At 72.4% G+C, this 57,671-nt stretch carries 39 protein-coding genes (2 of these 39 only partly in view); 28 read left to right on the forward strand and 11 right to left on the reverse strand.

Annotated elements, in window-relative coordinates:
• A protein-coding gene (murD, locus tag ABZ809_RS07100) for a UDP-N-acetylmuramoyl-L-alanine--D-glutamate ligase (RefSeq protein ID WP_357561547.1) crosses the window boundary here: on the forward strand, positions 1 to 1,268 show its 3' portion. 79 nt of this gene lie to the left of the window's left edge; 1,268 of the gene's 1,347 nt are visible here — the last part of the coding sequence; its start codon lies beyond the left edge, outside the window; the stop codon is at positions 1,266 to 1,268.
• A gap of 35 nt (positions 1,269 to 1,303) precedes the next feature.
• On the opposite strand, the gene ABZ809_RS07105 is transcribed toward murD, so the two are convergent.
• Positions 1,304 to 2,263: a hypothetical protein gene (locus tag ABZ809_RS07105; RefSeq protein WP_357561548.1), complete on the reverse strand. Its 960-nt coding sequence runs from the start codon at positions 2,261 to 2,263 to the stop codon at positions 1,304 to 1,306.
• 100 nt (positions 2,264 to 2,363) lie between these two features.
• Between ABZ809_RS07105 and ABZ809_RS07110 the strand changes: the two genes are divergently transcribed.
• Positions 2,364 to 3,233 carry a hypothetical protein gene (locus ABZ809_RS07110; protein ID WP_357561549.1) on the forward strand — a complete coding sequence of 290 codons (870 nt, stop codon included), beginning with the start codon at positions 2,364 to 2,366 and terminating at the stop codon, positions 3,231 to 3,233.
• A 31-nt stretch (positions 3,234 to 3,264) separates the two neighbouring features.
• On the forward strand, positions 3,265 to 4,104 hold the full coding sequence (locus ABZ809_RS07115) for a hypothetical protein (protein WP_357561550.1): 840 nt from the start codon (positions 3,265 to 3,267) through the stop codon (positions 4,102 to 4,104).
• Here the strand turns inward: ABZ809_RS07115 and ABZ809_RS07120 are convergent.
• The gene (locus tag ABZ809_RS07120; RefSeq protein ID WP_357561551.1) at positions 4,025 to 4,924 is read right to left on the reverse strand and encodes a glutamate cyclase domain-containing protein; all 900 of its coding nucleotides are present in this window, start codon (positions 4,922 to 4,924) and stop codon (positions 4,025 to 4,027) included. The two genes, ABZ809_RS07115 and ABZ809_RS07120, sit on opposite strands and share 80 nt — an antisense overlap.
• 281 nt (positions 4,925 to 5,205) lie before the next feature.
• Here ABZ809_RS07120 and ABZ809_RS07125 point away from each other — a divergent pair, with 281 nt between their 5' ends.
• Together ABZ809_RS07125 and ABZ809_RS07130 are read left to right on the forward strand one after the other, a co-directional pair.
• The gene (locus ABZ809_RS07125) at positions 5,206 to 6,510 is read left to right on the forward strand and encodes an aspartate aminotransferase family protein (RefSeq protein WP_357561552.1); all 1,305 of its coding nucleotides are present in this window, start codon (positions 5,206 to 5,208) and stop codon (positions 6,508 to 6,510) included.
• Between the two features lie 17 nt (positions 6,511 to 6,527).
• Positions 6,528 to 8,018 (forward strand): CoA-acylating methylmalonate-semialdehyde dehydrogenase, encoded by a 1,491-nt coding sequence (locus ABZ809_RS07130; protein WP_357561814.1) that lies wholly within the window; start codon positions 6,528 to 6,530, stop codon positions 8,016 to 8,018.
• Here ABZ809_RS07130 and ABZ809_RS07135 read toward each other — a convergent pair.
• Positions 7,990 to 9,477, reverse strand: a complete 1,488-nt coding sequence (locus tag ABZ809_RS07135; protein WP_357561553.1) for an acyltransferase — start codon at positions 9,475 to 9,477, stop codon at positions 7,990 to 7,992. The two genes, ABZ809_RS07130 and ABZ809_RS07135, sit on opposite strands and share 29 nt — an antisense overlap.
• Positions 9,478 to 9,673: 196 nt before the next feature.
• Between ABZ809_RS07135 and ngcE (ABZ809_RS07140) the strand changes: the two genes are divergently transcribed.
• From ngcE (ABZ809_RS07140) to ABZ809_RS07150, 3 genes are all read left to right on the forward strand, one after another.
• On the forward strand, positions 9,674 to 11,089 hold the full coding sequence (gene ngcE, locus ABZ809_RS07140; protein WP_357561554.1) for an N-acetylglucosamine/diacetylchitobiose ABC transporter substrate-binding protein: 1,416 nt from the start codon (positions 9,674 to 9,676) through the stop codon (positions 11,087 to 11,089).
• Positions 11,090 to 11,156: 67 nt separating this feature from the next.
• Entirely contained in the window at positions 11,157 to 12,065 is a 909-nt protein-coding gene (locus tag ABZ809_RS07145; protein ID WP_357561555.1) for a sugar ABC transporter permease, read from the forward strand.
• A gap of 113 nt (positions 12,066 to 12,178) precedes the next feature.
• Positions 12,179 to 12,967: a carbohydrate ABC transporter permease gene (locus ABZ809_RS07150; protein WP_357561815.1), complete on the forward strand. Its 789-nt coding sequence runs from the start codon at positions 12,179 to 12,181 to the stop codon at positions 12,965 to 12,967.
• Between the two features lie 942 nt (positions 12,968 to 13,909).
• On the opposite strand, the gene ABZ809_RS07155 is transcribed toward ABZ809_RS07150, so the two are convergent.
• On the reverse strand, positions 13,910 to 14,899 hold the full coding sequence (locus ABZ809_RS07155; RefSeq protein WP_357561556.1) for a BadF/BadG/BcrA/BcrD ATPase family protein: 990 nt from the start codon (positions 14,897 to 14,899) through the stop codon (positions 13,910 to 13,912).
• Between the two features lie 192 nt (positions 14,900 to 15,091).
• On the opposite strand from ABZ809_RS07155, the gene ABZ809_RS07160 reads away from it, so the two are divergent.
• The 5 genes from ABZ809_RS07160 to ABZ809_RS07180 are packed head-to-tail and all read left to right on the forward strand — an operon-like array spanning position 15,092 to position 20,117.
• Positions 15,092 to 16,054, forward strand: a complete 963-nt coding sequence (locus ABZ809_RS07160; RefSeq protein WP_357561557.1) for a MurR/RpiR family transcriptional regulator — start codon at positions 15,092 to 15,094, stop codon at positions 16,052 to 16,054.
• Positions 16,051 to 16,800 (forward strand): SIS domain-containing protein, encoded by a 750-nt coding sequence (locus ABZ809_RS07165; protein ID WP_357561558.1) that lies wholly within the window; start codon positions 16,051 to 16,053, stop codon positions 16,798 to 16,800. The genes ABZ809_RS07160 and ABZ809_RS07165 overlap by 4 nt, the downstream gene beginning before the upstream one ends.
• A 26-nt stretch (positions 16,801 to 16,826) precedes the next feature.
• The gene (gene ngcE / locus ABZ809_RS07170; protein WP_357561559.1) at positions 16,827 to 18,263 is read left to right on the forward strand and encodes an N-acetylglucosamine/diacetylchitobiose ABC transporter substrate-binding protein; all 1,437 of its coding nucleotides are present in this window, start codon (positions 16,827 to 16,829) and stop codon (positions 18,261 to 18,263) included.
• A gap of 16 nt (positions 18,264 to 18,279) precedes the next feature.
• Positions 18,280 to 19,188 (forward strand): sugar ABC transporter permease, encoded by a 909-nt coding sequence (locus ABZ809_RS07175; RefSeq protein WP_357561560.1) that lies wholly within the window; start codon positions 18,280 to 18,282, stop codon positions 19,186 to 19,188.
• Positions 19,188 to 20,117, forward strand: a complete 930-nt coding sequence (locus tag ABZ809_RS07180; protein ID WP_357561561.1) for a carbohydrate ABC transporter permease — start codon at positions 19,188 to 19,190, stop codon at positions 20,115 to 20,117. The genes ABZ809_RS07175 and ABZ809_RS07180 overlap by 1 nt, the downstream gene beginning before the upstream one ends.
• Before the next feature lie 10 nt (positions 20,118 to 20,127).
• Here the strand turns inward: ABZ809_RS07180 and ABZ809_RS07185 are convergent, their stop codons facing one another.
• Both ABZ809_RS07185 and ABZ809_RS07190 read right to left on the reverse strand, forming a co-directional pair.
• Entirely contained in the window at positions 20,128 to 21,858 is a 1,731-nt protein-coding gene (locus ABZ809_RS07185) for an ABC transporter ATP-binding protein (RefSeq protein ID WP_357561562.1), read from the reverse strand.
• Positions 21,855 to 23,615 (reverse strand): ABC transporter ATP-binding protein, encoded by a 1,761-nt coding sequence (locus ABZ809_RS07190; protein WP_357561816.1) that lies wholly within the window; start codon positions 23,613 to 23,615, stop codon positions 21,855 to 21,857. Before ABZ809_RS07190 ends, ABZ809_RS07185 begins: the two co-directional genes overlap by 4 nt.
• 237 nt (positions 23,616 to 23,852) lie before the next feature.
• On the opposite strand from ABZ809_RS07190, the gene ABZ809_RS07195 reads away from it, so the two are divergent.
• Positions 23,853 to 25,547: a bifunctional 3'-5' exonuclease/DNA polymerase gene (locus ABZ809_RS07195; protein ID WP_357561563.1), complete on the forward strand. Its 1,695-nt coding sequence runs from the start codon at positions 23,853 to 23,855 to the stop codon at positions 25,545 to 25,547.
• A gap of 12 nt (positions 25,548 to 25,559) precedes the next feature.
• Here the strand turns inward: ABZ809_RS07195 and ABZ809_RS07200 are convergent, their stop codons facing one another.
• Positions 25,560 to 25,973 (reverse strand): helix-turn-helix domain-containing protein, encoded by a 414-nt coding sequence (locus tag ABZ809_RS07200; protein WP_357561564.1) that lies wholly within the window; start codon positions 25,971 to 25,973, stop codon positions 25,560 to 25,562.
• 80 nt (positions 25,974 to 26,053) lie between these two features.
• On the opposite strand from ABZ809_RS07200, the gene ABZ809_RS07205 reads away from it, so the two are divergent.
• From ABZ809_RS07205 to ABZ809_RS07230, 6 genes are all read left to right on the forward strand, one after another.
• On the forward strand, positions 26,054 to 26,866 hold the full coding sequence (locus ABZ809_RS07205) for an NAD(P)H-binding protein (RefSeq protein WP_357561565.1): 813 nt from the start codon (positions 26,054 to 26,056) through the stop codon (positions 26,864 to 26,866).
• Between the two features lie 190 nt (positions 26,867 to 27,056).
• Positions 27,057 to 27,650, forward strand: coding sequence for an NTP transferase domain-containing protein (locus tag ABZ809_RS07210; protein WP_357561566.1), 594 nt, complete (start codon positions 27,057 to 27,059; stop codon positions 27,648 to 27,650).
• A gap of 42 nt (positions 27,651 to 27,692) precedes the next feature.
• The gene (locus ABZ809_RS07215) at positions 27,693 to 28,403 is read left to right on the forward strand and encodes a methyltransferase domain-containing protein (protein ID WP_357561567.1); all 711 of its coding nucleotides are present in this window, start codon (positions 27,693 to 27,695) and stop codon (positions 28,401 to 28,403) included.
• Between the two features lie 555 nt (positions 28,404 to 28,958).
• Positions 28,959 to 32,330, forward strand: a complete 3,372-nt coding sequence (locus tag ABZ809_RS07220) for an ALF repeat-containing protein (protein WP_357561568.1) — start codon at positions 28,959 to 28,961, stop codon at positions 32,328 to 32,330.
• Between the two features lie 118 nt (positions 32,331 to 32,448).
• A complete protein-coding gene (locus ABZ809_RS07225) occupies positions 32,449 to 32,946 on the forward strand; it encodes a hypothetical protein (protein WP_357561569.1) in 498 nt (165 codons plus the stop codon).
• A 34-nt stretch (positions 32,947 to 32,980) separates the two neighbouring features.
• The gene (locus ABZ809_RS07230; protein ID WP_357561570.1) at positions 32,981 to 33,460 is read left to right on the forward strand and encodes a hypothetical protein; all 480 of its coding nucleotides are present in this window, start codon (positions 32,981 to 32,983) and stop codon (positions 33,458 to 33,460) included.
• 247 nt (positions 33,461 to 33,707) lie between these two features.
• Here the strand turns inward: ABZ809_RS07230 and ABZ809_RS07235 are convergent, their stop codons facing one another.
• From ABZ809_RS07235 to ABZ809_RS07245, 3 genes are all read right to left on the reverse strand, one after another.
• Positions 33,708 to 34,517, reverse strand: a complete 810-nt coding sequence (locus tag ABZ809_RS07235; RefSeq protein ID WP_357561571.1) for a metal-dependent hydrolase — start codon at positions 34,515 to 34,517, stop codon at positions 33,708 to 33,710.
• Between the two features lie 276 nt (positions 34,518 to 34,793).
• Complete coding sequence (locus ABZ809_RS07240; RefSeq protein ID WP_357561572.1) at positions 34,794 to 36,125, reverse strand: glycosyltransferase family 4 protein; 1,332 nt, start codon at positions 36,123 to 36,125, stop codon at positions 34,794 to 34,796.
• 141 nt (positions 36,126 to 36,266) lie between these two features.
• Entirely contained in the window at positions 36,267 to 38,210 is a 1,944-nt protein-coding gene (locus ABZ809_RS07245) for an amylo-alpha-1,6-glucosidase (protein ID WP_357561573.1), read from the reverse strand.
• A 42-nt stretch (positions 38,211 to 38,252) separates the two neighbouring features.
• Here ABZ809_RS07245 and ABZ809_RS07250 point away from each other — a divergent pair, with 42 nt between their 5' ends.
• From ABZ809_RS07250 to ABZ809_RS07260, 3 genes are all read left to right on the forward strand, one after another.
• The gene (locus ABZ809_RS07250; protein ID WP_357561574.1) at positions 38,253 to 40,961 is read left to right on the forward strand and encodes a glucosidase; all 2,709 of its coding nucleotides are present in this window, start codon (positions 38,253 to 38,255) and stop codon (positions 40,959 to 40,961) included.
• A 177-nt stretch (positions 40,962 to 41,138) separates the two neighbouring features.
• Entirely contained in the window at positions 41,139 to 41,717 is a 579-nt protein-coding gene (locus ABZ809_RS07255; RefSeq protein ID WP_357561575.1) for a WHG domain-containing protein, read from the forward strand.
• Positions 41,718 to 41,959: 242 nt separating this feature from the next.
• On the forward strand, positions 41,960 to 42,667 hold the full coding sequence (locus ABZ809_RS07260) for an HAD family hydrolase (protein WP_357561576.1): 708 nt from the start codon (positions 41,960 to 41,962) through the stop codon (positions 42,665 to 42,667).
• Between the two features lie 42 nt (positions 42,668 to 42,709).
• Here the strand turns inward: ABZ809_RS07260 and ABZ809_RS07265 are convergent, their stop codons facing one another.
• On the reverse strand, positions 42,710 to 44,140 hold the full coding sequence (locus tag ABZ809_RS07265) for a LuxR C-terminal-related transcriptional regulator (protein WP_357561577.1): 1,431 nt from the start codon (positions 44,138 to 44,140) through the stop codon (positions 42,710 to 42,712).
• 129 nt (positions 44,141 to 44,269) lie between these two features.
• Between ABZ809_RS07265 and ABZ809_RS07270 the strand changes: the two genes are divergently transcribed.
• From ABZ809_RS07270 to ABZ809_RS07290, 5 genes are all read left to right on the forward strand, one after another.
• A complete protein-coding gene (locus ABZ809_RS07270; RefSeq protein WP_357561578.1) occupies positions 44,270 to 44,443 on the forward strand; it encodes a putative ATP-grasp target RiPP in 174 nt (57 codons plus the stop codon).
• Between the two features lie 66 nt (positions 44,444 to 44,509).
• Positions 44,510 to 45,556: a hypothetical protein gene (locus tag ABZ809_RS07275; protein WP_357561579.1), complete on the forward strand. Its 1,047-nt coding sequence runs from the start codon at positions 44,510 to 44,512 to the stop codon at positions 45,554 to 45,556.
• Complete coding sequence (locus ABZ809_RS07280) at positions 45,553 to 46,545, forward strand: TIGR04500 family putative peptide maturation system protein (protein ID WP_357561580.1); 993 nt, start codon at positions 45,553 to 45,555, stop codon at positions 46,543 to 46,545. Before ABZ809_RS07275 ends, ABZ809_RS07280 begins: the two co-directional genes overlap by 4 nt.
• The gene (locus ABZ809_RS07285) at positions 46,503 to 48,683 is read left to right on the forward strand and encodes a peptidase domain-containing ABC transporter (protein WP_357561581.1); all 2,181 of its coding nucleotides are present in this window, start codon (positions 46,503 to 46,505) and stop codon (positions 48,681 to 48,683) included. Before ABZ809_RS07280 ends, ABZ809_RS07285 begins: the two co-directional genes overlap by 43 nt.
• A 585-nt stretch (positions 48,684 to 49,268) precedes the next feature.
• Positions 49,269 to 57,671, forward strand: partial view of a DNRLRE domain-containing protein gene (locus ABZ809_RS07290; protein WP_357561582.1) — the 5' portion only. The gene runs 678 nt beyond the window's last position; the window shows 8,403 of its 9,081 coding nt (coding positions 1-8,403); the start codon lies at positions 49,269 to 49,271; its stop codon lies off the right edge, out of view.

The following is a 57,671-nucleotide window of genomic DNA, read 5'->3' on the forward strand; positions in this document are numbered from 1 at the left end:
TCGCCGCGCACGGCCCGGCCGCCCTGGTCGCCGTCGACGACAGCGCCAACTTCCTCAGCCTGCCCTGGGAGGGGCCGCTGGCCGAGGCGGCGCCGCTGGTCACCGGCGAGGAGGGCTTCGCCCGGCTGGCCGCCGCCGACGTGGTGGTCCGCTCGCCCGGCGTGCCGCAGACCCACCCGTGGCTGGTGGAGCTGCGCGCCCGGGGCGTGACCGTCACCCAGGGCACCGCGCTGTGGATGGCCGACCACGCCGCCCGCACGGTCGGCGTCACCGGCAGCAAGGGCAAGAGCACCACCTCCAGCCTGATCAGCCACCTGCTCGCCGCCGTGGACCGGCCGAACGTCTTCGGCGGCAACATCGGCGTGCCGACGCTGGACCTGCCGGAGGCGGAGCTGTACGTGCTGGAGCTGTCCAGCTACCAGTGCAGCGACCTGACCGACTCGCCCCGCGTCGCGGTGGTCACCTCCCTCTTCCCCGAGCACCTCGACGCGCACGGCGGCGAGCGCGAGTACTACCGGGACAAGCTCAACCTGCTGGCGCACGGGCCGCGGACCGTGGTGGTCAACGGCGCCGACCCGAGGCTCGCCCTCGAACTCGGCGACCGCGCGGCCGTGCGCGCGGGCCTGCCGGACACCGCCCACGTGGCCGGCGGCGCCGACGGCACGCCCTGGTTCCACCTCGGCGACCGGCCGCTCTTCCCGCGCGCGGTGCTGCCGCTGGTCGGCCGGCACAACGAGGGCAACCTCTGCGTCGCGCTCGCCGTGCTCGACGCGCTCGGCGTCGACGTGGTGGCCCGCAAGGACACCCTGGCCGTGGCCGTCGCCGAGTTCCAGGGGCTGGCCCACCGGCTCACCGAGATCGCCGACCCGTCCGGCCTCACGTTCGTCGACGACACCCTCGCCACCAGCCCGTACGCCGCGATGCACGCGATCGACGCGTACGAGGGGCGGCCGTTGACCGTGATCGTCGGCGGCACCGACCGGGGGCTGGACTACACGCCGCTGCGCGATCACCTCGCGGAACGCGAGCTCACCGTGCTCGGCATCCCCGACAGCGGTCCCCGCATCGTCGAGGCGCTCGCCGGCCTGCCGAAGGTGCGTACCGAGGTGGTCGACGACCTGGTCGACGCCGTCCGGCTGGCCCGCGAGGTGACCCCGGCCGACGGGGTGGTGCTGCTCTCCCCGGCGGCGCCGAGCTACGGGCGGTTCCGCAACTTCGAGCACCGCTCCGAGGTCTTCGCCCAGGCCGTCCGCGACACCGCCGGCTGAGGCCGGCTCAGCGGACACCGCCGGCTGAGGCCGGCTCAGCCTAGGGTGGCGTGCAGCGCGCGCAGCGACCGGATCGCCGAACGGATCTCCTGGAGGTAGCGGCCCGGGGTGAGGGTGGGCTCCGGCAGCCCCGCCAGGTCGGGCAGGGCCGGGTCGACGCCGACGGTGTCGACCCCGCAGCCGTACGGCACGGCGAGGGTGCGCAGCGCGTCGCAGTGCTGGAACGGCACGTAGATCGGCGCGGTCACCACCAGCACCGGCTCGCCGGCGCGCAGCCGGACGTGCTCGGCCCAGAACCGCTGGGTGTCGGCGGTGTGCGCGCGCCGCCGCGCGGGGTCGCTGGACGGGGCGGCGAGCACCCGGACGGGCGGGCCGCCTCCCGGCCGGTAGGTGCGCGACGACCAGGAGTGGTGCGGGTGACCGCTGTCGTGACCGTCCTCCTCGGCCGGGGCGGTCACCCCGAACTCGCGCCGCACCGCCGCGTCCAGCGCCGCCACCTCGGTGTCGCAGGGCGCGACCCCGGCCGAGGCCAGGGCCCGGCACTCCGCCTCGGACAGCGGGCGGAAGCTGCCCAGCACGGCCACCTCACCGGCGACCCGGGTGCCGGTGCGCAGCAGGTGCGCCGCGTACGCGACCCGCCGCTGGCAGGCGTGCGCCAGCCCGCCGAGTACGACCGCGTGGGCGTACCCGGACCGGGGCGGTGCCGCCGGGTGGACCATGCCGAGCGCGGCGGCGGTGGCGAGCACCAGGCCGGCGGTGGCCGGGTCGAAGGCCGGCTCCCGGGCGTCGGGGCGTTCCCGGCCGCCCCGGAAGTCCCAGTGCCGGGCCGAGAAGTCGTCGAGGGCGGCCAGCACCGCCGCGAGGTCACCGCCCGGCCAGTCGCCGCCGAAGTGCCCGACCAGGGCGCGCAGCGGAGCCGAGCCCGCCCAGGCCGCCACGCCGGCCGCGATCCCGCCCGCCCCGCCGGTCGGCAGCGCCACCTCACCGATCCGCACCGCCGGATCGTACCGGCGGGCGGGGGCGGGCCGGGCCGGGACGGCGTGCCATTGTGGACCGGCAATACGCTGGGTGGCACCACCGACACGGAGGTTGCCCATGGCAGGTGACGTGCTCCGCCGGCGGCCCGGGGGGCGTGCCGGTTCCGCCAGCGGGCTGGTCCGGCTGCTCGCGCACACCGACCCGGTGGCACTGATCGGCATCACGTTGTCGATCTCGCTGTCGATCACGCTCGACCTCACCAACGCCGCCACGGGCGTGGAGTCGCTGCTGGCCGGGCTCATGGGCGTCACCATCTCCCTGGTGGTGGACTCGCTGGCCCGCGCGGAGCGCCGGTTCCACCTGCGTACGCTGCTGGAGGGCCCGCCGTGGCTGGTGCACGCGGTGCCGCCGCTGGTGACCGCCGCCAGGGAGGCCGCGGAGGCCCACCCGGGCACCCGGATCGCCGAGGAGGCCCGCCGCCGCTTCGACCGGTTCCGGGTCGAGACCGAGCAACTGCGGGCCGGCCGGATCATCCGCTCGGGCGAGGACTACGAGGACCTGTTCGCCGGTCTGCGGGACTGCGTCGGGTCCATGGACGCGGTGACCCACGTGATGCCCCGGGCCAGCGGCGAGCTGAGCTGGTGGCACAGTGACGTCGGCCGCAGCTACTGGGCGGCCAACGTGGAGGCGTTGGGCAGGGGGGTGCGGATCATCCGTATCTTCGTCCACGCGGGAATCTCCGACGAGCTGTCCGAACTGGTGGAGACGCAGCGGCGGGCCGGGGTGCGGGTGGGCCTGCTGCGCTGGGGGACCGTCCGCCCCGACCTGCACGTCAATCTGGCACTCTGGGACGGCACGAGTGCCTGGGAACCGACGATGAGCGCGCACGGTGAGATCAGCCTGAACCAGTTCTCCGTCAACCCGGGCGACCTGGAGCGGCTGCGTACCGCCTTCGCCACGTGCGCGCGGGAGGCGACATACCAGTGAGCGACGCCAGCCTGCCCGGGGCGGGCCGACCATGACGTGGAGTGCCGTCCTGCTCGTGACGGCGGTGGTCTGGGCGGTCAGCCTGATCCGCTCCGTACGGCTGCGGGCGTTCGTCTACAGCCTGCCGTTGCCGATGACCCTCGCGCTGGTGACCACCGGCCACCGGGTGGACGGTGCCCAGTTGCTCGGCGTGCTCGGCCTCAACCTCTTCTTCGTCACCGTGGCGCTGACCCACCACCGGTGGCGCTGGCCGATCCTCCTCGCCGACCTGGCCGGCGTCGCCGTCTACGTGGCGCTGAGCGCGGTGCTGCTGGCGGTCCCGGTGCCGTTCGAGCCGGCGCTGGCGGGTTCGGTCCTGCTCTGGCTGGCGGCGATGGCCGTGCTGCGCCGCCGCGCGGGGCCCTCCGATGCCGCCCCCGCCCCCGTGCCCGCCGACGGGGCGCCGTCGCCCGGAGCCGAGCCGGTCGAGCCGCGGCGCGACGGCCTGTCCGCCCCGGCCAAGCTGGCGGTCATCTTCGTGGGCGCGCTGCTCACCGGGCTGCTCGGCCAGTTGCTGCGGGGGATGGTGGTGACCTTCCCCTACTCCGGGGTGCTGGTAGCGATCGAGGCCCGGCGCGAGCTGGTCGAGTTCAGCCGGCACTTCGCCCGCAACAGCCTCGCCCTGGTCGGCTTCCTCACCTGCTACCACTACCTCCAGGACGTGTCGCCGGGCGCCGCCATGGCCGGCGGGTGGGCCGGGTTCGCCCTGATCGCCGCCGCCCTGCACCTGCCGCTGCGCCGACCCCGGCGCGTCACCCGGCCCGATCGACCAGCTCCGCGATCCGGGCCAGCGGCTTGGCGTACGCGGACCAGTCCAGGCCGTCCACACTGAGCTCGGCCCGCCGGCGTACGCCGTCCACCGCGCCGGCGTGCAGCACGATCGCGGTCAGCACGTCGTACGACCAGTCGGGGCGGAGCAGGTCGCGCAGGGCGGCCACGTCGGGGCGCAGCACCGCCAGCGCGCCCACCAGCGCGGCGGCGGCCCAGTTCGAGGTGCCGCCGACGAGCAGCGCGTCGCAGTCGACGACGCACCGGATGCGTTCGCCACGGTCCACCACCCGCCCGACCAACTCCGCCGGCAGCCGGCCCATGCCCAGCTCGTTGCCGCCGTCGCCGATGCCCACCCGGTAGCCGGACCCGGCGGCGTAGAGCCGGTCCAGGGGCGCGGTGTGCGCGCCGATGTCCTCGCCGCGCATGTTGCGGGGCCGGCCGTCGACGCCGGGGCCGACCCGCGCGCAGGCGACCAGGTGGGTCACCGCCCCGTACCGCCGCGCGGCGGCGTCCGCCCAGGCGTCGTACCCCTGCAGCGGCGCCACGTCCAGCGGGACGTCGGGCGCGGCGGCGGCCAGCGCCGCCTCGATCACGGGCGCGCACGGGGCATCGGTGAGCAGTCGGGCCCGGCCGCCCAGCGCACGCAGCGCGGCGGCGACCTGGACCGCCCCGATCGGCCCGTCGGTCGCGGCCGCCGCCGGGTCGGCGGCGGGAATGAAGAAGCCGGTGAGCACGATCGCGTCGGGCGCGGGATGCTCGGCGATCGACCGGGCCGCCGCGAGCAGGCCCCCCGCCGCCGGCACGGCCAGTTTCCCGCTGCCCCGACCGACGTCCGTCGCGGCCACCCGCTCCAGCTCGGCGATCGTCTCCTGCACCCGCACCGGCGCACCTCCTCGTCAACGGCGGACCCGTCAATGGCGGACCGACCCAGGGTATGGCCGTTGACCGATCCGTGCTCGTCGGGGAGCGCTGCGGAATGAGTCGTCCGACGAGCTGCCGGCCACCGAAACCCGGGTCATCGGTGAACCAGGCCCCGGAAACCGTAGCGGCGGTTGACGCGCTGTCAGGTGCGGTGCGCCGCCGCGCTACACAGTGACTCTTGTCCCCGTCCGCCCTTGGTGGAAGCGTGCGGTTACCGCGAACGCCGCTGAGAGGTGCGACGATGACCGACGACCTGCTGGCCCGGCACCGGGCCGTTCTGCCGTCCTGGATGCCGCTCTACTACGACGAGCCGATCGAGCTGGTCGCCGGCTCCGGACGGCGGGTCACCGACGCGCAGGGCCGCAGCTACCTCGACTTCTTCGGCGGAGTGCTGACCAACATGCTCGGCTACGACATCCCGGAGGTCCGGGAGGCCGTCGAGCGGCAGTTGCGCACCGGCATCGTGCACAGCTCCACCCTCTACCTGATCCGGCAGCAGGTCGAGCTGGCCGAGAAGGTCGCCCGGCTCTCCGGCATCCCGGACGCCCGGGTCTTCTTCACCAACTCGGGCACCGAGGCGAACGAGGCGGCGCTGCTGGTCGCCACCAACCACCGCCGGTCGCACCAGATCCTCGCCGTGCGCAACAGCTACCACGGCCGGTCGTACGCGGCGATGGGTGTCACCGGCAACCGGAACTGGACGGCCAGCTCGCTCAATCCGCTCCAGGTGGCCTGGCTGCACTCCGGCGAGCGGCTGCGCGGCCTGCTGGCCCGGCTGGGCGAGGACGACCGGGTCGAGGCGGCGGTGGAGGACCTGCGCGAGGTGCTCGCCACGCAGACCTCCGGCGACGTGGCCTGCCTGATCGCCGAGCCGATCCAGGGCGTGGGCGGCTTCGTGCACCCGCCGGACGGGCTCTTCGCCGCCTGGAAGAAGGTCCTCGACGAGCACGGCATCCTGTTCGTCTCCGACGAGGTGCAGACCGGCTGGGGGCGCACCGGGGAGCACTTCTGGGGCTACCAGGCGCACGGCGTCACGCCGGACCTGCTCACCTTCGCCAAGGGCATCGGCAACGGCTTCGCGCTGGCCGGGGTGGTGGGCCGCGCGGACGTGCTGGAGTCCGTGCCGGCGATCAGCTTCTCCACCTTCGGCGGCAACCCGGTCTCGACCGCCGCCGGCAACGCGGTGCTGGACTACCTGCTCGACCACGACCTCCAGGCCAACGCGGCCCGCACCGGCGCGATCATCGCCGACGGCCTGCGCGCCGCCGTGGGCGACCTCGACCACGTCGCGGAGGTACGCGGCAAGGGACTGATGCTCGGCGTCGAGTTCGTCCGCCCCGGCACGGCCGAGCCGGACCCGGCGCTGACCGGCCGGGTGTTCGAGGCGTGCCGGGCCGGTGGGCTGCTGGCCGGCAAGGGCGGCCTGTACGGCAACGTGCTGCGGATGGGCCCGCCGCTGACGCTCACCGAGGACGAGGCCCGCGAGGGGCTGGCGATCCTCGTCGAGGCCATCCGGTCCAGCGTCGCGGCGGAGGTGGCGGGGTGAGCGCGGCGGACGACGGCGTGGCCGTCATCGGTCACTTCGTCGACGGCAAGCGGATCACCGGGACGTCGACCCGGTACGGCGACGTCTTCGACCCGGCCACCGGCCGGCGTACCGCCCGGGTGGAGCTGGCCTCGGCGGCGGACGTCGCGGTCGCGGTGGAGACCGCCGAGCGCGCGGCCCGGGCGTGGCGGGACGTGTCGCTGGCCAGGCGCACGGCGGTGCTCTTCGCCTTCCGGGAGCTGGTGCACGCGCGGCGGGACCGGCTCGTCGAGGTGATCACCGCCGAGCACGGCAAGGTGCTCGCCGACGCCGCCGGCGAGGTGCAGCGCGGCCTGGAGATCGTCGAGTACGCCTGCGGGATCCCCTCGGCGCTGCGCGGCGGGTTCAGCGAGAACGTCTCCACCGAGGTCGACTCGTACAGCCTGCGGCAGCCACTCGGCGTGGTCGCGGTGATCTCCCCGTTCAACTTCCCCGCCATGGTGCCGCTGTGGTTCCTGCCGATCGCGGTGGCCTGCGGCAACGCGGTGGTGCTCAAGCCGAGCGAGAAGGACCCGAGCGCGGCGCTGCTGCTGGCGGAGTGGTTCGCCGAGGCGGGCCTGCCCGACGGGGTGCTGAACGTGGTCAACGGCGACGCCGAGGCCGCGGACGCCCTGCTGGAGCATCCGGGTGTGCGGGCGGTGTCGTTCGTCGGCTCGACCCCGGTCGCCCGGCACGTCCACCAGCGCGCCACCGCCGCCGGCAAGCGGGTGCAGGCGCTGGGCGGTGCGAAGAACCACATGGTGGTGCTTCCCGACGCCGACCTGGACCTCGCCGCCGACGCGGCGGTCAACGCGGGGTTCGGCTCGGCGGGGGAGCGGTGCATGGCCATCTCGGCGCTGGTCGCGGTGGAGCCGGTCGCCGACGCCCTGGTCCCCCGGATCGCCGAACGGATCCGGCGGCTGCGCACCGGCGACGGCCGGCGCGGCTGCGACATGGGCCCGCTGGTCACCGCCGCGCACGCCGACCGGGTCCGGTCGTACGTCGCGGCCGGGGTGGCCGCCGGGGCGGTGCCGGTGGTGGACGGCCGGGAGGTCGAGCCGGACGGCGACCCGGGCGGGTTCTGGCTGGGCCCGACGTTGTTCGACCACGTCCGCACGGACATGTCGATCTACACCGACGAGATCTTCGGCCCCGTGCTCAGCGTGGTGCGGGTCGGCTCCTTCGACGAGGCGGTGGAGTTGGTCAACGCCAACCCGTACGGCAACGGCACGGCGATCTTCACCAACGACGGTGGCGCGGCGCGGCGCTACCAGCACGAGGTGGAGGCGGGCATGGTCGGCGTCAACGTGCCGATCCCGGTGCCGATGGCGTACTACTCCTTCGGCGGCTGGAAGGCCTCGCTCTTCGGCGACCTGCACGCGCACGGCGAGGACGGGGTGCGCTTCTTCACCCGGGGCAAGGTGGTCACCAGCCGCTGGCTGAACCCCCGGCACGGCGGGGTCAACCTTGGCTTCCCCACCCAGACCTGAGCAGCCGCAGGGTGCCGGCCCCGGCCAGGTACGCCAGCAGCGCCGGCACCGGGATACCCAGCGGCTCGGGCGCAGACCTCGGCGTCTCGGCGTTGACCACCAGGGCGTACACCACGGCCGCGAAACCGGCGGCGGTGAGCGCGGTGCGCGCGGCGGCGCGCCGCGTCGGCCCGTGACCGGGGGCGACCCCGGCGGCGGGCCCACCGGTCGCCCGGCGACCGGTGCCGGCGCGGGTGGTGCGGCCGGTGCGGCCGGTGCGGGCCTCGACGGGGCCGAAGACGGCGACCAGCACTGCCAGCACCACGGTCAGCATCAGGACCCAGGGCACGCGCCAGGCCAGCCAGGCTGCCGACCCCACCGGCGGGGTCGGCAGCCACCCGGCCGCGTCCAGCGCGCCGACCAGCAGGATCGCGGCGGCCAGGTGCCAGAGGAAGACGGTGAGCACGACCGCGTTCACCGCGATCACCGCCTGCCAGGGGCGGGGGCGGCGCAGCCAGCGTTCCGCGGGTGCGCGCAGCAGCAGGACCGCCCCGAACTGGGCGACGGTCAGGGTCAGCAGGGCCAGGCTGGGCGGGGCGGCGTTGTCCAAGCGCTCGCCCGGCACGTTGAGCATGGCTACCGGGTACGGCCCGACGGTGGTCAGCAGCACCGTGGCGGCCAGCCCGCCCAGCAGCGCCACCGCGCCGGCGCGGCGCGCCCGGGGCGGCCCGGTGTCGGTGTCGGTGTCGGCGTCGCGCGTTCGGGGCGGCCCGGTGCCGGTGTCGGCGTCGCGCGTTCGGGGCGGCCCGGTGCCGGCGTCGGTGTCGGCGTCGGAGGCGCGCCAGGCGATGCCGAGCTGGTGGACGGCCAGCCAGCCGAGCAGGTAGTTCGGCAGCGCCAGTTCGGCTGGGCCGAGCGCCCGCCCCACGTCGCCCGCGGCGACGAGCGCGGCCAGCGCCGCCGGGACGAGCAGGCCGAAACGCCGGTGCAGGGCGTACATCACCGGGGTCAGCGGCACCACGACCAGGTAGGCGGCGAGGAACCAGAGCGGGATCGTGGCGAACCAGCCGACGGTCCGTACCAGCGTCGCCTCGACACCGGCCAGCGACGCGAGGGCGGCGCCGGCGGCGATCACCAGCACCAGCGCGGTCGTGGGGCGCAGCAGCCGGGCGCCCCGGCCCAGCAGCCAGGCGGTGGCGTCGACGCCGGCCGCCCGGCGGGCGGCCAGCGAGGCGGCGTTGGCGTAACCACCGACCAGGAAGAAGATCGGCATCACCTGGGCCACCCAGGTGAGCGGGTACGCCCACGGCAGCTCCGGCAGCGCCGAGCGCCCCGTCGGACGGCCGGTGGCGTCCTCGCCGATCGCGGCAACCGACCAGTGGCCGAGAACGACCATACAGATGGCGAGCGCCCGGAGCAGGTCGACGTAACGTTGCCGACCAGCGGGGGTGCGCGCGGCGAGTTGCCGCAGGCGGCGCATGGGTCCGAGGGTATGTCAGGCTCGGACTGGCCGGTGCTGATAACGGTTCGGTCCCCGGGGGTTGAAACCCGCGCCGACCTGCCGTAGAAATTCTTCAGCAACATATTGCGAACTGAAGACAAATTCCCCCTGCGCCTCGTGCGGCGGTCGCCTACCCCCATCCGGCGACCGCCCGGACCGGATCCGAGGAGAGACCATGAACAGGCGTGACATCCTGCGGCGTAGCGCCGCCGCCGGCCTGCTGGCCACCCCTGCCGCCGGCCTGCTGGCCGGCTGCGCCACCGGCGGCGGCGACGACAAGGGCGACGCGGAGACCTACAAGGGCACCAAGAGCGAGCAGAACCCGCTCGGGGTCAAGGAGGACGCGCCCCTCGAGGTGGTGATCTTCAACGGCGGCTTCGGCGAGGAGTACGCGAAGGCCCACGAGGCCATGTACACCGAGAAGTACCCGAAGGCGAAGATCAACCACTCGGCGACGCAGGAGATCAGCAAGACCCTCCAGCCGCGCTTCGTCGACGGCACCCCGCCCGACGTCGTCAACAACTCGGGCGCCAACCAGATCGACTTCAACGGCCTGGTCTCCCAGAACGCGATCGCCGACCTGGGCGAGCTGCTCGCCGCCCCGAGCCTGGACATCCCGGGCAAGACGGTCAAGGACACCCTGCTGCCGGGCGCCGTCGAGGTCGGCTCGTACGACGGCAAGTTCCTGGTGATGAACTACACCTACACCGTCTACGGCATCTGGCACTCCACCAAGCTCTTCACCGAGCGCAAGTGGGAGTACGCCAAGACCTGGGACGAGCACATCGCGCTGTGCAAGCAGATCAAGGCCGCCGGCATCGCCCCCTGGACGTACGCCGGCCTGCACCCGCGCTACATGAGCTGGCCGCTGATCTCCACCGCGATCAAGTTCGGCGGCCCCTCGGTCGCCACCGCGATCGACAACCTGGAGCCCAACGCCTGGAAGTCCGACGCGATGAAGGCCGCCGCCGACGCCTGGCACCAGATCGTCAAGGACAAGTACATCCTCGAGGGCTCGCCCGGCCTCGACCACAAGCAGTCGCAGACCGCGTGGTGCCAGGGCAAGGCCGCCTTCATCTCCTGCGGTTCCTGGCTGGAGAGCGAGCAGAAGGACGTCACCCCGGCCGGGTTCAACATGACCATCCAGCCGACCCCGAGCCTCGGCAGCGGCGACAAGCTGCCGTTCGAGGCCGTCCGGGGCACCGCGGGTGAGCCGTTCATGGTCCCGGCCAAGGCCAAGAACGTCGCCGGTGGCCTGGAGTTCTTCCGGACCATGCTCTCCAAGAAGGGCGCACAGGACTTCACCAAGAAGGTCTCCAGCCTGACCGTGGTGGCCGGCGCCAGCGAGGGCGTCGAGCTGCCGTTCGGGCTGAGCACGGTGGTGAAGTCGCTGGAGGCGTCCGGCGCCAACGGCTTCAACTGGGTCTACAACAACTACTACCGCAAGCTGGAGCGCAACCTGGTCGACGCCGCGTGCGGCGAGTTCTTCAGCGGGCGGATCGGCCCGGCGGAGTTCCTGGACCAGTGCCAGAAGGGCGCGGACTCGATCGCCCAGGACAGCTCGATCAAGAAGTACAAGCGGGCCGCCTGACACCCCGGCCGGTGGGAGCGGGCGAACCGCTCCCACCGGGCCGCCGTTGAAGAGGTAGGACCTCATCGTGAGACATGGCAAGTACCCGTTGATCGTCACCTTCCTGGTGCCGCCGGTGCTGCTCTACGTCATCTTCGTCGTGTCGCCGTACCTGCAGGCGTTCCAGATCTCCACGACCGACTGGCTCGGCTACTCGGCCGACGCCAACTCGGTGGGGCTGGCGAACTTCAAGACGCTCTGGAACGACGACTACGTCTGGAACGCGCTGAAGAACAACGCGATCCTGCTGGCGCTGGTGCCGGTGCTGACGATCGTGCTCGGCCTGTTCTTCGCCACCATGCTCAACATGGGTGGCCGGAAGGGGCGGGCGGGGGTCAGCGGGGTACGCGGCTCGGCCCTGTACCGCACGGTCTACTTCTTCCCGCAGGTGCTCTCGGTCGTGATCATCGCGCTGCTCTGGAAGGAGGTCTACCACCCGAACAGCGGCCTGCTCACCAGCGCCCTGAACAGCGTCGGGCTCTCCGCGCCCACCTGGCTCGGTGACCCGAAGACCGCCTTCTGGTGCGTCCTCGCGGTGATGATCTGGAGCAACGTCGGCTTCTACGTGGTGCTGTTCGGCGCGGCCATGTCGGCCATCCCGAAGGAGATCTACGAGGCGGTCATGCTCGACGGCGCATCCCGGCTGACCACGCTGCGGAAGGTGACCATCCCACTGCTCTGGGACACCGTCCAGGTCGCCTGGGTCTACCTCGCCATCTTCGCGCTGGACGGGTTCATCCTGGTGCAGCTGATGACCAACGGCGGCCCCAACTTCTCCACCGACGTCATCGGCGTGCGGATGTACGACACGGCGTTCGGCAGCGAGACCAAGTTCGGCTACGCCTCGGCGATCGGCGTGGTGATGTTCTTCCTGACCCTCACGGTGGCGGTGCTGGCGCTGCGGGCCAGCAAGCGAGACAGGATCGAGTACTCGTGACGACTCTGGACAGGCCCGCCCAGACGGCGCCGGCTGCCGAGGCCCCCGGCCCGGCCGACCGCCCGGTACGCCGCGAGCTCGGCGTCGCCAACGTGCTGTCGCACGGCTTCCTGATGTTCTGGGGCGCGCTGACCGTGCTGCCGCTGCTCTGGATGTTCATCAGCTCGTTCAAGAGCAACGCGGAGATCCTGGCCGACCCGTGGGGGCTGCCGGGCGCGCTGCGCTTCGACAACTGGGCCCGGGCCTGGAGCGGCGCGCACATCGGCCAGTACTTCCTCAACAGCATGGTGGTGGTGGCCGGCTCGGTCACCCTCACCATGCTGATGGGCGCCACCGCCGCGTACGTCTTCGCCCGCTACGAGTTCCGGGGCAAGCAGGTCGTCTACTACCTGTTCGTCGGCGGGCTGATGTTCCCCGTCTTCCTCGCCCTGGTGCCGCTGTTCTTCGTGGTGCGCAACGCCGGTCTCTTCGGCACCTGGACAGGGCTGATCCTGGTCTACGCGGCCTACTCGTTGCCGTTCACGGTCTTCTTCCTGACCGCCTTCTTCCGCACGCTGCCCACCACCGTCGCGGAGGCGGCCCTGGTCGACGGCTGCGGTCACTTCCGGCTCTTCTTCCAGGTGATGCTGCCGATGGCGCGTCCGGGACTGATCAGCGTCGGCATCTTCAACTTCCTCAACCACTGGAACCAGTTCCTGCTGCCCCAGGTGCTGATGCAGGGCGACGAGTCCAAGTGGGTGCTCGCCCAGGGCCTCGCCGCGCTCTCGGTGAACCAGGGATATGCCGGCGACTACGCCCAACTCTTCGCGGGTCTCACCATCGCGGTGATCCCGGTGCTGCTGGTCTACATCATGTTCCAGCGTCAGGTCCAGTCCGGCCTCACCGCCGGCCAGCTCAAGTAGCCGCGTCCGTTACCGATCACTGGATCGAGCGGCGGACGCGGCTCGCCCGGTCGTCTGCCCGCCCCTGACCGACGACAGGGGCGGGCGACGGGTTGCGGCGTAGTCGCTGTCGAGCTGCCCCATCCGTAGGACCACGCCGTGTGGGTGCGTCGGGCCGCTGTGCCGGGTCGGACCGGCGTCTTGCGAACTGCCCCACCTGCGGGACCACGCCGTGTGGGTGCGTCGGGCCGCTGCGCCGGGTCGGACCGGCGTCTTGCGAACTGCCCCACCTGCGGGATCACGCCGTGTGGGTGCGTCGGGCCGATGCGCCGGGTCGGACCGGCGTCTTCTTCGCGCTCGCTTCGGCGCACCCGCCGGGTGCCCCTGTGGCGGCGGTCCGCGCCAGGGCGGCGTGGTTGCTGTCGACGCGGGTCGCGTTGGTGAGCCGAGCGGGACGGCGCTTGCCGGCGTTGTCTCCGGGCGTGCCCGGCACGACTGCGGCAGCCGACGTTCCTGCGGTGCGGGGCAGTCCGGTGCCGATACTGACAGGTCGTGACGGTTCCGCTGACGCGGCGTGACGGTTGCGTTTGATCCGGCGGGCCGCGAGGCGGCCTGCCGAGGTGCTGGGTTTGGTGCGGCGGGACTGAGCGGCACCACGTCGGTTGCGCTGGTCGCGTGGGCCGCGCTGGTGATGGCACCGCGGGGTGGGCGTCCGGCGACGTTTGGTCTCATGGATGGGGCAGCTCGACAGCGACCGCGCGAGCAGGTCGCTGCCCTGCCGCGTGGTGGACGACCATGGCCAGTCGGTGCCGCCGCCGCGCCGCCCTGCCGCTCTGCCGCTCTGCCGCGCCGCCCTGCCGCTCTGCTGCCGCGCCGCACTGCGCCGCCTCGAGCCGCCGCGTGGTCCCGCCGTGTCGCAGACTCGTCGTCCCCACCGGTGGCGTGGACGGGTGCCGGGGCCGGTCAGGAGGTCGGTGGCACCAGGAGGGCGTGCAGGGCTGCCGGTTCGGTCACCTCGGGCAGGTTCCGCGCGGCGAGCCAGGCTGCCGCGGCGGCGCCGTCGCCGGCCGAGCGCAGGGGGGCGTCCGGCCACCGCCGGCCGACCTCGGCCCGCACCGCCGCGGCGAGCGGGGTGGCGCCGGTCAGCAGGCCGCCGCCGAGCACGATCGGGGTGGTGTCGCCGGTCGGGCGGATCCGTGCCGTGCTCTCGGCCAGGTGCGCGGCGGCCTCCTCGATCAGCGCGCCGGCGACCGGTTCACCGTCGACGGCGGCGGCGACCACCAGGGGCGCCAGCCGGGCCAGTTCCACGGGGGGTCGTCGGGTCACCGTCTGGACCAGCACGTCGACGGTGTCCCGGGGGCGGGCCGCCACCTCGGCGGAGCCGAGCAGTTCGGTGAGTACGGCGGTCGCCAGCGGGCCGGGCGTGCGGGCCTGGTCCAGGTCGGCGAGGAGCCGGCGGACCGCCTCGCGGCCCAGCCAGAAGCCCGATCCGGCGTCGCCGAGCAGCCAGCCGTGACCGTCGGCGACCCGGTCCAGCCGCATCTCGCCGACTCTGGCGGCGATCGCCCCGGTGCCGGCGATGAGCACCGTGCCCTCGGGGCTCGCGGTGCCCGACGCGTACGCGACCAGCGCGTCGCCGTGCACCGCGTAGGGGCAGCGCAGGCCGGCGTCGCGCCAGGCCCGGTCGAAGGCGTCCCGACCGGCCGGATCGGCGAGCAGCCGGGCCGCCCCGGCCAGGCCGATGGTGCCGGCCCGCACCCGGGCGGGGTCGACGTCGGCGAGCGCCTCCCGCAGGGCGGCCAGGAGTTCGCCGGCGGCCCGCTCGGCGCCGTGGCTGGTGGGGTTGCCGCCGCCCGCCCGGCCGCTGCCCAACCGCTGACCGTTCAGCGTCAGCGCGGTCGCCCGGGTGGACGTACCCCCGATGTCGAGACCGACCACGACGGTGTCGGACATCCGCACCCACTCCTTGAGATCGATGCCGCGTTCATGCTGGTCGGCCCGGCGGCGCCGGGCAAGAGCCGGACCGGTTCCGAGCGTGTGCGCCAGGTAACAGTTTGAAAACTTCGCCCACGGTCTTGACACGGAGGGGCCTTCAGTAAGAACTTTTACCACTAACAGTTAACACTCTTTTCCGAAAGGCGTCCCATGGTTGATCACGAGGTGGACACCTCCGCGGGGACCGCGGTGGTCGACGCCGGCGCGGTCGACCGACGGGGCGCGCTGGGGGTCGCCTCCGACGGCGTCCTGGCGCGGGTCCGGGCCGGCGTGGGCGAGCTGACGGGTGCGCTGCGCCGGGTCGCCGAGCACGTACTCAGCGACCCGGAGGCCGCCGCCCGCGCGACCATCGTGGAGCTGGCCGAGCGTAGCGGCACCTCCCCGGCGACCATCACCCGGTTCTGCCGGGCGATGGGTTTCGAGGGCTACGCCGACCTGCGGCTGGGGATCGCCGCCGAGACCGGCCGGGCCCGCTCGGCGGGCTGGACCGTCGACATCGGGCGCGAGATCCAGCCCGGTGACCCCCTCTCCCGGGTCCTCGACCAGATCATGGCCGCCGACACCCGCGCCATGCACGACACGGCCGCGCTGCTCGACCTCGCCGAGGTGGAACGGGCCGCCGTCGCCATCGCCGGGGCGTCCCGGGTGAACATCTTCGGCGCCAGCGGCAGCGCGCTGGTCGGCGAGGAGATGCAGTTCAGCCTGCACCGCATCGGGGTGGCGGCCTGGGCCTGGAACGACGTGCACGAGGGCCTCGCCAGCGCCGCCCTGCTGCGTCAGGGCGACGTGGCGCTCGGCATCTCGCACACCGGCCAGACCCGGGAGACCATCGAGATGCTCGCCGAGGCGGGCAGCCGGGGCGCCACCACGCTGGCCCTGACCGGCTTCCCGCGCTCGCCGCTGGCCGAGCTGGCCGACATCGTGCTGCTCACCGCCAGCCAGGCCACCACGTTCCGCCCCGACGCCCTCTCCGCCCGGCACCCGCAGCTGGTCGTGCTCGACCTGCTCTACATCGCCGTCGCGCAACGCACCCACGACCGCGCCCACGCGGCCTTCCGGCGTACCGCCCAGGCCGTCGACGGGCACAAGGCCGCGAAGGGGGCCACCGCATGATCAGCGCCCAGGGGTACGCCGACGCCGTCCGCCCGGTGCTCGACCGCCTGGTCGACGCCAGCGCCGACGGGGTGGGCGCCGCTGCCGACCTGATCGCCGACAGCCTGCGCTCCGGCGGGGTGCTCCAGGCGTTCGGCGCCGGCCACTCCGAGGCGTTCGCCGCGGAGCTGGTCGCCCGGGCCGGCGGACTGGTGCCCACCAACCGGCTCTCCCTGCACGACCTGGTGCTGCACGGCGACGCGCCGCGTGACGTGCTCGCCGACCCGAAGCTGGAACGCGACCCCGCCATCGCCCACCAGCTCTACGCGCTGGCGGACCCGCAGCCGCGGGACGTGTTCGTGGTGGCGTCCCAGTCCGGCATCAACGGCTCGGTGGTCGAGCTGGCGGAGCTGGTCACCCGGCGTGGCCACCCGCTGATCGCGGTCACCTCGGTCGCGCACACCGCACGGGTCGCCCCCCGGCACCCGTCCGGCCGGCGGCTCGCCGATCTCGCCGACGTCGTGCTGGACAACGGCGCGCCGTACGGCGACGCACTGCTGCCGCTCGAGGGCGGCGGCGCGGTCTGTGCGGTCTCCTCGGTCACCGCGGCGCTGCTGGCGCAGCTGCTGACCGCCGAGGTCGTACGACGGTTCCACCAGGCCGGAGAGGTGCCCCCTATCTACCTCTCCGCCAACGTCCCCGGCGGGGACGAGCACAACCACGCCCTCGAGTCGCGGTACGCCGGGCGTCTCCGGCGAACCGCCTGACCCGAACATCCCAAGGAGAGACGACGATGTCGATTACCCCCGACAACCCGGCCGACCTGAGCCGCCGGACCGTGCTGCGCCGGGCCGCCGCGGTGGGCCTGCTCGCCACTCCGGCCGTCGGCCTGCTGAGCGCCTGCGCGACCAGCGGCGGCGACGAGGAGAACGAGCAGGTCACCGGCGGCACCAAGAGCGCCACCAACCCGCTCGGCGTCGCCGAGGACGCCGCCATCGAGGTGGTCATCTTCAACGGTGGCTACGGCGAGAAGTACGCCACCGACGTGCACCAGCCGCTGTACAAGACGGCGTTCCCGAAGGCCGAGATCAAGCACCAGTCGACGCAGGCCGTGTCCACGGTGCTCCAGCCGCGGTTCGCCTCGGGCAACCCGCCGGAGTTCGTGAACAACTCCGGCGAGAAGATGATGGACTTCGGCGCCCTGGTCGCCGACGGCCAGCTCCAGGACCTCACCGAGCTGTGGGACGCCCCGTCGGTCGACGACCCGAACAAGAAGGTCCGCGACACCGTGGTGCCGGGCACCGTCGACGTCGGGTCCTTCAACGGCAAGCCGTACGTCCTGTACTACGTCTCCACCGTCTTCGGCATCTGGTACTCGGGCAAGCTGTTCAAGGACAACGGCTGGGCGCCGGCGAAGGACTGGTCCGAGTTCACCGCCCTGCTCGACAAGATCAAGGCCAAGGGCATCACCCCGTACGGCTACGCCGGGGCGAACGCGGCGTACTACCAGTGGAACGTGATCCTCACCCACGCGGCCAAGATCGGCGGCACGGACGTCCTCAAGAACATCGACAACCTGGAGGACGGCGCCTGGCAGCAGGACGCGGTCAAGCAGGCCGCCGCGGCGTGGGCCGAGATCGGCGCCAAGTACGTCGACAAGAGCTTCGAGGGGCTCAAGCACACCGACGTGCAGCTGCGGCAGAACCAGTACAAGCTGGCGTTCTACCCCAGCGGCGACTGGCTGGAGGGCGAGCAGAAGAAGGACACCCCGTCCGGCTTCGACTACCAGCTGATGCCGGTGCCGAGCCTGTCCGCGTCGGACAAGCTGCCGGCGACGGCGCTGCGGGCGACCGCCGGTGAGGGCTACTTCGTCTCGGCCAAGAGCAAGAACCCCAAGGGCGGCCTGGAGTACATGCGCCGGATGCTCTCGGTGGCGGGCGCGAAGGGCTTCACCGAGACGGTCAAGGCCCCGACCGTGGTCACCGCCGGCTCGGACGGCTTCGCCTTCCCGCCCGGTGTGGCCAGCTCGCAGGCCGCGCTCAAGGCGGCCGGCCAGGACGTGTTCAACATGTACTTCGACGGCTGGTACAAGGAGCTCGACACGGAGGCGCGGACCGCCACCAACGAGCTGATGTTCGGCCGGATCAAGGCGGACGCCTTCGTGGAGCGCATCCAGAAGCGGGCCGACGCGATCAAGAAGGACAGCTCCATCACCAAGTTCAAGCGCTGATCGGAGCGTGGGGGTCATGCGGCACGGCAAGTATCCGTTCGTGATCGGGTTCCTCTTCATCCCGGTCACGCTGTACGTGGTCTTCGTCATCGCGCCGTACGCGCAGGCGTTCCAGATCTCGATGACCAACTGGCGGGGGTTCTCCGCCCCGCAGTGGGTGGGCTTCGACAACTACCGGAGGTTGTTCGACGACGACAACTTCTGGAAGGCGGTCCAGCACCACGGCGTACTGCTGCTTGCCCTGCCGCTGATCACCATCGCCATCGCGCTGTTCTTCTCGTTCATGCTCAACGTGGGCGGGAAGAGCAGCGGCGGGCAGCGCCAGGGAGTCTGGGGGTCGAAGTTCTACCGGGTGGTGTTCTTCTTCCCCCAGGTCCTGGCGGTGGCGATCATCGCGGTGCTGTTCCAAACGGTCTACCGGCCGAACGAGTCCGGCCTGATCAACGGTGTGCTGATGAAGCTCGGCTTCGACCCGGTGCTCTTCCTGGTCCGGCCGAACCTGGCGCTCTGGTCGATCATCGCCGTGCTGGTCTGGCAGGCGGTCGGCTTCTACGTGGTGCTCTTCTCGGCGGGCATGGCCTCCATCCCCGGCGAGATCTACGAGGCCGCCGAGATCGACGGGGCGAGCCGGGTGACGCTCTTCTTCCGGGTTACCCTGCCGCTGCTCTGGGACACCCTCCAGGTCGCCTGGGTCTACCTGGGCATCGCCGCGTTCGACGCGTTCGCCATCGTCTCGGTGCTCTCGGTGGACGGCGGCGGCCCCGACGGCGCGACCACGGTGCTGGCCATGGAGATCTACCGCAACGCCTTCGTCTACTCGAAGTACGGCTACGCCTCGGCCATGGGCGTGGCGCTGTTCTTCCTCACCCTCACGTTCGCGGCGTTGACGCTGCGGCTGACCAAGCGGGAAAGCGTGGAGTACTGATGAACCCGCAGACGACGCTGCCGCCGACACCGGCGGCGCTACCGCCGAAGAACGTCAAGCCGGGCGCGGCGGGTGGGAGCGGCGGCCGGCGCCGGCGCTCGGAGGTACGGCTGTTCGCCAACCTCGGGCACGTGGCGCTCGCGGTCTGGGCGGTGATCGTGATCGTGCCGATCCTGTGGACCTTCCTCGCCTCGTTCAAGAACACCACGGAGATCTTCAGCAGCCCGTGGACGCTGCCGGCGGAGCTTCGGTTCGAGAACTACGCCCGGGCGTGGAACAAGGCGAACGTCGGCCGCTACTTCCTGAACAGCGTGATCGTGGTGGCGTGCAGCACGTTCGGCACCATGCTGTTCGGCTCGATGGCCGCGTACGTGCTGGCGCGCTACAAGTTCTGGGGCAACCGGGCGATCTACTACCTGTTCGTCTCGGGGCTGGCGTTCCCGGTCTTCCTCGCCCTGGTGCCGCTCTTCTTCGTGGTGAAGAACCTGGGGCTGCTGGACACCCACACGGGGGTGGTGCTGGTCTACATCGCCTACTCGCTGCCGTTCACGGTGTTCTTCCTGGCCGCGTTCTTCAAGACCCTGCCGTCGTCGGTCGCCGAGGCGGGCATGATCGACGGCTGTTCGCACACCCGGTTGTTCTTCCAGGTGATGCTGCCGATGGCCAAGCCGGGCCTGATCAGCGTCGGGATCTTCAACATCATCGGCCAGTGGGGGCAGTACCAGCTGCCGCTCGTGCTGCTCTCCAACGCCAAGGAGAAATGGGTGCTCACCCAGGGCATCGCGGACATCTCGGTGAACGCCGGCTACGAGGCCGACTGGTCCGGCCTCTTCGCCGCCCTGACCATCGCCATCATTCCGATGATCATCGTCTACGCGATCTTCCAGCGGCAGATCCAGTCGGGCCTCACCTCGGGCGCGGTGAAGTGACCCGGGTGGGTCACGGGTGCCAGGAACGCCACAGGGCGGCGTAGGGGCCGCCGGCCCGGAGGAGGTCGTCGTGGCTGCCGAGTTCGGTGATCCGGCCCCCCTCCAGCACGGCCACCCGGTCGGCGTCGTGCGCGGTGTTGAGCCGGTGCGCGATCGCGATCACCGTCCGCCCGGTGAGCAGGGCGGCCAGGGCCCGCTCGGTGCGCCGGGCGGTGGTCGGGTCGAGGGCGGCGGTCGCCTCGTCGAGGATCAACGTGTGCGGGTCGGCGAGCACCAGCCGGGCCAGCGCGAGCTGCTGGGCCTCGGCGGCGCCGAGCTGGTGCGCCCCGTCGCCGAGCAGGGTGTCGAGACCCTCGGGCAGGCGGGCGTGCCAGTCGGCGCCGACCGTGGCCAGCGCGTCGTGCATCCGGTCGTCGGAGGCGTCCGGGGCGGCGAAGGCGAGGTTGTCGCGTAGCGAGCCGATGAAGACGTGGTGCTCCTGGGTGACCAGGGCGATGCGCCTGCGCCGCTCGGCCGGGTCCAGGTCGGTCACGGGACAGCCGCCGACGCTGACCACGCCCTCCCGGGGCACGTCGATCCCGGCGAGCAGCCGGGCCAGGGTGGACTTGCCGGCCCCCGACGGGCCGACGAGCGCCAGCCGTTCGCCGGGCCGCACGTCGAGGTCGACGCCGTGCAGCACGTCGGCTCCGCCGGCGTACGCGAACCGGGCTCCCCGGACGACCAGCCGCTCGTCCGTCGGCGCGGCGGCCCGGCCGGGCGGCTCCGGCGGCACCTGGCCGACGCCGAGCACCCGGGCGAACGAGGCGAAGCCGCGCTGCGCCTGCTCGGTCCACATGAGCATCCGGTCCAGCGGGTCGATCGCCTGTTGCAGGTAGAGCGCGGCGGCGACCACCGCGCCGAGGGTCACCTCGTCCCGCGCGAGCAGGAGACCACCGACCAGCAGCAGCGCGGCGACGGGCAGCGGGTGACTGGCCTCCACCACGCTGAAGAACACCGTACGCAGCGCCAGGGTCTTCCGCCGGGCGGCCCAGACCCGGGCTATCCGCGCGGTGCCGTGGCCGATCCGTTCGTCGGCGAGGCGGAGCGCCTCGACCGTACGGGCACCCTCGGCGGTGCTCGTCAGCGTCTCGGTCAACTCGGCGGCGACCGCCCCCTCGGCCAGGTACGCCGGCCCGGCGCGCCGCAGGTACCACCGGGTCACCAAAGCGATCGTCGGCAGCCCGGCCAGCGCGACGAGCCCGAGCAGCGGGTGCAGCAGGAAGACCGCCCCGAACAGCAGCACCAGCTGCACCGAGGCGATGACGATGATGGGCACCACGTCCCGGACCGTGAGGCCGACGGTGGCCACGTCGACCGAGCTGCGGGTGGCCAGGTCCCCGGAGCCGGCCCGCTCGACGACGCCGACGGGCAGGTTCAGCGTCCGCTCGACGAACTCCTCGCGTAGCCGGGCCACGGCCCGTTCGCCGAAGCGGTGGCCGGCGTACTGCGCGTACCGCGACAGCAACGTCTGCACCAGTACGGCCCCGCCGATCGCCAGGGCGAGCCGGTCGACGGTGGCGACGCCGGCCCCCGCGGACACCCGGTCGACGATGGTGCCGAGCAGCCACGGCGGGGCTAGCCCTGCCACCGTGGCGGCCGCGTGCAGCGCCAGCACGACTACGACGGCGCGCCGGTCCCGGGCGATCAGGCCCCGGGTCGCCCGGCGCACGGTGGCCCGGTCGGCGACGGGCAGCCCGCTCACCGCAGCGCCTGCTCGGCGTCGGCGTCGCCCCGGGCCACGAGCCGGCGGTATCCCGGGTCGCGGTCGAGCAGCTCGGCATGCGCGCCGGTGGCGACGACCCGGCCCGCGGCCAGGTGGGCGACCACGTCGGCCCGCCCGAGCAGCAGCGGCGAGGTGGTGAGCACGACTGTGGTCCGCCCGGCCCGCGCCCGGCGCAGCCGCTCGGCGATCCGGGCCTCGGTGTGCGCGTCCACCGCCGAGGTCGGCTCGACGAGGATCAGCACCTCCGGCTCGGCGAGCAGTGCCCGAGCCAGCCGGACGCGTTGCCGCTGGCCGCCGGAGAGGGAACGGGCCCGGGTGTCCAGCGGGGTGTCGAGCCCGTCCGGCAGGGCGTCGACGACGTCCTCGGCCGACGCGGCGTGCAGGGCCGCGTCGACCCGTCGGTGGTCGACGTCGGCCCGGGCGCCGCGCAGCACCTCCCGCAGCGTCCCGGCGAACAGGTACGCGTCGTGGTCGGCGACCAGGACGCGGGCCCGCACCTCGTCGAGCCCGACGTCGGCCAGCGGTACGCCGCCCCAGGTGGCGTCGCTGACGGTGTACCTGCCGAGCCGGTCGGCCAGCGCGACGGCGTCAGCCGGCTCGGCGGCGGCCACCACGGTGAGGCGGCCGGCCCGGACGGTCAGCCCGCTCGACGGGTCGTGCAGGTCGGCCGGGCCGAGGGGAGCCGCCACCGGGCTGGCGGAGTTGAAGGGGGCCGCTCCCGGGGCGGCGGGGCCGAGCGGGGCCGCTCCCGGGGCGGCGGGGCCCGGCGGCTGCCGGGTGCCGGGGACCGTCGCCGCGCCGAGGCGGGCCGGCGTCGTGCGCGGCCCGCCGACGTCGTCCGGCGTGACGGCGAGCAGGGCGACGATCCGGCGGGCGGCGACCCGGCCCCGGATCAGCTGGTGGCCGCCCTCCAGCAGGAACCAGACCGGCACGACGAGGGTCGCGACGTAGCCGTAGACGGCGACCAGCTCCCCGACGCTGATGTCCCCGGTGACCGCCATCCGGGCCGACAGCCACACCACCGCCGCGAGGAACAGCCCGGGTACGGCCACCGTCGCCGCGTCGATCCAGCTGTTCGCGGCGCCCACCCGGTATCCCTCGACGAGCAGGTCGCGGGAGCGGGCCGCGTACCGGCGGGCGAACAGGCCCCGGCCGCCCACCCCGGCGAGCACCCGGAGCCCGGCCACGATGTCGCCGGAGCGGGCCGTCAGCTCGCCCTGCTGTTGCCGGTAGACCGACTCCGCCTGCTCCAGCCGGCGCAGCAGGGGAGCGACGACCAGACCGACCGAGGGCACGCCCACCACCACGCAGAGCGCGAGCAGCGGCGAGATCGACCAGAGCACGACGGCGATCACGAGGTACGCGACCACCGCGCCGACGCCGGGCCCGGTCAGCGTCAGCGCGTGCGCCGCCCGGTCGATGTCGGTGCCGCCGACGGTGGCCACCTCGCCCGTGGCGGCCCGGCGGGGCAGCACGGCGCCGACCCGGGAAAGCTGGCGGAGCACCACGGCGGCCGAGCGGGCCTTCGCGTCCTCCCGGATGAAGGTCATCGTGCGGTGCCGCATGGTGCCGAGATAGGACAGCCCCATGCCGGCGACGACGATCGCCGCCACCCACAGGGCCAGGGCCCGGGTGTCACCGGTGCGCAGCCCGTCGTCGACGGCCCGGGAGATCAGGTAGGGCCGGACCGACAGCCCGGTCATCCAGGCGGTGCCGATCAGGCTGCCGCGCAGCACCCGCCACGGCTGGCAGCGGACCAGCCACCACAGGTACCACAGCGGCCCCCGGAGGTCCGGGGTCCCGGGCTCGGCATGGGGGATCCGTGGCGGCACCGGCCCACGCTACCGAGCCGGGCGCCGCCGCACCGACCCGTTTCGTGTCGCCCGCACGCCTGTCGGCCTGGCGGGGCGGGACCGGCCGGCATCCGGCGGAGACGGTCGACGGCGGGAGCGCGGCGGTGGCCGGCGCACGGCGTGTCGCAGGGGCGGGGCAGAATCGCCTTCGTGCTGGTGGCGGTGGTCTCCGACGAGCGTGGCGGGGGAGTGTTGCAGCCCCTCGACGCCGCCGGTCGCCGCGCCGGCCCGGCGCAGCCGGTCACCGACCTGGCCGCCGCCGTCGCGGCGCGTGAGGCGGCGCAGCGGCCACGCTGGGTGTGGGCCTCCGGCGCGTCGGTCTATCCGGCCCTGCTGCGCGCCGGGGTGCGGGTCGAGCGCTGCCACGACGTGGAGCTGACCGAGGCCCTGCTGCTCGGTCACGCCGGCCGGTGGGGCGAGCCCCGCTCGTTCGCCGCCGCCTGGGCCCGGCTCACCGGCTCGGCGGTGCCGCCCGACCCGCCGCCCCGCCCGGCCGAGCCGCCCGGCCACGGGCAGGGCGCGCTCTTCGAGGCCCTGCCCGGCCCGCCCGGCCCCGGCGTCGACGCGTTGACTCGGGTGCACGCCGACCAGCTCGCCCGGATCGCCGCGACCGCGCATCCCGGCCGGTTCCGGCTGCTGGTCGCCGCCGAGTCGGCCGGTGCGCTGATCGCGGTGGAGATGGGCGCCGCCGGGCTGCCCTGGCGGGTCGACGTGCACGACGAGATCCTCGCCGAGCTGCTCGGCGAGCCGTCGCCGGTGGGTGGCCCGCCCCGCCGGCTGGCCGAGCTGGCCGCGGGGATCGCCGACGCGTTCGGCGTACGCCAGTTGCACGCCGACTCCCCGGCGGAGCTGTTGCGGGCCTTCGCCCGGGCCGGCGTGGAGCTGCCCAACACCCGGGCCTGGGTGCTGCGCGAGGTGGACCACCCGGCGGTGCCCCTGGTCCTGGAATACAAGGAGCTCTACCGGATCTGGACGGCGCACGGCTGGGCCTGGCGGGACGCCTGGGTGCGCGACGGCCGGTTCCAGCCGGAGTACGTCCCGGGCGGGGTGGTGTCCGGCCGCTGGGCCACCCGGGGCGGCGGCGCGTTGCAGATTCCCAAGGTGATCCGGCGGGCGGTGGTGGCCGATCCGGGCTGGCGGTTCGTGGTCGCCGACGCCGGCCAGTTGGAGCCGAGGGTGCTGGCCGCGGTCTCCGGCGACGCCCGGCTCGCGGCCGCCGGTGGCGCCGGTGACCTCTACGCCGCCCTCGCCAGGGACGCCTTCGGTGGCGACCGGCCCCGGGCCAAGGTCGCCCTGTTGGGCGCGATGTACGGGCAGACCGGCGGGGCGGCGGTGCCGGCGCTGGCGGTGCTGAAGCACCACTACCCGACCGCCTTCGGCTACGTGGAGGCGGCGGCCCGCACGGGTGAGACAGGCGGGCTCGTGCGTTCCTGGTTGGGGCGCACCTGCCCGCCCGGCTCGGCCGGGTTCGGCGACGTCGACGTCGACGCTGCCGGCGACCCCCAGTCGCCCCGGGCCCGGGCGGCCCGCTCCCGGGGGCGGTTCACCCGCAACTTCGTCATCCAGGCCACCGCCGCCGAGTGGGCGTCCACGCTGCTGGCGACGCTGCGCGGCCAGCTCGCCGGCACCGAGGCGGAGCTGGTCTTCTTCCAGCACGACGAGGTGATCGTGCACTGCCCGGCGGATCAGGCCGACGCGGTCGCCGAGGCGGTGACCCGGTGCGGCGAGCGGTCGGCGGCGCTGCTCTTCGGCGACACCCCGGTCCGCTTCCCGCTGGACCTCTCCGTCGTCGACTGCTACGCCGACGCGGCGTGACGGCCCGCCCGGTCAGGAGACGGCGGATCCGGGGTTCGCCGCGTCCCACGCGTGCCGCGACTCGGCGATCGCGTCCTTGTGCGCCAGCGACCAGGCGGCCAGCTGCCGGACCAGGTCGGTCAGGCTCCTGCCGCGCTCGGTCAGCTCGTAGGTCACGGTCACCGGGACGGTCGGATACGCCGTACGCAGCACCAGGCCGTCGCGCTCCAGGCGGCGCAGGGTCAGGGTGAGCATCCGCTGCGAGATGCCGTGGATGCCGCGTTGCAGCTCCCGGAACCGCCGGACGCCGGAGGAGAGCTCGACGATCGCGAGCACGGACCACTTGTCGCCGATGCGGTCGAGCACGTCGCGGATCCCGCAGTCGGGATGCTCCGGCAGGCCGCACGGCGCCAGCACGTCGGTTACCGCCGTGTGCCCTGCTGACATCGAAGTGCCTCCTTGTGGTCGGTTTCGTGGTTCCCGACGATGAGGCTAGTTCCGATTCGGTACCACGCGGAAGGCTCATCATGCTGTTGGTCACCGGTGCCTGCGGGCACCTGGGCTCCCTCGTCCACGCCGGGCTGGTCGAGCGGGGTCTGGCTCCGCTCGCCGGCAGCCGTACCCCCGACCGCTTCGCCGCCGCCGGACGCGTCGTGGACCTCGACGACCCGGCGGGGCCGGACCTGGCGGGCGTACGGGTGCTGGTGCTGGTCTCCGCCGGTTACGGCGAGGACGACGTCGTCATCGCCCGCCACGACCGGGCGATCGCCGCCGCGGAGCGGCACGGGGTGGAGCACGTGGTCTACACGAGCCTGGTCGGTGCCGGCGACCATCTCACCTTCGCGCTGGCCCACCGGTGGACGGAGCGCCGGCTCCGGCAGAGCCGGTTGGGGTGGACGATCCTGCGCAACGGGCTCTACGCCGAGTTGTTCGGCCAACTGGCCGCCCCGTTCGGCGGCGAGGTCAGCGCCCCGTTCGGCACCGGCGCGCTGGCGGCGGTGGCCCGGGAGGACCTGGCCGAGGCGGCCGTGCGGGTGGCAGCCGATCCCGCCGCCCACTGCGGCCGCACGTACGAGTTGACCACTTCCCGGGCGCTCACGGCGGCGGATCTCGCCGCTGCGCTGGGGGTGCCCTACCGCCCGTCGTCGCTGGGCGAGCGGCGGGCCGCGCTGGGCGGCCTGGGCCTGCTGCCGTTCCAGCCGGCCATGCTCATGTCGATCTACTCCGCCACGGCGGCCGGGTTCCTCGGCGAGACCCACGACGACCTCGCGCACCTGCTGTCGCGCCCGCCCCGGGACCCGATGCCGGTCGCGGTGGCCGCCGCCAGGGCGTCGTCCTGACCGTCGGCACAGCCGATCCGAGCGATCCGGGTGAGGTCCCAGGCCGGTAACAGTTGCACTATTTTCCCTTTTCGCCCCGCTACCCGGTCTGCCTTCCTCTCGTTGCTCCCGATGTCCGTACGACGGAGCGGGCCGTGCCCTCACGGCCCGCTCCACGGTGGAGGGGGCCCAGCTGAACCGGATCGCAGGAATGATCATCGCCGCGGGTGGGGGGCGCCGCATCGGTGGCCCGGAGGCCCTGCTGCACCAGGGGGAGAAGCCCCTGGTGAACCAGATGATCGACACGATGACCGAGGCGGGCTGCGAGCGGACCGTGGTCGTGCTCGGCGCCGCAGCCGACCAGGCCCGCGAGACGGCCGACCTGACCCGGGTCACGGTGGTGATCAACCGGGCCTGGGGGACCGGCGTCGGCTCGTCCATCCGGGCCGGTCTGGCCGCGCTCGACGACGACGGCATCGAGGCGGTCGTGGTCGTGCCCGTCAACATGCCCGGCCTGACGGCCGCCGCCGTGCGCCGGGTGGCCGCGCTGCCGTACCCCGACGTGCTGGTCTGCGCCACCTACGGCGGGCTGCGCGGCTACCCGATGCTGTTCGGGCGCCGGCACTGGTCCGGCATCGCCACCCTGGCCAGCGCGGACGTCGGTGCCCGGCCCTACCTGCTGGCGCACAAGGACCAGATCGTCGACATCTGCTGCGACGCGGTGGCCGACGGCAGCCGGGTCGACACCCCGGAACTGATGGCGCTCTACGGTCTGACCGTTCCGCCCCAGCGCGTCGGCGCTTAGTCAGGGCCCCTGCCACGCGCCGAAACCGGCTACTGTGCGCCGGTGACTGACGCAGATCCCCGGCCGTACCTGGCCGCCGCCGCGGCAGGCCTCACCTACAACGCGCCGCTCGGCGCCGAGCGGGCCGCGGACCTGGTCCGACGGCTCGCGCCGACCCGGCCGGGCTGGCGCGCCCTGGACCTGGGCTGCGGCAACGGCGAGCTGCTGTTGAGGCTGTGCGCGACCCACGGCATCGCCGGTGACGGGGTGGAACGCGACGCCGACGCCGGCACCCGGGCCCGTCGGCGCGCGGTCGAGTTGGGGGTCGCCGACCGGGTCACGTTCCACAGTGGGGAGGGTGACACCTGGGACCGCCCCGCCGACCTCGTCGTCAACGTCGGGGCCGGTCACATCTGGGGCGACACCGGGCAGGCCCTCGCCGCGTTGCACCGGCTCACCGCACCCGGCGGCAGGCTGCTGTTCGCCGGCGGCTTCTACCAGGCCGATCCCGGCGACCAGGTCCGCGAGACGTTCGGGGAGCTGCCCGGCCTGGCGGGCCTGGCCCAGCTCACGGTGGACGCCGGGTTTCGACCCTTGCACGTCGCCGCCTCCACCCTCGCCGAGTGGGACGACTTCGAGTCCGACTGGCGGGCGGGCATCGAGCGTCTCGGCACGCCGGACGCGCGCGCGTTCGCCGACCGGCGGCGCGACGAGTACCTCGACGGCTACCGCGACGTCCTCGGCTTCGGCTGGCTGATCCTGACCCCGGCATGACGACGGTCGTCACCACCGTCGTCTGGGTGCTGAAGGGCGGACGCGCCTGGGTGGGCCCGTGACCCAATGCGGTCGCTTCGCTCCCATGTGCTCCGTCGAAATCGGCCTGTCGGTGAGGCATGACGATATGAAGTGTCACTCATCGATCAGGCCTTGTGTGCGGATCGGTGCAGTGAGTAGCCTTAGGCCGCGTCGATGTGCCGCGAAGGTCTGACCACACGGGGATGTTTAGGATGTCAGCTGTTCAGCATGGCGTGAGGCTGCAGTTTCCGGCCGCAGTGGGTCGACGAATCCTGGTGCTTGGGTAGAGCTCAGGAGGCATATTCGGCGTTTTGCCGGGCGTAAGTAATCATCCTTCCTCGTCACCGCGCAATTGGTGACGAAGAATGGATTCGCTGCGCCCAGGCGTCGCCTATCCGCAAGCAGCGTCTGCCGTCGCCTCGACCAGGTGGCGCGATGCTGCGCAATCATCACGGGGGATTTGTGGCAATCGATTATGCCTGGCGGTCGGCGGGTACTGACCGCTTACGGCGGAGTTCACGACGGCGGATCGGAGTGACCGCGACTGCGGCACTGGTCCTCGCGCCGCTGCTCATGGCACCGACCGCGGCGTCTGCCGAGGCCGACGCGGCATCGGAACGTAGGGCAGCGGTGGTGTTGCTGCGGTCCGGGGGACCGAACGTGGCGAGAGCCGCCGAGATGGCGTTGCTCGGTTCGCCGGCGGACGTGCACCAGTTCGTGGAGACCGGGCAGGTCGAGGCGAAGCGGCACGACGATCGCGAGCGTCTCGAGCAGTTGATGAGTGGTGCGGGGTTGGCGGTGCGGCAGGCTGGTGCCCAGGCCATCGCCGCTGGGCCAGCCCAGGTGCAGACGTTCCTCGAAAGCGGCTACCGTGCCCCGCTCGCGACCGATCTGCGAATTCGGGTCAATCAGGTGATCGCGGCCGGTGGGCCCCACGTGCGTGCGGCGGGTCAGGCGGCACTGGACGGCCCGGACGACGCGGTCGCCGACTTCCTGCTGCATGGCCAGCACCAGGCTCGCACCAACGACGACCGGATCCGTGCCAACCAACTACTGTCCGCAGGCGGGCCGACGATGAGGGCGGCCGCGCAGGCGGCTCTCGACGGGACACCGGAGGACCTCGCGGAGTTCCTCGTCTCCGGCCAGCATGTCGCACGTGCGCGGGATCAGGAGGTCAGCTCGGTCGCCGAGCAGGCGGAGTTGGCCAAGGAAGCCGGCGAGCTGGCGGCACGGGAGACCCAGCAGGCCAAGGATGCTTCCGACCAGGCAGTGGAAGCGGCGCGTCTGGCCAAGGAAGCCGCGCAACGGGCTGCGGCGGAGACGGCCGCAGCGGGGCAGGCGGCAGACAGGGCCACCAGGGCCGCAGGACGCGCGGCGGATGCGGCGAACCGGGCCGCGCAGGCAGCCCAGCAGGCGATCAGCGCGTCGAACGCGGCCAACGCCGCAGCCCGGGTCGCGGCGAACGCTGCGTCGCGGGCGGCCACTGCGGCCACCCGTGCCCGCCACGCTGCTGCCGACGCCTACCGGCAGGCCTCTGCGGCTGCTTTGGACGCCGGCAAGGCGCAGGCCGCCCGGAATGCCGCAGCGAACGCGCGGGTGGTCGCCGCCGCTGCGCGACAGTCCGCCCAGGCCGCTGAGGCGGCCGGTCGTGCCTCGGAAGCCGCCGGAGCGGCTGCCAACGCGGCCAAGAGCGCGACCGGAAACGCCGAACAGGCGGCTGCCGCCGCGGAGACCGCGAGTCAGCAGGCCGGTGTTTCCGCAGCCGAGGCACAGCGTGCGCGTAACGCGGCCGCCCTGGCCCGCAGCCGTGCACGTGAGGCCACCCGTGCCGCTGCGGCTGCACAGACCTACTCGGTCCAGGCCGCCAGGGCGGCCTACGATGCCCGTACCGCCGCCAACCAGGCGGCCGATCATGCCGACGCGGCCGCAGCGGCCGCAGAGGATGCCGCCGAACATGCCGGTGACGCAGCCGTTGCCGCAGCAAAATCCAAGCAGCATGCGGATGCCGCCCTGGCGGCCGCGAACCTGGCGGTGACGGCGGCGAACGAGGCGGACGCCATCGAACAGGCGGCCCGGGCGGCGGACGCGGAGCGGCTTCAGCTGCAGACGGCTCAGCGGGTCCAGGCTGCGATTGAGGCCAAGGTCGCCCAGCAGGAATACCTGGCGAAGCTCAAGTGGGACACCGATGAGCAGTCGCGCCTCGATGCCCAGGCGGCGCAGTGGCTACAGGAAGCGCGGGCACCGGGCGCTCCCCTGGAGACGGTGGTCACGAACGGGCGTCGGGTGGCAGCTCACCTGCTCAAGGCCGGTGGTCCTTGGTCGAAGAGCGCGGCCGAGGAGGCGCTCGCCGGGACGGACGAGGACGTCCAGCAGTTCGTGGGTGCAGGGCTGACGATCGCGGGCGAGCAGGACGACCGCTTCCGCGTGATGTACCTGGCATCCACGTCGACGAAGGCCGCGTTCAAGGACGCGGCGAACGCCGCCCTGAACGGTACCCACGAGGACGTCGTGGAGTTCCTGCGGACGCGGTACTACGAAGGCAAGGACGCGGACGATCAGATTCTGATCAACCAGCTCCTCGCCACCGGCGGACCGGCCATGAAGAAAGCGGCGAACGCGGCGCTCGACGGAACCCCGGAGGACCGCCAGGAGTTTCTTGCCACCGGCCAGTTCGCGGCAGCGGAAACGGACAACCGGATCAAGATTAACCAGATCATGTCCACCGGCGGCCCCGAGGTGAGGGCTGCCGGCGAGGTCGCCCTGGCGGGTCCTGCCTCCTACCTGACGGACTTCCTCCAGGTCGTCCGGTACCAGGCCGCTGAGCGGGACCACGAAACCGCCACCCATGTGGCGGCGGTCCGCCAGTACGTGGCAGACGCTGCGGCGTACGCGGCGGGGGCCCTGCGGGATGCCCAGCTGGCCGCGGAAGCGGCAGCTCGGGCCCGCAGCGCGGCTCAGGAGGCGGAGCAGTACGCGAGAGACGCAGAAGCTTCCGCAACGGTGGCGGCGCAGCACGCCATCCGGGCGGACAACGCGGCCGACGAGGCCGAGCGGTCGGCGATCAAGGCGGCGAACTCCGCTCAGACCGCCAAGTCGGCGGCGGCGAGTGCCAACCGTGCGGCCCAGGCGGCCGAGGCCTCGGCCAACCGAGCCACCGATTCCAGCCGCCGCGCGGCGCACTACGCGGCGAATGCGGCGCGGTCCGCCCAGTCTGCCCGGGCATCAGCCCTCGCGGCAGGCAAGAGCGCTGCTGAGGCCGCGGTCCTCGCGATCGAGGCCGTCGGCGACTACGTCCGGTTGTTGCAGGCCGAACTGGAGGCTTCGAAGGCTCCCTGGTGGACCAAGCTGGAGAGTTCGGGACCGAACAACACCACTCCGTTCCAACTGGGTGTCCAGTGGCTCACCGGAACTGGTCCCCGTGACCAGTACTTCTTCGACGGTGACCCGATGACTGAAATGATCAAGAACCACGAGCATCTGAAGACGGTCCGTGACGGGATCATCGCGAGTCTGCGGGGTGGTGGAGCCGGGGACGGCGACGGTGACGGCATCGGTCACGGCGACTACGGCCTCGGTGGCCTGGCTGGCGTCGGAAAGTACATCCGGGACTATTCGACGCTGCTGACCCTTGGCCAGACCGGCAACCTGGCGGTCACCTACCTCGGCTCGTACCGGCTCGAGTTCTACGTCACTGAAATCAATCGGGAAACGGGCACGGCCAAGGTTCAGTTCTTTCTGCAGAACGACTCGTCGCTCGAGTCCGCGACGCATCCGCCGGTGCTCGGCTACACCGACTGGTGGAGCCGCAATATCGGGGACCCGCTCAACAACATCGTCAACTCGGGTGGCGGGCCGATGTCCACCACCAACCAGAACATCAAGTGGACCGAGACGATCACCTTCTGATCGTTGCCCCGGATCGGTCGCCGTGCCCTGGTACGGTGACCGATCCGGAAGGTTCCATCGCCTCAGGCCTATGGCGGGGGCTTCACGGTGACTGGTGTGAGCGCAGGGGGGACGTTCGATGTTTGGCAGAGTTGTTCGTTATGTGGGCGGCGCCGCTGCTGCCTGGCTCGTCTTCACGCTGCAGGGCGTTCTCGTCTATCTGGGATTGCTCTTGTACGCCCTGGCCTCCGGCACCGATGCGGGCGGCCCCTTGGGGGGTCCCTTCATGCTCCTGCTGGCGGCGGCGTTGGGCCTGGTCCTGATCCCTGTCCTTTACGTTCCGACGCTCGTGGCGGTAGAGGTCGTCGGCAAACGAGTCGGCTTTGCGGGACGGCTCGTCACGGCAGCGGCGGTGATGGTGGTTCTGGTGGGGGCGGTGGTGGCCCTCGTCGCCGCTCTCACCGACGTGTCTCCCGGCGCCGGTCTTGTCACGTGGTTGGTCGCACTTGCTTCGGTGGTGCTTCCGGCCGTTGCGGCGACGGCTGTCGTCTACGGGGGTGCGGTGCTGGCCAGGCTTTTCTCGCGGCTGCGAGCCGGTGACGGGCCGTCGATGTTCGGCGGCTTCAGATCCGTCTAGATTTCTGTACGCACACAACACTAGGAGAGGCTTCATGGGGGTTTCGAAGAAGGTCGGAGCGGGGCTGGCGGGCATCCTTGCGATCGGCCTCGTTGGCGGCGCCGGGTCGTGGGCGGCGGCTGCCGAGCCGACCGAGATGCCGTCGATCGAGGAAGACTTCAGCTACCCGGGCGCCGACGCCATCCTGGCTGAGAAGGGGATCAAGCTCGTCAAGGGCTCGGGCACCATCACCCTGGTCGACTGCCCCGGTGCCCTCACCGCCGAGTTGATCTGGGTGAACACCCTCAACGGCTACATCTGCTTCAAGGCCAAGTCCAACGTCGGCTACCTGACGATGGAGATCGGTGAGGTCTTCTCGATCCGAGGTGACAACAACAACGGCAGTGCCACGGTGACTGTCGACGAGGAGACGGAGACGGTCCAGCTGGTGAAGGGCGCGTGGCGTGGTGTTGGCGTCGGTGAGGACGAGACCAAGGGCTTGGCGACCCTCTTGGAGATCCGGCTTACGGCGTAGCGCTGCGAGTTGATCCACCATCGACGGTGGTGACGAGATGACGGCCCCCGACCATCCCTTTCGAGGGTGATCGGCCGGGGGCCGTTTCGACGAGTATCGCCACGGCGGCATGGAGAGCAGGCACCGGCGGCCCGTGTGCCGGCGCGTCGGGTGCGGCCTGCGCACGCACGGCGCGGCACTGGTCGACCTCGGGCCGCGCTGAAGGTGTGCGGTGCGTAGGCCGGCCTCTCGTGCCCGGCAGTGTCGGTCAGACGTCGATGTTGAAGCGTTGCAGCACCGACGGGGCGACCAGGCCGGCCGCGGCGAGCACCGAGATCGCGGTCAGCACGGCCCGGACGACGACCACCTCGGTCTTGCTGCCGGCCCGCAGCGCGATCTTGTTCGGCAGCCCGATCGGCGTCCACATCCGGCGCTTGATGGGGATCGGCCAGAGGATCGGCACCCCGGCTCGGGTGATCATGTCGCCGAGGATGTGCACGAAGCAGCCGACCCCGACGGCGGTGCCGATCAGCGGGTAGCCCCGGCCGCCGGGCAGGTTGGCGAAGGTGTACCAGGCGGCGGCGGCCGACGCGAGGGTCACGATGACCCAGCCGGCCCGCTCCGCCCACTTGTCGAACAGGCCGCGCAGCGCCAGCCCGAACATGAAGAACAGGATGCCGATGACCGCCCACTTGCCGTACGCGGCGCAGAGCGTGGTGGTGCCCCAGCCGACCAGCAGGGTGAACGGGATGGTGTGGGTCAGGGTCCGGTGGCCGTTGTTGCGGCGCGGGTCCTTGCTGAGCTTGGTCGCGTAGTAGACCCCGAGCGAGACCTTCTCCATCACCTCGGCGAAGAACAGCGAGACCACGCCGAAGGTCCGGGCGACGGTCGCCCCGCCCTGGTTGCGGGTCACCTTGCCGGAGAGGTCGAGGTCGGGGAAGAGTGCCCCGCCCGCGCAGACGGCGGTGCCGACGGCGAGTTCCAACGGCGACTGGTGGTAGTCGGCGAACTGTTGCAGCGCCCAGGACCCAGCCAGCCACACCGCCGCGCCGGACAGCGCGTGGGACGGACCCATCATGTCGGCTCACCCTCCCCAGGGATCTTGAGCGCCAAAACTACGCCACTGTAGTTCGTTTCGTGGCGCAGGGGCACCGCCCGGTTGGTCCACGCAGGACGGTGCTGGGGAGGGGCCGGCCGGGCGGGGCCGTCCCGGCAGGAAGTATGCCGTGCGCGACACCGGGACGGGGACGGGACTGTCGGACACCGGACCGCGCCGCCGTGGACCCAGGGCCGCCGCGCCGGGACCGGCCGCTCAGCGACGGTGTGGAAGGATCCCGCCCCCACCGTCGTCCGGTCAGCAGGCGGCGCCACCGACCGCGAGCAGGTTCCCCTCGGGGATGGTGATCTTCTGTCGGACCGTGCCGAGGCGGGCGGCGGCGCGGCGGGCCTGTGTCGGGCCGTGCTCCCGGCCGGCCACCGCGTAGGTGCCGGCGGTCCGCGCGGCGATGGTCGCCCAGCCGTACCGCTGGCCGACCATGGTCCGCGCCCGGCGGGCCACCCGCCGGGCGAACACCTCGTCGGCGAGGAGCTGGTCGACCGCCGAGCCGAGGGCGCCCGGGTCGTCGTGCGGGAACGTCACCCCGGTCACGCCCGGCTCGACGATCTCGGCGAGGCCACCGGTGCGCGCCACCGCCAGGGGAGCGCCGGCCGCGGCGGCCTCCAGGGCCACCATCCCGAACGGCTCGTAGAGGCTGGGCACCACGGTCGCGTCGGTGGCGCCGAACAGCGCCGGGAGCTGGATCGAGTCCATGAAGCCGACGAAGCTCACGGTCTGCCCGAGCGCGAGGCGGCGGGCCTCCTCCTCCAACTCGGCGCGATAGGGGCCGTCGCCCGCGATGACGACCCGCAGCCCCGGGTGCCGATCGCGCAGGTACGGCACCGCCCGCACCAGGTGCTGCACGCCCTTCTCGTAGACGAGCCGGCCGGCGTACCCGACGAGCGGGCCGTCGCCGGCGAACCGCGCCCGGGCGGCGGCGACCGCCGCCGGCCGCGCGCGCCAGGCCCGGTCGTCGACGCCGTTGGGCACCACGTCGATCTGCCCGGCCGGCACGCCGAACAGCGTGGTCACCTGGTCGCGCATGTACCCGGAGCAGGCGATCACCCGGGCGGAGGCGTTGCTCAGCCAGTGCTCGACGCCGTGGATGGTGCGGTTCATCTCCTCCGGCAGCCAGCCCTGGTGCCGGCCGGCCTCGGTGGCGTGGATGGTGGTGACCAGCGGCAGGTCGAGGTGTTCGGCGAGGGTCGCCGCGGTGTGGGCGACGAGCCAGTCGTGGGCGTGGACGACGTCGTAGGAGCCGGCCTCGGTGGCGCGCAGCGCGGCCCGGGTGAGGGTGTGGTTGAACGCCATGGTCCAGGCCAGCAGGGACGAGGTGGCCAGCGGGAAGGTGACCGGGTCCTCGGCGGCGCGCAGGATCCGGACGCCGTCGGCGTACTCCTCCAGGGGTGCGCCGTCGGCGTGCCGGGTGACGACGGTGACCTCGTGCCCGGCGGCGGCCAGGGCCACCGAGAGGGCGTGCACGTGCCGGCCGAGCCCGCCGACCAGGACCGGCGGGTATTCCCAGGAGAGCATCAGCACCCGCTGCCGCCCGGCAGGATGGATGTCGATCACGTCGGCGTCAGGTGACATGCGGCCCCCTTCAGTTGTCTCCGTGCACGCGCCGGCCGGCACCGCGACCGGTGCGGTGTCGAGGGCGTGACTGGATCGGGACCCATCCTGCTGGCGGCCGGCTAACCGGCGGAGACGCCGCCGTTGCGGTCGTGTAAAGCGCTACCGGCCAGCCGTGCGGGCGCGCAGCAGCTCGGCGACCGACCACGCCTGGAACGGGCACCCGGTGGCGGCGTGCGGCGCGAGGCCCTCCGCCGTCTCGCTCACCGATCCGAGGCCGTACTCGGTCAGGTGGGCCTCGACGCCGACGAAGAGGTCGTCGACCGGCATCCCGGCCCGCCGGGCGACGTCGGCGTACGGGCCGAGCAGCCACGGCCAGACGGTGCCCTGGTGGTAGGCGCCGTCCCGTTCGGCGGGGCCGCCCCGGTGCCGGCCGATGAACTCCGGCGAGTCGGGGGAGAGGCTGCGCGGGCCCAGCGGGGTGAGTAGCCCGCCGGCGACCCGGCGCAGGGTGGCCTCGTCGGGCACCAGCGGGGCGTACGGCAGCGACCAGGCCAGCAGCTGGTTGGGGCGGAGCAGGTCGTCGTCGTGGTGCGTGGCCCCGCCGAGCGGGTACGCCGGCGCGGGCGCGTCCAGCACGTCGTGCAGCCAGCCCGTCGGCGCCGGGAACCGGCTGCGGAACGCGGCGACGGCCCGCTCGTGCAGCCGCCACAGGCCGGTGGCGTCCTGCCCCGCCAGCTCGGTCAGCTCGGCCAGGCCCGCCAGCCCGTTGACCCAGAGCGCGTTGACCTCCACCGGCTTGCCGGTGCGCGGGGTGACCGGCACCCCGTACACCCGGGCGTCCATCCAGGTCAGCGCCGTGCCCGGGGTGCCGCCCTGGGTGAGCAGCCCGTCGGCCGGGTCGACGGCGATGCCGAACCGGGTGCCGGCCAGGTGTGCCTCGACCACCCCGTGCAGCGCGGGCAGCAGCTCGTCGCCGAGGTCGGTGTCGCCGGTGACGGTGACGTGCCGGCTCACCGCGTGCAGGAACCACAGGGTCGCGTCGACCGTGTTGTACTCGACCCGACCGGTGTCGGCGGTGTTCGCGAGCATCCCCTCCGACAGCGTCGCCGCGTACGCCCGTAGCAGCCCGCGTCCCTCGTCGGCGCGGTTGGTGCAGAGGAACAGCCCCTCGTAGGAGATCATCGTGTCCCGCGACCAGGCGCCGAACCACGGGTAGCCGGCCACCACGTCCGGCCCGGTGGCCGTGTCGACGACGAACGCGTCGGCGGCCAGCGCGAGCGTCGCCCCGACCGGGTCGGCGGGCTTCGCCGTGGCGACCACCCGCCGGTTGCGGGCCCGGGCCGCCGCGACGACCTCGGTCGCCGGTGGCGGCTCCTCGGCCAGGTCACCGGCCCAGGCGAGCACCGCCACCGTGTCGCCCGGGCGCTCCAGGTCGCCGGAGAAGCGGCCGGCGTACCAGAGGTCCTCGGCGGGGTTCAGGCCGCGCGCCGCCTCCTCCCGGTGGTACGCGCCGTGCCACCACTGGCCCTCCGGGGCCCAGTCCGGCCCGGCGAGCCGGAACCCGCCCTCGACCACCGCCCCGCCCGGCACCGGCTCCACCCGCAGGGCCGGCCCGTCGGCGCGGCGCTCGCCGTGCGCGTCCCGCCAGGTGCAGGCCGCCGCGAGTTCGAGCCGCACCGGCCCGCCGGAGACGAGCCGGTGCACCACCGCCACGCACGGGCGGCCGTGCGTCATCGCCAGCTCGCGTTCGATCACCACGTCACCGATGCGCCAGCGCCACCGGGGCAGGCCGTCGGTCAGGTCGAACCGTTCCAGCAGTTCGAAGCCGCGCGGGTCGACGTCGCCGGAGGCCCACTCGTGCGCGCCGAGGCGGACCCGGGCCCCCGAGGGGAACAGCACGGCCGGGTCCAGGCCGACAAGTCCCACCCGTCGGGACGCCGGAGTCTCGCCCGCCACCACCAGCAGGCCGTGGTAGCGGCGGGTGCGCAGCCCGCTCACCGTGCCGGTGGCGTAGCCGCCGAGACCGTCGGTGACCAGCCACTCCCGGGCGGCCCCGCTGGTCAGGTCGCCGCACACCTGCGGACCGAAACGAATGTCGATCAACTTTCCTCCACCGGCGGCGGCGTGTAACACACCACGACGAGAATGGCTCCTGTGGTGAAGTCTCCCGGCGACGTCGAAGATGTCCGAGTGATCACCGACGTGCCGCTCCCCGACGACTCCGCGCCCGACCCCGAACGGCTCCGGCTGGCACAGGCCGACGCCGGGGAACAGGACTGGCGCGCATGGGGTCCCTATCTGTCCGAGCGGGCGTGGGGGACGGTCCGGGAGGACTACAGCGAGCACGGTACGGCGTGGGACTACTTCCCGCACGACCACGCGAGGTCCCGAGCCTACCGGTGGAGCGAGGACGGCATGGCCGGCATCTGCGACGACCGGCAGACCTTCTGCTTCGCCCTCGCCCTGTGGAACGGGAAGGACCCGATCCTCAAGGAGCGGATGTTCGGCCTCGGCGGCGACGGCGGCAACCACGGCGAGGACGCCAAGGAGTACTGGTGGTACGAGGACTCCACCCCCACCCACTCCTGGATGCGCTGGCGGTACCACTACCCGCAGGCCGCCTTTCCGTACGACGAACTGGTCGCGGTGAACGCGCTGCGCGGCCGGGACGACACCGAGTACGAGCTGGTCGACACCGGCATCTTCGACGAGGACCGGTACTGGGCGGTGACCGTCGACTACGCCAAGGCGACCCCGAGCGACATGTGCGTCGTCGTCACCGTGGCCAACCGCGGCGACCGGGCGGCCACCCTGCACGTACTGCCCACGCTCTGGTTCCGCAACACCTGGGCGTGGGGGCTGCCCGGCGGCGACCGGGTGCCCCGGCTGGTCGGTGAGGGCCCGCGGCTGGTCGGTGAGCACCGGGTGCTCGGCCAACTCCTGCTGGAGGGCGACGGCGAGCCGACGCCCCTGCTCTGCGACAACGACACCAACGCCGAGCGGCTCTGGGGGCTGCCCGGCCGGTCGGCCTACCCGAAGGACGGCATCAACGACCACGTGGTCGACGGGGCCGCGACCGTCAACCCGGCGCGGGAGGGCACCAAGGGCGCGCTGCACTACGTGCTGGACGTGCCGGCCGGGGCGCAGCGGCGGATCCGGCTGCGCCTGACCCGCACCGCCCCGCCGCCCGGCGGCACCCCGCCGCCGCCGGCGGATCTCGGCGACGGCTTCGACGCGGTGGTCTGGGCCCGGCGGGCGGAGGCGAACCGCTTCTTCGCCGGGGTGATCCCGACGACGGCGACGCCGGACGAGACCCTGATCGCCCGGCAGGCGATCGCCGGGCTGATGTGGGGCAAGCAGTTCTACCACTTCGACGTCAAGCGTTGGCTGGAGGGCGATCCCGGCTCCACGCCCCCGCCCTCCGGGCGGCGCCACGGGCGCAACAGCTCCTGGTGGCACATGACGAGCTTCGACGTGATCTCCATGCCGGACCCGTGGGAATATCCCTGGTACGCGGCCTGGGACCTGGCCTTCCACTGCGTCAGCATCGCCCGGGTCGACCCCGGCTTCGCCAAGGAGCAACTGCTGCTCCTGCTCCGCGAGTGGTACCTGCACCCCAACGGCCAGATCCCGGCGTACGAGTGGGCGTTCGGCGACGTGAACCCGCCGGTGCACGCGTGGGCGGCGCTGAAGGTCTTCGAGATCGACGGCGGCCGGGACCACGACTTCCTGGCCCGGGTGATGCACAAGCTGCTGCTCAACTTCACCTGGTGGGTCAACCGCAAGGACACCGGCGGCAACAACGTCTTCGAGGGCGGCTTCCTCGGGCTGGACAACGTCGGCCCGTTCGACCGGTCGGCGGCGCTGCCGGTGGCCGGGGTGCTGGAGCAGTCCGACGGCACCGGCTGGATGGCCATGTACGCGCTGAACCTGCTCGACATCGCCGTCGTGCTGGCCGAGCACGACCGCACCTGGGTCGACACCGCCACCAAGTTCTTCGAACACTTCACCTACATCGCCGCCGCCGCGTACGAGCAGGGCCTGTGGGACGACGAGGACGCGTTCTTCTACGACGTGCTGCGGCTCGCCGACGGCACGAAGGTGCCGCTGAAGGTCCGTTCGGTGGTCGGCCTGCTGCCGCTCGCGGCGACCACCCGGCTCACCGCCCGTACCCTGCACCGGCTGCCCGAGCTGAGCGCCCGGCTGCGCTGGTTCCTCACCAACCGCCCCGAGTACGCCGGGGTGATCGGCGCCCGGCGGCTCGGGCCCGACGGCCGCCAGCACCGGCTGCTGTCCATGGTCGGCCCGGAGCAGATCGTCCGGCTGCTCGCCCGGATGCTCGACACCGACGAGTTCCTCTCCGAGTACGGCCTGCGCACACTGTCCCGGGCACACCTGGACAAGCCGTTCTCGGTGACCCTCGGCGGCCAGGAGTTCAGCGTCGGCTACGAGCCGGCCGAGTCCACCAGCGGGCTGTTCGGGGGCAACTCGAACTGGCGCGGCCCGATCTGGATGCCGACCAACTTCCTCCTGATCAGCGCGCTGCGCGACTACGCCGCCTTCTTCGGCGACGGGCTCCAGGTGGAGTATCCGACGCGCTCCGGGGTGAAGCGGACCCTGGACGAGATCGCCGACGACCTCTCCGCGCGGCTGATCTCGCTGTTCACCCGCGACGACTGGGGCCGGCGGCCGATCTACGGCGCGGCCCAGCTCTTCCAGACCCACCCGGACTGGCGGGACCTGATCTGCTTTCCCGAGTACTTCCACGGTGACAACGGTGCCGGCCTGGGCGCCTGGCACCAGACCGGCTGGACGGCGCTGGTCGCCGACCTGATCCTCACTTTGCGCCGCTGACCTGCCCGTCCCGCCGCGCCCGGCCCGTCCCGCCGCCGTCGGCCCACGCCGTCCTCGGCCCGTCCCGCCGGGCCTGTCCTGGCTCGACCGGCCCGCTCGTCGGTGGCCGGCCCGGCGCACAGTCGTCAATCCGTCGTGAGTCCCTCACGGGCGGTGACGGTCGCTAGCATCGGCGGCGTGTCGCCAGCAGACGGAGCAGACGCCGCACCGGCCGAGCACGAGCGCGTGGCGGTGGCCGCCCGGCAGTTGGCCGAGGCGGAGGGCTGGGCGGCGGTGACCCACCGCCGGCTGGCCGAGCGGATCGGGATCGACATCGAGGTCGTCTACCGCCGGTTTCCGGATCCCGCCGCACTGATGTCCGCCGTGGCGGTGCTCGGCTTCGTCGACCTGGCCGCCGCGCTCGCCGCCGCCCGGGGGCGCGCCACCGGGGGCGCGCGCGGCGAGTGGCCGGCCGTGGTGACGGCCTACCTGGACTTCGCGTACGCCAGTCCCGAGGTCTACGACGCGATGCTCGCCCACACCTCGGATCTCACCCTGGGCCGCGACCCCGGGCCCGGGGCGCCCCGGGCGGCCTTCGCCGAGCTGCGCGCGGCCCTGACACCACTGGCCGCCGGCCGCGACCCCGACACCCTCGCCGAGGTCGGTTGGGCGCTGCTGCACGGCACGGTCATGCTGACCCGGGGCGGGCGGCTGCGCCCCGACAAGCAGGAGCAACGGGAGGAGCTGATCGTGGCCCGGCTGCTCGCCGGCCCGTGACGCCGGCCCGTGACGCCGGCCCGTGACGCCGGCCCGTGACGCCGGCCCGTGACGCCGGCCCGTGACGCCGGCCCGTGACGCCGGCCCGTGCGGCCCGGCGCCTGGACGATGGCCCGCTCGCCGCGAGCCGCTCGCAACCCGCTTGCCGCTCGGAATCTTGGACAGTTACGGTTCGCACCGCACGGGACCTGTCCAAGATCAGACGGATGTGCCCCGGGGGCGCATCGCGGGGAGGGAGGGCAATGGGGGAGGTGACCGGCCGGCGCGCCGGGCAGGTGCTCGTCTTCGACGCCGACGACACGCTCTGGGAGAACAACGTCCTGTTCGAGCGGGTGATCGACGACTTCCTGGAGTGGCTGGACCATCCGACCCTCGACCGGGCCGAGATCCGGGCCATCCTGGACGACATCGAGCGGGCCAACGCGGTGGCGCACGGCTACGGCAGCAAGGTCTTCCTGCGCAGCCTGGGCGAGTGCCTGGAACGGCTGCGGCAGCGGCCCGCCACCGTGGCGGAGCGACGCGGGATCGAGGACCTGGCCGCCGCCCTGGTGGCGCACCAGGTGGAGTTGATGCCCGGGGTGGCCGAGGCGTTGGACGTCCTGGCCGGGCGGCACGAGCTGCTGCTGCTGACCAAGGGCGAGCGCGAGGAGCAGCAGCGCAAGCTCGACGCCTCCGGCCTGCTGCACCACTTCCGGGCCGCGCACATCGTGCGGGAGAAGGACGTCGACACCTACCGGTGGCTGACCCGGGAGCACGGCTTCGATCCCGCCGTCACCTGGATGATCGGCAACTCCCCGAAGTCCGACATCCGGCCCGCCCGCGCCGCGGGGCTGAACGCCGTGTTCATTCCCAACGACAACACCTGGGTGCTGGAGCACGACGAACTGGATCCGGCCGACGCGGGGGTGTTGCGGCTGTCCGCCTTCCCCGAACTGCTGCACCACTTCTGAGGCGCGGCGGTCCGGCCCTCGCCCGGGGCGGACGAGGCGACGCTAGCCGGTGCGCGCCTGCCGGGCGGCAAGCTCGGTGCGGTTGCGTACCCCGAGCTTGCGGAAGATGTTGCCGAGGTGGAACTCGATCGTCTTGACCGAGACGAACAGGCGTTGGGCCGCCTCCCGGTTGCTGAGCCCGTCGGCGATCGCGGCGGCGACCCGCGCCTCGGCGCCGGTCAGCGCCGACAGGGCGACCCGGTTGGTGAACGTCGGCGCCGCGCCGGGGGCCGCCGGCCCGGCGACGCGGACCGGGCCCACCGTCGAGGGCCCGGTGGCCGGCGGACCGCCGAGCAGCCGCAGGTCGCGCAGCACCAGGGCGAGCATGCCGGCGGCACCGGTCCGGGCGTACCCCGCGCACGCCTGTTCCAGCAGCCGGGCCGCCTCGCCGCGCCGCCCGGCCCGGCCGTGGTGGGCACCGAGCAGCCAGGCGATGCGGGCCGTCAGCAGTTGCTCGGCGGGCCGGGTCAGGTCGTCGAGCGTGGCCGCCAGCGCCCCGGTCGTCGCCGGCGAATCCGGGTCGAGGATCCAGGCCCGCCACGCCGGCAACGCCGGCCCACCCGGCCACGAGGGAGGCGGGTCGTCGACACCGCCGAGCAGGCCGGCGGCCACCTCCGGCCGGCCGGCCAGGGCGTGGTGGGTGGCCAACTCCCACCGGTGCTCGTGTTGCAGGCCGGCGGTCACACCGGTGTCCGTGGCGACCACGAGTTCGAGCAGCCCGGCCCAGGCGTCCAGGTCGCCCCGGGCGAACGCCAGCGCGGCCGTGCACTCGGGGAGGTGGCGGGCCACCCAGGCCGATCCGACGCGCGCGGCCAGCTCCCGGGCCTGGTCGAGGTGGACGGCCGCCAGGTCCAGGTCGCCGCGGAGCGCATCGCACTTGGCCAGCCACGACGTCGCCTCGGCCTGCACGTCGAGGCTGCCGGCCAGCTCAGCCATCCGGGCCGCCTCCCGCAGCTCGGCCTGCCCCCGGACCAGGTTGCCGGCCCACGCGTCACCGACGCCGATCATCGCGAGCATCCGGGCCCGGTCCACCGGGGCGAGGTCGAGGGCGTCGACCAGCGGGGCGAAGCGCCGCGCCTCGTGCGGGCGCATCAGTGTCATCACGGCCGTCAGCGCGCACTCGACCAGGACCGGATCGTCACCGAAGGCGTTCCCGTCGAAGATCCGTACGGCGGTGTCGAGCTGCTCCGGCCCGTCGGCGCGGCGGGCCCGGGTCGCCACGATCCCCACCAGCGTGCGGTAGATCAGCTCCGTCCGCGCCGAACGGCTCGTGTCGCGGGCCTCCCGTGCGCGGGCCACGAGCGGGAGCATCTGGTGACTGTCGGCGGTGCGGGACAGCGCGACGAACGCCTGGAAGAGCAGACGCGCGGCCCGATCCGGGTCGGTGTCGCCGGCCGCCGACAGTAAGCGCTCGGCCACGAGTTCGGTAGACACGGTGGGAGCGTAGAACCGGGGTCCAAGCCCAGGGATTACCCGGGTGCCCGCCCGGCCCCGGCCGGTCCACACTGCTTCCCACCCGGCCGACCGACCGGCCGGCGTTCCGATGTGGATAGAGGTAGGACCATGAGGCGCAAGACCGTGCGGATCGACACCATCCCCGCCGACGGCGTGGAACTGGCCGACGACCAGCTCGCCCGGATGGTAGGCGGCCTGCCGCCGGCCAACGGGGCCGGCTCGTCGAAGACCATCGACGACATCCCCGGCGGGGGACGCCCGGACACCGACACCGACTTCTGATCAGCGGCCGTCGGCGGCGCGCCCCGGTGCGGGCGGGCCGCCGACGGCGACCCGCCCGGAGTGCACATGATCCTCATCCTGACCGCCCCCGACGACGTGCACGCCGACGCGGCAGAGGCCGAGTTGCGCCGGCGTGGCGCCGCCTGGATCCGCTTCGACCCGGCCGACGTGCCGTCCCGCGCGTCGCTGTCGGTCGCCATCCGCGACGGCCGGCTGACCCGCACCCTCGTGCGTGACCCCGGCCCGGACGGCGCCGGCACCGGCCCCGGCGGCACCGACCCGGTCGCGAACCACCGGGACGCGGCCGGCCGCCAGGTCGTCGACCTCGACGCGATCACCGCCGTCTGGTTCCGGCGGCCCGGCGTGCCGGTCGCCCCCGCCCACCTCGCCGACCCGTACGCCAGGTTCGTGGTCGAGGAGAGCCGGCAGTTCGTCGGCGACGTCTGGGAGACCCTCGACGTGCCGGCCCTGCCCGCGCCCCGGCCGGTGGTCCTGCGGGCGCAGCAGAAGGTCCGCCAGCTCCAGCTCGCCCTGCGCCTCGGCTTCGACGTGCCGGCGACCACGGTCGGCAACGACCCCGGCGCCGTGCTCGACCTGTTCAACCACGCCGACGGCCGACTGATCGCCAAGCAGGTCGGCCTCTCCGACATCGGCGACGAGCTGATGCGCTTCACCGAGCCGGTCAGTCACCGCGACATCGGGCACGTCGACGGGGTGCGGCACTGCCCGTTCATCGCGCAGGCCCACGTGCCCAAGCGGGTCGAGCTGCGGGTCACCGTCGTCGGCGACCGGGTGTTCGCCGTGGCCATCGACTCGCAGCGGTCCAACCACGCCCGCTACGACTGGCGGCGGGAGGACGGCCGCAACACGCCGATGAGCCCGTACGCCCTGCCCGACGACGTCGCCGCGCGCTGCGTGACGCTGACCCGCCTGCTCGGCCTGCGCTACAGCGCCCTCGACCTGATCGTCACCCCCGACGGCCGGTACGTGTACATCGAGATCAACCCCAGCGGCCAGTACCTGTGGGTGGAGGAGGAGACCGGCCTGCCGATCACGGCGGCCGTGGTCGACCTGCTCACCGGGGCCGCGCCCACTCCCGGAGCCGCCACGTGAGCACCCTGGACCCCGCACTGCTCGACGAGGCCCTCGCGCTGGTGCGTGAGCTGACCATCGGGCGCGCCAGCCTGCGCGACGCCCGGGACCGGCTCGCGCCCCTGCGGGAGCGCTGGCCGCTGGCCGACCCCGCGGTCGTCCGCGACGAGGAGACCAGCGACGGGTCGGTCTCCTTCGACCTGCTGCTCCGCGAGCCAGCCGGCACCGTCTCCGTCGCCTACAGCCCGGCGCCCGCGCTGCCGTGGCCGATGCGCGGGGCGATCCGGTACTCCGACCACCATCTCGCCCGGATCGGCACCAGGACACTGCGGGTGGGGGAGGCCCTCGCCGCGCTCGACTTCCTCTGGTACGACCACGACGTGCTCGCCCGACTGGTCGACACCGGCGTGATCGCCGCCGAGTTGGAAGCGCACCCCGTCGAGCTGTCCGACGAGGAACTCCAGGCGGCGGCGGACGCGTACCGCCGGGCACGGGGGCTGCTCGACCCGGCGTCGACCGGGCGGTGGCTCGCGGAGCGTGGCCTGTCCGCCGAGGACTTCGCCGACCTGGTCGCCGACACGGTGGCGGTCAGCCGGCTGCGCGAGCGCGTGGTGGGTGATCGGGCGGTGGACTGGTTCGCGCGGCACCGGGCGTCGTTCGACACCCTGGTCGTCGCCTGGACCGCCGAGGGCACACCGCCCGCCGGGCGCGAGGCGGCACTCGCGGCGGTGGCCGCAGCCGTGCGCGACGGCCGGGCGGCCGGGGTGCTGCGGACGGTCGCCGCCGCAGCCGCACCCGAGGTGCGCGACGCCACCGGGCCGGTGCCGACGGTGGTCGGCGGGATGCCGGTGACCGCCGTGGTGGTGGCCCGGGAACCCGCCGAGTGGGACGCCGCCACCCGGGCGCTGGTCGAGCGGGCCGTGTTCGACGAGTGGCTGGCCGAGCGGCGGGCCGCCACCGACATCGAGTGGTTCTGGCTGCCTCGCGACCGGACGGCCCCGGCCAGGTGACCCGCCGGCGGCGGGTGCCGGTGGTCCTCCAGGTCGCCGCCACCGACTGCGGCCCCAGCGCGCTCGCCATGCTGCTGGCCGCGTCGGGGCGGGCGGTGCCCGTGGCGCGGCTGCGGGCCCGGCTCGACGTCGGCCGCGACGGGCTGAGCCTGCGTGACCTGAGGGACGCGGCGCAGGAGTTCGGGCTGCGCTGCCGGGCGGTCGCACTGCCGGCGCTGCGGCAGGACGCGACCCGCCTGCGGGACCTGGCGCTACCCCTGGTGGCGCACTGGAACGGCGACCACTACGTGGTGGTGGAACGGCTCGGCCGGCGCGGCATCGACGTCGTCGACCCGGCCGTCGGACGGCGGCGCCTGTCCCCCGCGCAGTTCTCGGCCGGCACGACCGGGGTGGTGCTGCTGGCCGAGCCCGCCGGCCCGGCCCCGCCGTCCCCGCGGGCCCCCGCACCGGTCCGGGAGTTGCTCCTGCCGGTGCTGCGCGGGCAGGCAGGGCTGCTCGCGGTGCTGGCGGCGGCGTCACTGCTGATCACCGTGGCGGGGCTGGCCGTGCCGTGGGCGACGGCTGCCGTCATCGACGCCACCGCGCCCCCGAAGGCGTCGTGGTTCGCCGCCGCTGCCGGGCTGGCGGCGGTGACCGGGGCGCTGTCGCTGGCACGTGGGCTGGCCGTGACGGCCCTGCAACGGCGGATCGGCATCCGGCTCGGCACCGACACGGTGAGCCGGCTGTTCGACGTGGCCTACCGGTACTTCCACCGGCGGTCGGCCGGCGACCTGATCGACCGGGTCCGGGCGGCCGTCTCCGTGCGGGACCTGCTGGCGTCGTCGCTGGTGGCCACGGCGCTCGACGCGCTGCTGGCGGTCGGCTACCTGACCGTGGTGGCCGTGCTGGCGCCGACGCTGGGCACGGTGGCCGCCGGCGTCATCGCCGTGCAGGTCGCCACGTCGCTGTGGGTCGGCAGCCGCTCCGGGGCCCTGCAACGCGAGGAGATGCTGGCCTCCGGCGAGGAGTCGGCCCGGCTGACCGACGCGCTGCAGGGCATGGCGGCGATCCGGGTCGCCGGGGCACAGCGCCGGGTGCTGCGGCGGTGGCAGGAGTCGTTCCACCGGGGGGTTTCCGCGTCGCACCGGCTGGCCCGGCTGTCGGCGGTCTCGGACGCGGCCCTCGCCGCCTGGTCGGTCGCCAGCCCGGTGCTCATGCTCCTGGTGGCCGCCCGGCACGCCGACTCGCCGGGGCAGGCCGCCGGCCTGGCGGCGCTCGCGGTCTCCGCGATCACCCCGGCGGTGGCGCTGGCGCGGCGGCTGCCGTCGTTCACGTTGCTGCCGCCCACGGTGGACCGGCTGGCCGACATCGCGCAGGCGCCCGTCGAACAGCCCACGCCGGGACGGCCCGCCCCCAGGCTGACCGGGCAGGTCACGCTGGCGGGTCTCGGCTTCCGGTACGACCGGCGTTCCCCCTGGGCGCTGCGTGAGGTGACCGCCGTGATCCGGCCGGGCACGAAGGTGGCGGTGGTCGGCGGCTCCGGCAGCGGCAAGAGCACCCTGGTCGGGCTGCTGACCGGGCTGTACGCGCCGACCGAGGGTCGGATCCTCCTCGACGGCCTCGACCTGGCCACGCTGGACCTGTCGTCGGTGCGACGACAGATCGGGGTGGTGTTGCAGGAGACCTACGTCGGCGCGGGCACCCTGCGGGAGGCGCTGACCCTGTCGCGTCCCGATGCCTCCGACGCCGCGATCGCCCGGGCGATCCGCCTGGCCGCGCTGCACGACGACGTCGCGGCCATGCCGATGGGGTTGCAGACCCGGATCGGCGACGGTGGGGCCGGTCTGTCCGGCGGGCAACGCCAGCGGGTCGCCCTGGCCCGGGCACTGCTGGCCGATCCGGCGCTGCTGATCCTGGACGAGGCGACGAGCGCGCTGGACACGGTGACCGAGGCGGCGGTGGAGGCCGGACTGCGGGCGCTGCCCATGACCCGGGTGGTCATCGCGCACCGGCTGTCCACGGTCGCCGACGCCGACCTGGTGCTGGTGCTCGACGGCGGCCGGATGGTGGAGTGGGGGCCGCCGGCGGCCCTGCTGGCCGCAGGCGGTCCGTTCGCCCGGCTGGCGGGCGCGACCGCGCACTCCTACCGGTCCGGGTGACGGGGCGGACGCAGTGGCCGCCTCGACGGGAGGAAGCGTCGGGCCGGCAAGCCGCGTTACATCGACATGCCGCTTTTCCAGCTTGACATCAATCACGCTCGGTCGGCCCGTTTCGTCGTTGTCCGGCCCGGAACGACACGCCTAACCTGATCCGGCGCTCGCGGCTCGTCGGGGTGAGTCGGGGGCGCGCCGACGTCCGGTGGTTGGGCACCGTGGAGCTGAGTGCAGGCGGCAGGCTCGCCGTGTTGAGCCCGGCGTGGGCGGCGTGCCGCCCACGCGCTCATCCGGCGACGCCCGCTACCACGCCGGACGGCTGGGGGTCAGGACCGGGGAGTTGCGGACCCGGTCCTGACCTGTCCCGGCACGCCATGGCCGCCGCGACGACCACGGCCAGGACGCGGCGGTCATCGAGACCTCGGCGGCCACGGATCGAACCCGTCCCGACAGGGCCGCCCCGCGCATCGGGGCGGCCCTTCGGCGTATCCGACCCCGCTACCGCCGCGACATCGCCAGACGATAGCTGTCGGTGTATGTCTTCTCCCTAGCTTCTATCCGACGTGTCGGCTCATGATCGGAGAGTAACGGGTGAGAAGGAAGCTACGGGGACCACTGGTCGCGGCCCTGGTGGTGGCCCTGGCGGCCAGTCTGGGCGGGGCACAGGCCCTGTCCGACCAGAGGCCGGAGGGCGCGGCGAGTGCCGACGCAGACGACGGAAAGGGTCTGCTCGACCGGCTCGGGGCAGCCGCCCGCGGGCTGACCGGCGACGGGCCGGGCCGGCCCAGGCCGGAGGTCGTCAGCGCCGGGCTGTCGGTGCGGGAGAAGACGCCGGCGGGCAAGGTGTGGCCGGCGCAGAAGCGGGTCAAGGAGCTGACCGGCAAGCGTACGGCGAACGGCAGGACGTACCAGCTGGCCGACGGGCGCACACAGTCGGAGATCTCCGTGGTGCCGGTGCACTACAAGGACGCGAAGGGCCGCTACCAGCCCATCGACACCACCGTCCGGCCCACCGACGACAAGGGCTACGTACAGGGCAACCGGACGAACTCCTTCACCAGCCTCTTCGGGGACAGCTCGGACGAGCTGGCCCGGTTCGAACAGAACGGCCGCAGCATCGAGCTGGGCCTGACGGGCGCGCCGCGGGCGGTGACGCCGAAGGTGTCCGGCTCGACGGTGACCTATCCCGGCCTGGCCGGCGGCGCGGACGTGGTCTACGACGTGACCAGCACCGCGCTCAAGGAGAAGATCGTCCTGCGTGGGGCCCCGGCCGCGCCGGTGTCCTACACGTTCACGCTGGACACCACGGGGCTGGTCGCGCAGCAGCGCGAGGACGGCTCTATCGCGTTCGTCGGCCTGGACGGCGGCCGGACGTACTTCGAGATGCCGGCGCCGTTCATGTTCGACGACAAGGACGACAAGGCCTCGCCGCACGGCAAGGTGTGGAGCGACAAAGTCACCCAGCAGGTGACGCGGTCCGGTGCCACCACGACGGTCACCGTCACCCCCGACGCGGGCTGGCTGGCGGACCCGGCGCGGGTGTACCCGGTGGTGGTCGACCCGACCATCAAGGTCCAGCCGGTGCCGGACGACGCGCAGGACGTCGCCATCTACTCCGGCGCCGCCACCACGAACCACAACGACACCTACCAGTTGAAGGTGGGTACGGACGCCGCCCAGTCGTGGCGGTCCCTGATCAAGTTCGACGTCAGCTCGATCCCGGCGAACACGCCGATCGACGACGCGCGGCTGGAGATGTACTACTCGCAGACCCACCACGCGTGGGGCTTCGACGTGGCGATGGAGGCCCGCCGGGTCACCCAGCCGTGGACGGAGAGCACCGCGAACTGGTCGAACATGAACACCAACATGGCCGACCAGCCGGCCGGCAACATGGTCACCACGGACGACGGCGACGCCGGCACCTCGTTGAGCGGCAGTTGGCCGTACTCGGCCAACGCCACGCTGACGCCGCTGGCGGTCAACGGCGACTACCGCCACAACGGCGACACCATCGCCGGGAACACCCACACCTGGGTGCCGACCATCACCGAGTCGGGTGACTACCAGGTCGAGGCCCACTTCGTCACCGAGGCGGACCGGCCGACCAACGCGCCGTACACGGTCCACTACAACGGTGGGTCCAAGACCTACAACGTCGACCAGACCGGCAGCGGTCTCGGTGAGTGGAAGACCCTCGGGGTCCACCCGTTCGTCGCCGGCACCACCGGCAAGGTCGTCCTCGGCGACGTGGCCGGCAAGTCGGTCATCGCGGACGCGGTCCGCTTCACCCGCTGGGGCGTGGCGACCAAGAAGGCGACGGTCTCCAGCGTCTGGAACTCGTTCCCGGTCCGCAACGCCGTGCAGGAGTGGGTCAACAGGTCCCAGCAGAACCACGGCTTCATGGTCAAGGCGGTCGACGAGACGAAGAAGGGCCGCGGCGGCCCGATCTACGAGGCGTCGGAGTTCGCCTACAACAACGCGCGGCGGGACTACAACCTGCCGAAGCTGGTGGTGACCTGGGGCGCCCCGGGCGTCGCGGTGAACCCGCCGGCCACGATCACCTCCACCGGTGCGGTGCTGGACTGGCCGGCCTACCCGGGCACGGACATCGCCGAGTACCAGGTGCACCGCAGCATCTTCCAGGAGTACGTGCCCTCGGCGGCCACGCTGGTCGCACCGGTCTCCAGCGGCACCCGCACCTACCAGGACACCACCGCGGTCCCCACGCCTGCGGACAACACCGACCCGCTGGCGCGGAAGTTCTACTACTACATGGTTGCCGTCAAGACCAGGGACGGGCGGCTGATCGCGGGTCCGACGCAGTCGGCGATCCTGCCGAAGGCGGGCCAGATCACCCGGATCTACCGTACGGACACCACGGACACCACGCTCTCGCAGACCCGGCCGACGGAGAACGTGGACGTCTACAGCGGCGACCCGTACGTCAGCCCGGGGAACAACTCGACCTACTACGGCGACACCCACGGCCTGGTGAGGTTCCCGGCGCTGGCCGGTGTCCCGACCAACGCGCAGATCGTCGACGCCGAGCTGCGGATGTACAACACGTCGCTGTTCCCGGGCACGGGCACCACCGGCGAGTTCGTGGACGTCTACCGGCTCACCCAGGCGTTCGACGAGACGAAGGCGACCTGGGACACCCGCGACGGCGTCACTGCCTGGACCACCAAGGGCGGTGACTACGACACCTCCTGGAAGGCGGGCGCCAACGGGTTCACCAACGACCCGGAGTGGGCGAGCTGGGACGTCACCCCGGCGGCGAAGAGCTGGCTCACCAGCCCGACCACCAACCACGGTCTCCTGCTGCGCCAGCGCGACGAGGTCAACCAGACCATGCGGGCGATGCTGCTGTCGTCCGAGAGCCAGGAGCCGCTGCTACGGCCGACGCTGGAGGTCACCTACCTCGAGCAGACCGCCGAGTCGACCTACTACGCGGCCTCGACGCCGGCGCTGGCGACCCCGAACGCCACGTACACGGTGCCGATGACCCTGTCGAACCCGACCCTGGCGGCGTGGAACCCGACCGACTGGGAGTTGGCCTACGACTGGAAGCGGGCCGACGGCCTCACCGACGGCGCGGACGCCAGCTTCGAGTTGCGCACCGCCCTGCCGCGGAGCGTCCCGGCCGGCGGCACGGTCGACGTGGCCGCGCAGTTGAAGACCCCGCCGTCCTCGACGGAGGGCAACAAGCGCACCGACTACGTGCTGCAGTGGGATCTGCGCAACAAGCTCACCGGCAAGAAGCTCTCGGAGACCACGCCGATCAAGCCGCTGCCGCAGAACGTGGCGGTGGAGGAGCCGACCTCCGACCAGTTGGGTCTGGAGAAGTTCTACTCGTACGCGGGGAAGAACACCGGCGCCGGCGGCTCGGTGATGAACAACCTCTACTCCGGCAACACGGTCTGGTCGTACAACGCGATCAACAACCCGTCGCGGGGTCTGTCGACGTTCGTGCGGCTGGCGTACAACTCGCTGGACACCAGCGACTCGGTGGCCGGCTACGGCTGGTCGCTGCAGGCGTCCTCGATGATGCGCCTGGGCACGCCGCTGGACTTCCACCCGAACCCGAACCCGACCAAGGTCACGCTGACCGACGGTGACGGCACCAGCCACTGGTTCACCTGGGACGCGGCGTCCAACGAGTGGAAGAGCCCGAAGGGCGTGCACCTTCACCTGCAGAAGTACAGCAGCGTGGACTGCAAGCCCAACGTCCAGGAGCGCAGGGCGTGGGTGCTGACCCGGCCGGACCGGACGCAGTTCTTCTACGACTGCGAGGGCTTCCTGTCCAGCATCGTGGACAACAACCAGAACGAGATGGTGTTCACCTACGAGGAGCGGAAGTCCAACAACAAGCCGACGAAGTTCCTCCGCTACATCACCGACGCGGCAGGCCGTAGGACGCTGACCGTCGACTACTTCGCGAAGGGCCAGACGTACGACTACATCGACGACGTCACCTGGACCCGCAAGACCGGGACCGGCCTGACCAACCCGAAGATCATCGACCACATCTCGACGATCACCGACATCTCCGGGCGGAAGCTGAGCTTCGCGTACACGGACAAGGGTCTGCTCGGTGAGCTGGTCGACGGCGCCGGCTCGACCGACGGCGCGCCGAAGACGTTCAAGTTCGCCTACGACATGACCCAGGGCAACAAGAACGTCAAGCTGGTCAAGACCACCGACCCGCGGGGCAACGCGACAAACCTGGTCTACAACTACCCGCAGGCCGGCGACGACCCGAAGTGGCACTGGACCACCAAGTCGTACACCGACCGGCTCGGCCACCCGACGCAGTTCGCGTACGTGGATCCGGACGGCCCGCAGGGCAACAACATCAACGCCACGGTGACCGACGCGGAGAACCACGCCACCGCCTACCAGCTGGACGGCTACGGCCGGGCCTACCAGACCACCAACGCCAAGACCGAGACCACCAGGTTCGGCTGGGACGACGACCACAACGTGGTCCGGCTCGAGGAAGCCAACGGCGCGGTCTCCACCTGGGCGTACGACGCCAAGACCGGCTACCCGACCCTGGTGCGGGACGCCGAGGCGGTCAGGAACGGCTGGCCGGGCACGGCGCTGACCTACCAGCGCCAGCTCAACGGCTACGTGGCCGAGGTGGTCAGCAAGACCAGCTCGGAGGGGCGCAAGTGGACCTTCACGTACACCGCCGAGGGTGACGTCGAGTCGGTCACCGACCCGGTGGGCAACACCACGGCGACCGCCGGCGACTACACGAGCACCAACACCTACGACGAGTGGGGTCAGCTCCTCACCGCCAGGGACGCCAACGGCAACACCACAAAATACGGTCCCTTCCACCCCAGCGGTTACCCGACGACGATCGAGGACCCGGGCCCGGGCTTCTCGTACTTCACCTATGACGACCGGGGCAACGTCCTCGAGGTCAGGAACGGCAGGAACGCCAAGGTCACCCAGGCGTACGACACGTTCGGCCGGCCCAAGGCGAAGGTCGAGCCGCTGGACGCGGCGAACAACCGCTTCATCACGACCAGGGCCCCGGTCTACGACGCCAACGACAACATCACCACGGCGTACGCGGCCAACGGGGCGGAGTCGACCTCCGTCTACGACAAGGCCGACCAGGTCACCGAGTCGTACGCGCCGAAGGACGTGTCGACCGATCCGGAGCGCAAGACCACCACGACGTACGACAAGGTCGGCAACGTCCTGACCGTCACGGAGCCGCAGGGCAACCTGACCGCCACGGTCGGCGACTACACGACGACCACCAGGTACGACGCGATCTACCAGCCGATCGAGGCCAGCAACGGCCTCGGCCAGAAGGTGACCTCGGAGTACGACAACGTCGGCAACGTCACCGTCCTCTACGACGCGAAGGCGACCGCGAGCGCGGCGGACGACTTCACCACGAAGTACGAGTACGACTGGAACCGCCGGGTCGTCAAGACCACCGACGCGGCGGGCAAGTTCACCACCGCCCGGTACGACAAGGACGGCCTGACGCTCGGCACCACCGACGCGGAGGGCAACGAGTCGCTGGCGACGTACGACGCCCGCGGCGCGCTGGTCGAGTCGAAGGTGCCGCACAAGAAGGACACCGCCGGCACCATCACCTACCGCACCACCAAGTACGAGTACGACCAGGTCGGCAACCAGACGAAGGGGATCACGCCGCGCGGTGTGAACACCACCGACGACGCCGACGACTTCGCCGTGGTGACGGTCTACGACGCGCTCAACCGTAAGAAGGAGGAGTGGTCGTCCTACGACAAGGACGACAGCCGCTACAACACGCCGGACAAGACCTTCTACAGCTACGACGAGATCGGCAACCTGACGAAGGTCAGCGCGCCGCCGTCCGACGGGCAGACGGTCCGGAACGACACCGAGTACACCTACTACGACAACGGGTGGACGAAGACGTCCAAGGACCCGTGGGACATCGTCAACTCGTACGACTACAACGACCTGGGCCAGCAGACCACGAACACGCTGAGCTCGGCCGGTGGGTCGACCACGCGGACGATGACGTGGGAGTACTACCCGTCCGGCAACGAGAAGGGGCGGTCGGAGGACGGCCTGCCGGTCGGCAAGGACGTGGTCCTGGTCGACAACTCCGACTCGAACAACACGGCCTCCCAGGGCACCTGGGCCAACGGCGCCGCGACCGGGCAGTGGGGCTACGACGTGGCCACCGCTGCGGCGGGCAGCGGGTCGGCGCAGTTCAACTGGCAGTTGACCATCCCCCGGGACGGCAACTACGAGGTGTTCGTCCGGCACCCGCAGGTCAGCGGCGCCGCGACGGACGCGAAGTTCACCATCACCCACAACGGCGGCAGTGTCGTCAGGACGGTGAACCAGACGCAGAACACCGGCACCTGGATCAGCCTGGGCAGTCACCCGTTCGTCGAGGACGGCGTCCAGAAGATCACCGTCACCGACCAGGCGACGGGCAAGGTGCTCGCCGACGCCGTCAAGCTGGTGCGCGACAACGGCGGTGACGCCGACAACGAGAAGAAGCAGTTCACCTACCAGTACAACCCGAACGGGATGCTGGTCGAGGTCAAGGACCTCAGCCCGGGCGCGAAGATCAGCCGGTACGACGTCGCGTACGACCAGGTGAACCAGATCTCCTCGGTCAAGGAGTTCGTCGGGGCGTCGGACACGACGCCGAAGAACACCACGGCGCTCACCTACGACGCGAACGGCAACCCGCTCACCTCGACCCACGACCTCACCTGGTCGAAGATCGAGTACGACCCGCGGGACATGGTCGCCAAGGTGACCAACGCCGACTCGCCGACGGCGGGCAACCAGCAGATCTCGACCTTCACGTACACGGCTCGCGGGCAGCTGCTCAAGCAGACCAAGCCCAACGGCAACACCGTGGACTTCGAGTACTACCTCGACGGCGCCACGAAGCACCAGCTGGAGAAGACCTCCGGCGGAGCGACCGTCGCGGAGCACACGCTGGAGTACCAGGCCAACGGGCACCCGTCGCGTGACGTGCTCAAGTTGATGAACGCCGACAACGCGTCGGACCACATCGACAACACGTACGTCTTCTCGTACGACCCGCAGGACCGGATCGCCAAGCTCGACAAGACCGGCGACAGCACGTCGACGGAGACGTACGTCTACGACGCCAACGGCAACACGGTGTCCCAGACGGTCGGCGGTACGACGAGCACCAGCAAGTACGACCGGAACCGGCTGCACTCCACCAGCACCGGTGGCGTGACATCGACGTACAACTACGACCCGCTGGGCCGACTCGACACGGTGTCGATCGGCGGCCAACGGGCGCAGAAGCACTACTACGACGGTTTCGACCGGACGGCGAAGACCACCGCGGGCGTCGGCGCCAACGCCAAGTCGACCACCTACGTGTACGACCCGTTCGACCGGACGGTGTCGCAGACGGCCGACGGCAAGACGACCCTGTTCACGTACCTGGGGATGGACAACCAGGTGCTGCGCGAGGAGGTCGCCGGCAAGGCGACGAAGTCGTACCAGTACGCGCCGTGGGGTCAGCAGTTGACCCAGATCAAGCACAAAGACGACGGCAGCCGGGAGTACTCGCAGTTCATCTACCGGCCCCGTGGTGACGTCATCGGGATCGCGAAGGAGGACGGCAGGACCCGGGCGACGTACGGCTACACGGCGTACGGCAAGGACGACGAGTCGCAGTTCACGGGTGTGGACAAGCCGGGTGCGGCGCCGGAGGGTGAGGAGCCGTACAACGCGTTCCGGTTCAACGCCTCCCGGTGGGATGCGGGCTCCGGCACGTACGACATGGGTTTCCGCAACTACGACCCGGGGTTGAACCGGTTCCTGACGCGGGACACCTACGGCGGCGCGATGGCCGACATGGGTCTGGCGATGGATCCGTTCACGGGTAACCGGTACGCGTTCGCCGGCGGTAACCCGGTCAGCTTCGTGGAGTTGGACGGGCATCTGTTCGGGATGTCGTGGTCGGACATCGGTCACGCCGCCCTGGATGTGGTCGGGATGGTGCCGGTCGTCGGTGAGGTCGCCGACGTCGCGAACGGCATCTGGTACGCGGCCGAGGGCAACTACGTCGACGCGGCTCTGTCGATGGCGTCCGCCATTCCGCTGGCGGGTAACGCGGTGGCCGCGGCGAAGCTGGCGAAGACGGGTAAGAAGATCGCCGACGGCATCGACACCGCCAACGACACGAGCAAGGCGGCGAAGGCGGGCTCCCCCTCCACCGGCGCTCCGAAGCAGCCGGAGAAACCGTCCGGCCCGAGCTGCAAGGTGAACAGCTTCGTACCCGGCACAAAGGTCCTGATGGCCGACGGCACGACCAAGGCCATCGAGGACCTGCGGGAGGGCCACCGGATCAAGGCCACGGATGTCGAAACCGGTGACACCCGGGATCGTCAGGTCACGGACACCCGGAACAACAAGGGCGACAAGAAGCTGGTCACCCTGACCCTCGACACCGACGGCCGCGACGGC

It is taken from the genome of Micromonospora sp. NPDC047074, assembly GCF_040643815.1.
GTDB lineage: Bacteria > Actinomycetota > Actinomycetes > Mycobacteriales > Micromonosporaceae > Micromonospora.

What these genes read in the sequence shown, in the direction of transcription:
- ABZ809_RS07270 (WP_357561578.1), top strand. Translation starts at nt 44,270, where the DNA reads ATGAGGCGCAAGACCGTGCGGATCGACACCATCCCCGCCGACGGCGTG.
- ABZ809_RS07180 (WP_357561561.1), top strand. Translation starts at nt 19,188, where the DNA reads ATGAACCCGCAGACGACGCTGCCGCCGACACCGGCGGCGCTACCGCCG.
- ABZ809_RS07235 (WP_357561571.1), bottom strand. Translation starts at nt 34,517, where the DNA reads ATGATGGGTCCGTCCCACGCGCTGTCCGGCGCGGCGGTGTGGCTGGCT.
- ABZ809_RS07110 (WP_357561549.1), top strand. Translation starts at nt 2,364, where the DNA reads ATGGCAGGTGACGTGCTCCGCCGGCGGCCCGGGGGGCGTGCCGGTTCC.
- ABZ809_RS07160 (WP_357561557.1), top strand. Translation starts at nt 15,092, where the DNA reads ATGGTTGATCACGAGGTGGACACCTCCGCGGGGACCGCGGTGGTCGAC.
- ABZ809_RS07240 (WP_357561572.1), bottom strand. Translation starts at nt 36,125, where the DNA reads ATGTCACCTGACGCCGACGTGATCGACATCCATCCTGCCGGGCGGCAG.
- ABZ809_RS07165 (WP_357561558.1), top strand. Translation starts at nt 16,051, where the DNA reads ATGATCAGCGCCCAGGGGTACGCCGACGCCGTCCGCCCGGTGCTCGAC.
- ABZ809_RS07150 (WP_357561815.1), top strand. Translation starts at nt 12,179, where the DNA reads ATGTTCTGGGGCGCGCTGACCGTGCTGCCGCTGCTCTGGATGTTCATC.
- ABZ809_RS07250 (WP_357561574.1), top strand. Translation starts at nt 38,253, where the DNA reads ATGGCTCCTGTGGTGAAGTCTCCCGGCGACGTCGAAGATGTCCGAGTG.
- ABZ809_RS07175 (WP_357561560.1), top strand. Translation starts at nt 18,280, where the DNA reads ATGCGGCACGGCAAGTATCCGTTCGTGATCGGGTTCCTCTTCATCCCG.
- ABZ809_RS07205 (WP_357561565.1), top strand. Translation starts at nt 26,054, where the DNA reads ATGCTGTTGGTCACCGGTGCCTGCGGGCACCTGGGCTCCCTCGTCCAC.
- ABZ809_RS07260 (WP_357561576.1), top strand. Translation starts at nt 41,960, where the DNA reads ATGGGGGAGGTGACCGGCCGGCGCGCCGGGCAGGTGCTCGTCTTCGAC.
- ABZ809_RS07225 (WP_357561569.1), top strand. Translation starts at nt 32,449, where the DNA reads ATGTTTGGCAGAGTTGTTCGTTATGTGGGCGGCGCCGCTGCTGCCTGG.
- ABZ809_RS07230 (WP_357561570.1), top strand. Translation starts at nt 32,981, where the DNA reads ATGGGGGTTTCGAAGAAGGTCGGAGCGGGGCTGGCGGGCATCCTTGCG.
- ngcE (WP_357561554.1), top strand. Translation starts at nt 9,674, where the DNA reads ATGAACAGGCGTGACATCCTGCGGCGTAGCGCCGCCGCCGGCCTGCTG.
- ABZ809_RS07200 (WP_357561564.1), bottom strand. Translation starts at nt 25,973, where the DNA reads ATGTCAGCAGGGCACACGGCGGTAACCGACGTGCTGGCGCCGTGCGGC.
- ngcE (WP_357561559.1), top strand. Translation starts at nt 16,827, where the DNA reads ATGTCGATTACCCCCGACAACCCGGCCGACCTGAGCCGCCGGACCGTG.
- ABZ809_RS07115 (WP_357561550.1), top strand. Translation starts at nt 3,265, where the DNA reads ATGACGTGGAGTGCCGTCCTGCTCGTGACGGCGGTGGTCTGGGCGGTC.
- ABZ809_RS07155 (WP_357561556.1), bottom strand. Translation starts at nt 14,899, where the DNA reads ATGTCCGACACCGTCGTGGTCGGTCTCGACATCGGGGGTACGTCCACC.
- ABZ809_RS07210 (WP_357561566.1), top strand. Translation starts at nt 27,057, where the DNA reads ATGATCATCGCCGCGGGTGGGGGGCGCCGCATCGGTGGCCCGGAGGCC.
- ABZ809_RS07125 (WP_357561552.1), top strand. Translation starts at nt 5,206, where the DNA reads ATGACCGACGACCTGCTGGCCCGGCACCGGGCCGTTCTGCCGTCCTGG.
- ABZ809_RS07275 (WP_357561579.1), top strand. Translation starts at nt 44,510, where the DNA reads ATGATCCTCATCCTGACCGCCCCCGACGACGTGCACGCCGACGCGGCA.
- ABZ809_RS07135 (WP_357561553.1), bottom strand. Translation starts at nt 9,477, where the DNA reads ATGCGCCGCCTGCGGCAACTCGCCGCGCGCACCCCCGCTGGTCGGCAA.